The organism is Actinopolyspora biskrensis (genome assembly GCF_013408175.1).
Lineage (GTDB): Bacteria > Actinomycetota > Actinomycetes > Mycobacteriales > Pseudonocardiaceae > Actinopolyspora > Actinopolyspora biskrensis.
On record NZ_JACBYW010000005.1, the window covers coordinates 228,225 to 285,895 of the forward strand.

A 57,671-nucleotide genomic window follows, 5' to 3' on the forward strand; every position below is an offset into this window, starting at 1 on the left:
CTTCCGAACTCGCCAACCGCACACCCGCGTTGGGCACGAAGTGCGGCAACGCCACCGAGTCGAGCCGAAAAGGACCGCAGCGGTACGGTCTCGCCGGCAGTGGCCACGGCTCGAACACGCGGATCAGCGCCTCGTTCGTTCCGTCCTCGAAGGCCTGCAGCCTGTCGAACACCTCGCGCGGTGCGTACAGCGGCAACGACGGAGCTCCGCGCCTTCCGAACCACCGTGCGCGGAACAGGCCGTGCAGATCGACCACGTGGTCCGGGTGCTCATGGGTGATCACCACGGCGTCCAACCCGTCGGCGGCAGGACTTTCCAGCAGTGAGAGCAGGCGAGGCAGGGTTCCGTATCCCAGGTCGACGACCACGCGGAACCCGGCCGACTCCAGCAGGAAACCGCTGCACGCGCGCCCGGGTTCCGGCCATCCGCCGCAGCTGCCCAGCACCGTCAGCGCGGAGCTCTCGTCCGGAATCGCTCTTCTCCGTGATCGGCGTCGTCGCCAGTGCAGGACGAACGCGGGTGGTGCCGCCCGCGTCGGGCCGGATCACTGCTCGAACGGCTGACCCCGCTTCTCGGCCGCCGCCGATGCCGGAGCCGACGGTGGTCGGGAAGCGGGACGTCGGGCTCAGGCCGCTCGGCGTCGGTTGCGCGCTCGCAGCACGAGCGAGACCACCACGGCGAGCACCAGGACCGAGTAGAGCGCCACCGCGAAGGGACTGTCCACGAGCACTCCGACGTCGCCCTGGCTCATCGCCATCGCACGGCGCAGCGACGTCTCGGCCAGCGGTCCGAGGATGACCCCGATGAGGACCGGGGCGATCGGGAACCCGTAGCGACGCAGCAGGAAACCCAGCGCCCCGATCACGTACAACAGCAGCACGTCGAACACCGCCGACCTGGTGGTGTAAACCCCGAGGGTCGCGAACACCACGATCCCCGCGTAGAGGTAGTTGCGCGGAATGCGCAGCAGTTTCGCCCAGATCGGGGCGAACGGCAGGTTCAGCACCAGCAGCATCGCGCTGCCGATGAACAGGCTGGCCAGCAACGCCCAGACCAGGTCGGACTCCTGCGTGAACAACAGCGGCCCCGGACGCATCCCGTACTGCTGGAACGCGCCGAGCATGATCGCCGCGGTCGCCGAGGTGGGCAGCCCCAGCCCGAGCAGCGGAACCAGCGAGGTCGCCGTCGTCGCGTTGTTCGCCGCCTCCGGGCCCGCGACCCCTTCGATGGCACCACGATCGAACTCGTCGCCGCCGCCGCGTCGCCTGGAGAGGCTCTTCTCGGTGCCGTAGGACAGGAAGGTGGGAATCTCGGCCCCGCCCGCAGGGATCACCCCGAAGGGAATCCCGAGCGCGGTGCCGCGCAACCAGGGACGCCAGGAGCGGCTCAGGTCCCGCCTGCTCAGCCACGGGCGTCCCGAGGCGACGGTCTCGGTGGCCGGTGCGCGCCGGGAACGCGACGCGACGTGCAGCACCTCCCCGATGGCCAGCAGCCCCACCGTGACGACCACGACGCTGATCCCGTCCAGCAGCTGGGTGCTGCCCAACGTGAACCGCACGGCCCCGCTCTGCTCGTCGATCCCGACCATCGCCACGGCCAGCCCGATGCCGAGCGAGCTCAGCCCGCGCAGCATGTCGCCGGTCACCACGGCCGAGGTTGCCAGGAAGGCCAGCACGGTCAGCGCGAAGTACTCGGGAGGACCGAAACCGACGGCCAGGTTCACCATCAGCGGGGAGAAGAACACCACCAGGGTCACCGCGACGATGCTCGCGAGGAAGGAACCGAGCACCGCGGTGGCCAGCGCCTGGGGAGCGCGCCGGTTCTTCGCCATCAGGAAGCCCTCGAAGGCCGTGGCCATCGAGGAGCTCTGCCCGGGGGTGTTGAGCAGGATCGCGGTCGTGGCGCCGCCGAACTGCCCTCCGAAGTAGACCCCGGCGAACATGATGAACGCGCCGGTGGGGTCGAGTTGGAAGGTGACCGGGACGAGCAGCGCGATCGCCATGGCCGTGCCCAGCCCCGGCAGCACGCCGACCACGGTGCCGAGTATCACCCCGGTCAGGCACAGCAGCAGGTTCAGCGGGGTCACCGCTTCGGCGAAACCCCCGCCCAGCAAGGACAACGTTTCCACTCAGAACACCCCAACCAGGACACCGGAGGGAAGCGGCAGGCCGAGCCCCGCGGAGAAGGCCAGCTGCACCGCGGCCGAGACGACGAAGGAGATCCCGAGGTCGCGCAACTTGTGCCCGCTCCCGAGCGCGCAGGAGACGCCCCAGAACAGCAGGGCGCCCGCGATGACCCACCCCGCCGTCTGCAACAGCGCCAGGTGCGCGGCCAAGGTCGCGCCGGTCAGCAGCAGCGGTTTCCAGTCGCTGCGCGCTCCGGCCTCCGCGGAGTCGGACTCGGCCGAGGACACGGCGGAACCGTCCCCGCCGCCCGCCTCGTCGGCGGTGGCAGCGCTGCGGGGCAGCAGCGTCCGCACGGACAGCGCCACTCCCAGCACGGCCAGCAGCGTGCCGACCACGACGGGGAAGAACCGCGGCCCGAGGAAGCTCACCGAGGAGGGAACGTCCATCATCGCCGAGCGGATCAGCAGGAATCCGCCCAGCGCGATCACGAGGACACCGACGAACAGCTCACTGCGTCCGGTCCAGAAGGACCGCGCGCCGTCGCCCAGGGCGGGGCTTTCCCCCGCCGGGGTGGTTCGGTGCACCGATGCGCTCATGACAGCCCGAGCTCCTCACTGATCCCCTTGATGCGTGCGGTCTCGGATTCGAGGAATCCCTCGAACTCGGCTCCCGTCTGGAAGGTGTCCTGCCAGCCGTTGCGGCGCACCGCCTGCTGCCACTGATCGGTGCCGTGCACCTGTTCGACGATCCTCTCCAGCTCGGCGCGCTGTTCGGGGCTGATCCCAGGAGGAGCGATCACGCCGCGCCAGTTGGCCAGCGTCGCGTCCACGCCCTGCTCCACGAAGGTGGGAATGTCGATGCCGTCCAGGCGGTGCTCCGAGGAGATGCCGAGCGGCCGCAGGTTCCCGGCCTCGATCTGTCCGGCGAACTCCTGGTAGCTGGACACCCCGACGTCGAGCCCGCCGTCGAGCAGACCGGTGACCACTTCGCCGCCGCCGGAGTAGGCGATGTAGTTCAGCTTCGATATGTCGACCCCGGCCTCCCGCAGCAGCATCCCGGCGAACAGGTGGTCGGTCCCGCCGGCGGAGCCACCGCCGACCGCCACCGAGCCCGGAGACCTCCGCCAGGCGTTCATGAGGTCCTGCACCGTGTGGAACGGCGAGTCGGCCGGCACGACCACGGCCTCGTAGTCGTCGGCCAGCCGGGCGACGGGGGTGGCGTCGTCGAGGGTCACCCGCGAATCGGTCGTCTGGATGGAACCGGTCATGACGGCCCCGGTCATCATCAGCTCGTTGTCCTGGCCCGATTGGTTGGCCAGCCGTGAGAGACCGATGGTGCCGCCCGCCCCGGGGACGTTGAGCACCTCGGTGGTGCGGGAGAGTCCGTGTGCGTCCACCGCGCTCTGGATCTCGCGCGCCACGCTGTCCCAGCCACCGCCGGGGTCGGCTGGAGCGATCAGGTGCAGTTTGTCCCGTGGGCCGGTTCCGCTGGAGGCTTTCGTGTGGGCGTCGGCCAGCCCGGCGCCCACGACGACCACGCCCAGGACCGCGGCGGCCACGCGGAGGATCAGTCGTCCTGTCATGGTCCTTCCCTGCGAATTTAGTGTGAACAGCGTGTTAAGAGCTGTGGATCACAGGGTGTGGGTCACACCCGTTCGTGGGAAATGTGGTGTTCATAAATTCAGTAGTGGTCGTTGTGGTCACGGGAGCGGGGCGGTGCGGTGGAACCCTCCGCGGCGTGATGCCCTTCATACCGTGCTGCCGTTCCACGAGGACGATCGCCGACCGTGAGGAGGATGGACGTCATCGCCGAGGGCAACACCGCGCGTGGCCGCGGGCCGGTGCGGCGCTGGCCGCTGGCAGGCCAGTTCTTCGCGCTGCAGCTGGTGCTGATCGTGATAGCTCTCGTGGCAAGCGGGCTTTTCTGGTGGCGCAACACCCGAGCCGAACTCGACGAGCAGTACGCCCAGCGCGTGTTGGTGATCGCCGAGTCGGTGGCCTCGCTGCACACGGTCCGGGAGGCCTTCGACGATCCGAGTCCCGAGGACACGATCGCGCCGTTGGCCGAACGGATACGCCGAGCGACCGGGGCCTCGTTCATCGTCGTCGCCAACAGGCAGCAGATCCGCTACTCCCACCCGGACCCCGGGCGTATCGGCGAGCACCTGTCCACCGACGCCTCGCCCGCGCTGGCGGGTGAGGCGTGGACCGGTGTGCAGACCGGGACCACCGGGCGGTCCATGCGGGCGAAGGTGCCGGTGCTCGACGACTCCGGCCGGGTCATCGGGGTCGTCTCGGTGGGAGTCCCGGTCTCGACCGTCAGCGAGGAAGTGGCCCAGAGCCTGCCCGAGCTGCTCGGAACCGTGCTGACGCTGATGCTGCTCGGCGGCTTCGGGACCTATCTGGTCTTCCGGAGGATGCGCCGGAAGACCTTCGGCATGGCCTCCGACGAGATCGGGAGACTGGTCGACCACCGGGTGGCCATGCTGCACGCGCTCAAGGAGGGAGTGGTGGCGTTCGACTCGGACGGCAGGATCACGCTGATCAACGACGAGGCGCACCGGCTGCTGGGGCTGCCCGCCGACGCGGAGGGACGCCGTCTCGACGAGCTGGGGCTGCCGGAGCGACTGCACGAGGTGTTGGCGGGCGAGGCCGACGGGACGGACCAGATCGTCCTGCGCGCGGGCAGGGTGCTCGCCCTCAACCGGATGCCGATACGTTCGGACCGCAGCGACGGTGGTTCCGTGGTCACGCTGCGGGACCGCACCCAGCTCGACCAGCTCGCGCAGGAGCTGGACGGCGCGCGTACCACCACGGACGCGCTGCGCGCCCAGGCCCACGAGTTCTCCAACCGCATCCACACGATCTCGGGGCTGTTGGAGCTCGGCGAGCACGAGGAGGCGCGGACCTTCGTCGCGGAACTCAGCGCCGCCCACGGCCGCTTCACCGAGGAGCTCACCACTCGCGTCCGGGACGCGGCGGTCTCGGCCCTGCTGCTGGCGAAGTCCGCCGCGGCCGGTGAGCGCGGTGCCGAGTTCGTGCTGGACCCGGAGACCGACCTCGGGGCGCTGCCCAGCTCCACCGCGCGCGACGACCTGATCCTCGTCGTCGGCAACCTGATCGACAACGCCCTGGACTCGCTGGACGGGGAAGGTGGCAGGGTGCGTGTGTCACTGCGCTCCACGGAGGAGGGCGGGACGGCGGCCACCGGCATCGAGGTCGGGGACTCGGGAGCGGGAATCGCCCCTGACCTGGTGAACGAGGTGTTCCGGGCCGGATTCACCACGAAAGTGGCCGAACAGGGCGGAACCGGCGGTCTGGGCCTGGCTCTGGTGCGTCAGACCTGCCGCAACCGGGGCGGCTGGGTCCGGGCCGACAACGACGGAGGTGCCGTGTTCACCGCACTGCTGCCCACGGTGGAGGAACCCGTCACGGCGGTGGGTCGTGGGACTACGGACACAGCGGACTCGGGAGGCGAGCGATGATCCGGGTTCTCGTGGTCGACGACGACGTCCTCGTGGCCAGGAACCATCGCAAGCTCGTCGACAGCCTGGACGGGTTCGAAGCGGTCGGCGTCGCCCACACGGCCGCGGAGGCGTCGCGGTTGACGGAGGAGCTGCGACCCGAGCTGGTGCTGCTGGACCTGTACCTTCCGGACGACTCCGGGGTGCGGGTGCTGCAAAGGCTGCGCGGCAACGCTCGTTCCGTGGATGTCCTCGTGATCACCGCGGTCAGGGACGTGGAGACGGTGAAGGCCTCCATGCAGGGAGGCGCGGTGCACTACCTGCTGAAGCCCTTCCCGTTCAGCGAGCTGCGCAACCGGCTGAACAACTACGCCGAGGCGCAGCGGAAGCTGGACTCGGTGGTCGAGGCGGAGCAGGACGATGTGGACCGGGCCTACGGGCTGCTGCGGGCCGGGGAGCGGAAGAGCGTGCCCACCGAGCTGCCCAAGGGGCTCTCACCGGTTACGGCGCGGCTGGTGACCGAAACGCTGCGCGCGGCCGACGCGGACCTCTCCGCCGTGGAGGTGGCGAGGAGATCAGGGCTGTCCCGGGTGAGCGCGCGGCGCTACCTCGACCATTTCACCGCGATCGGCAGGGTGGAGCTGAACCTGCGGTACGGATCCGCGGGAAGGCCCGAACACCGGTACCGGTGGGTCGCGGACGACCGGGCCCGGTAGGACCTCGCCGTTCGGTTCCCGGGGGCTCCCGGTCCGGTGAGCTGAACGGCTCACCAGGGGTGTTGAGGGAGTCTTGTCTTTCGGGGCGGGAAGGGATCAGCGTCAACGTTTTTGTCAGCCCTGTCGGTTACCGCGCACCTGTGCAAGGAGGGACGTCCGGTGAGCGGCCACGAATCCATGCGCTACACCTACCGGCTGCGCGTGTCGAACACCGCTTGCCGGGCGTTGTCGGCCGGGTGGGGCCGGTGCCGGTGGGTGTGGAACGAATGCGTCGCCGCCGCGCAGCGTGCCTACCGCGATGGCGAGAAGGTCGGTCCGGCCGCGCTGGATAAGATGCTGACCCGAGCCCGGAGGGTGACGCCGTGGCTGCGCGAGGGCGGTTCGGTGCCGCAGCAGCGCAGCAGCAGAGCATCCGCGATTTCGGGTGGTCTAAAGCTGAGGCACGGAAAGACATCCGGGACCGGCCGCCGCGACATCGCCGTGCCGGAATGCCCAAGTTCGAGAAGAACGACGCGGCGCCGACGTTGAACTGCACACGGCGCGGGCTCAGCCTCCACGACGGGCGGCTGTTGCTGGCAGGCGGTATCGAGGCCCGACCGGTGTGGTCGCGCGATCTGTCCGCCGACCCGTCGAGTGTGCGGGTGTACCGCGACACCCTCGGACACTGGTATCGCTCGTTCGTCGTGCCCGCCCAGACCGAGCCGTTGCCGGAAATCGGCCCGGTGCTCGGGGTGGACTGGGGCGTGACCGACACCGCCACCACCAGCGACGACGCCCGTAAGTGGGCCAAACGCGTGGTCACCGACCACGACGGGATCGCCGTGGAGGACCCCGCCCGGAGTTTCCGGGCAAAACCACGATGGCGCGCAAAGCCGCCGACGCGGCCATCGGAACGATCAAGAGCGAACTGCTGAGCACGGGGCGCAAGCACGGGCGTGGCGTGCGGCTGGTCGGCCCGAAACACACGACGAGGGACTGCGGACGGTGCCATGCGAGAACCAAGCACGCGCTGCCGCTGTCGGAACGCACCTACACCTGCACCGCGTGCGGAACCTCAATGCCGAGAGACAGGAACTCCGCACACGTGATGCTGGTCCGGGCAGGTTTCGTCCCGGTTGGTGTTGAAGGCGTGGGCCCCGGGCGTCCGCCGGACGCTCAGGCAGTCTGAACCAGGAATCTCCCACCCCCGAACGGGAGAGGAGTCAATATGGTGCCGGTAATGCGACCCGGAAAGTCGGAGTACGGTGGTCCTGCCGGGCCGCGGTCGATTGCGCACTCGCCCACACCGATCGGATGCCGAGGTTGACGAGGTTGGCTGCTCGTCCGCGTCCTTCCGCTCTTCCTCCCTGGTTTCGTGCGGTGGGACCACGAGGGGTTCGAATGGTGGCGGCCAGCTGAGCATCCGGAAAGGACCCACTGGTGACCACTGAGAACGCCGCACACGCCACCCGCTCACGTTCGGGACGAGCGGGGGACAGCGCCGAGGCCGAGCGTTTGGCCGCTGTCGAGCACTACAGCATCCTGGACACTCCTCCGGAGGGGGCCTTCGACCGCATAGCCGCGCTGGCCGCGCGGTGGCTGGACGCACCCTTCGCGACGGTCTCGTTCGTGGATGCCGACCGGGTCTGGTTCAAGGCCGTGTACGGCTCGGAGGGGATCTCCCAGATCAGCCGCGATCACGGGCTCTCGTCCTCCGCGATCCTGGACGACGAGCCGTGCGTGATCCGGGACGCCCTGCCCGGCCCGCAGGGGGTGGGGACCTCACCGGTGCCCGGCGAGCAGGACGTCCGGTCCTACGCCGCCGCGCCGATCATCTCCCCCGAGGGGCATCGCCTGGGAACGGTCGACGTGTTCGACACCCGGCACCGTCAGTTCCAGGACTCCGCGCTGTCCACCCTGGCCGATCTGGCGGCGGTGGCCATGGACACGCTGGAGTTACGGCTGTCGACGCTGAGGACGTTGCGACACGAACGCCAGTTGCGCAAACAGCTCGAGGGCTTCGCCTCGACGCTGCAGCGGACGCTGTTGCCCCCGTCCCTGCCCACCGTGCCGGGGCTGCAGCTGTCCTGCCACTACCACACGGCCGACCCCGGTGAGGTGACCGGGGACTTCTACGACGTGTTCGCGCTCGCCGACGGCCGATGGGCCTTCTTCCTCGGCGACGTATCGGGGCACGGTGCCCCGGCTGCCACGGTGGCCTCGTTGACCCGCTACACCCTGCGGGCCGCCGCGATGCACAGCTCCGATCCCACCGACGTGCTCGAAGAGCTGAACACCGTGCTGCTGCACGACCCCAACGTCTCCCACTCGGCCACGGTGCTCTTCGGTGTTCTCGCGCCCGATTCGGAAGGGGGCTTCGACATCGTCCTCGCCGGTGGGGGACACCCCCCTGCGTTGTGGTTGCGTCCCGGATCCGGCAACGGTCCCGGTGTCGAGGAGGTGTGGCCGGAGGGCGGGATGCTCGTCGGGGCGCTGCCCGACGCGTCGTTCGCCACTCGCCGGCTGCGGTTGCGGCCCGGTCAGACCCTGCTGCTCTACACCGACGGCCTCACCGAGGCCCGTCCCGGCGGGGACATCTACGGTGCGGAACGGTTGACGGAGTTCCTCACCAGGCACACCGAAGCCGGTGCCACCGCGCTGGTCGGTGAGCTCGACGCGCTGATCGCGGAACTCGGGTCCGCGGTCACCGACGACGTGGCGTTGCTGGCGATGAGCGTGCCCCGCGAGTGAGCCAGCGCGTGAGATACGCGGCCACGGCGGGTACTCGTCTCGGTGCCGGACGGCGTGGAATCCTCATGCCTCCGGGACCGGGTCCTGGGCCGGAGTCCAGCTCATCCGCACCGTGGTGCCTTCACCGCCGGTGAGGACCTCGGCGTGCTCGGCCAGGCTGCGCAGCAGTATCAGCCCGCGCCCGCCGAGGTCCCGGCGTTGCTCCGACTCCGGACACCAGCGCCCGTAGTCGGTCACGGTCACTTCGACCCGCGTGGGCTCGGGCAGCAGGCGTGCCTCCAGATCCAACACACCGCTGCCGTCCGGGTAGGCGTGCGCGACCACGTTGGCCAATGCCTCGTAGCTCGCCAGCATCAGCACTTCAACCTGCTCCGCGTCCAAACCGACCGTTCCGGCCCATTCGGCGAGCGCGTTGCGCAACGGGGGAAGCCGCTCGGGAGCGGCGGGGACGTCCCGGTAGCACAACTCGGAGTCGGGGTCACCGCGAGCAGAGGGTGGGCGGGCGGTCATCATTCGTACTCACTCGGTCCTCGTGCGATTCGGAGGTCGGACTCCCGTCCGGGTTACCACACGGGGACGTTCTTCTATGCCCGGCGGCGTCCCTCGTGCGGGTGTGCCGCCGTGGCGGTCGTACTCACCGGTCCGCGGACAGAGCCTCCTCCCGGGAGGAGTACACGGCGATCTTGCGGTCCAGAGCGGTGACCCGTAGCGGTCGTGCGGTCGCGCTGTTGCCGGCCACGACGCGCAGGGAGGTGCTTTCCCCGGCCTGCTGGTACGCCGCGACCAGTGCCGACAGTCCCGCCGAGGCGAAGAAGTCGACGTGCTCCAGGTCGACCACCAGCACAGGGGGGCGGTGCTCCTCCAACGTGGAGGTCAGCTTCCCCTGGACCCGCGGAGCGGTCACCATGTCGACCTCTCCGGTGATCACCAGCACAGCGGTCCGCCCGTGCCACTGAAGGGACGTGCTTACCTTCTCGGCCCCTTCCACCGACGCGGGGTCGTCCGTACGGGTAGGTGTATCGAACATAGCCACAACACGACCCTCGCATACTGGCAAGAAGTAGCAAAACAGTAACGATTCCATCTTCTATCGGGTAACGCCGATCCGCTGCCCGGGTACGTAGTGCGATCAGCCCGCACGGAACTCGCGCACGCGGGGGTTCGCATGGGTGTCCGGCGCCCCTGGGGTGCTACTTCCCCCGGAGAGGTGCTTGGCGCCGGAGGAAAGCACGCACCCCGGGCGAGGCCGAGTCGCGGACGAACGCGCAGTCCGCCACGCGCTCGGCGGTGCAGAGCAGCAGCAGGGTCTCCGCGTAGCCGGTTCCCCAGCGAGCTGCGCCACGCCTTCCCCGGCCGCCGACCTCGACAGCGGGTGTGCTCACAGGCCCGCTGTCCGAAGCTCGGATCTCGCGAGAAGCCGCGGCGGTCGGAGGAGTGCACCACCCGGCGCTCAGGTGGCGCGGCGGCCGGTTGACGTTGGCGAAGTCGGGCGAGCAGCTGCACCTGCGCACGTGGACCTGCTCCGGCTGCGGCACCACGCGCGACCGCGACCTCAACGCCGCGAGCAACATCGAGGCCGCCGGGCTGGCGGTGCACGCGACCGGGTGCGGTTCGATGAACAGGCTGGGCCGCCGAGCTGATCGGCCAGGAGCTCGCGGGCAGGGTCGGCGAGTGCCGGGGACTCGGCTCCGGCGCGGCCAAGGCCCCCGGTGCCTGGAGGGCTCTGGTTCCACGGTGGAAACCTGCGCCAGGCGCGGCGCTGCTCGCCGTCCCCGCTCTGCAGTTCGAGGCCCGTTACGAGAACATCCCGCCCCCGTCCGCGGGATGCAGGAGGTGCGCCACCTGAGCTGACCGCTTCGGGCGTCGGTGCCGGTCGCCGGTCGCCGACCCGGCCACCGTGAACGGCCGTGCGTTCCAGCGGCGGGTTCCGGTCAGAACAGTCTGCCCGCCTCCTCGGCGGGCGGTTCCTCCAGGCGCAGCAGGTAGCGTTTGCGATCGAGTCCGCCGCCGAAGCCGGTCAGGCTGCCGTCCGCGCCGAGCACCCGGTGGCAGGGCACGATCACGACTATCGGATTGCGGCCGGTGGCCGTGCCCACCGCTCTCGCCAGTCCGGGATCGCCGAGTTGCTCGGCCAAGCGGCCGTAGCTGCGGGTCTCGCCGTAGCCGATCCCGGTGAGCAGGTTCCACACGCGCTTCGCGAACTCGTCGCCGTGGAAAGCCAGCGGGAGGTCGAAGCGGGTGCGCTCGCCCGCGAAGTACTCGTCCAGCTGGCGTCTGGTCTCCCGGAACTCCGTGTCGACACGGGGTCCGAACACCGCCTCGGGGTCCTTGTTCTCGCGGCCTTCGAAGTGCAACCCGATCAGCCGGTCCTCTTCGGACACGGCGGTCAGCTGCCCCAGGGGCGAATCGATCACCGTGTGCTTGGTGTCCATGGACCGTCCTCGTCGTTGGCAGCCGGATGCGCCGTCGCGCGCATCGTATCCACTGCCACGTTCCCGCTGGAGAGGTGTTGTTTCCGGTCCTCCTCGCGCCACGGCTTCGCGGAACGTCAAATTCCGGGCCGGTTCCGTCGCTGTGGTGGGGCGGGGCGGTCGTTACGGATTCCGCCGTCGTCGGACGGCCCGCGACGGGGCCACGAATCACCCGGTCGGCGACGTGGCCGCCCACGCCCTGGTGGATGACCTGCACGATCAGGACTGAGCAAAAGTGGGGACAAAACGGGGGTGGATCTTGCTCGTGATCAGCCCCCACGTCTGTGCCCTGCTGGAAGGCGCCCCCGGCAGGATTCGAACCTGCGACCTAGAGATTAGAAGGCGTCCGAGCTGCGTAAACCTTGCCAACGACCAGCGACAACAGCCACACGATCGACCACACGAGCCACATCAACCACTCTCGTCGACTCCGTTCCGCACCACGATTGATGCCACGCCTGGCACCTGTACTCTCGAACCCTTCCTGGGCTGCAAAGTAACCGGCGGACCCTCGGAGCTCGTGATCCAAGCTCGTTAGTGTGCCTATGTACAGCGTGAGTGGGCTTCGGACGAGCGAGTGGGGCGTGGAAACTGGTTGGCGACGACTGGCGCTTGGTAGGCAACCAGAGCCGGGTGATTCGGCTGGGGTTTGTCCTGCTGCTGAAGTTATTCGAGATCGAAACCCGGTGAGCGGTGAGGTCTTGTTCGTCGGTGGAGCAGCGTGCGTGGCCGACCGGGGTTCCGGACGTGATCGGCAGTGTAGCGGTTAGCCACTCTTCATTGAGATTTTATTTTCTCCGTGCCAGGTGTCCGAGACGCTCCTGGTCAGCGTTGCGCCTGCTCGATGACCGCCACCGGTTCAAGAGCGAAATAACCAGAAGGGATTCCTCAGCGGACGGTATCGGTGTAGTTCTCCGGTTCCTGCACAGGGCCGTAGGGGTAGTGATCGCTCGATCGTGGTGTGTGCCGGTATATTCGGAGCCGATGGGGATTAGCCTGCCGAGATATGCGCCGGATCGCAGTCGTCGGGAGTGGTGGGGCGGGGAAAACGACGTTCGCCCATGAGCTCGGGCGTCGTACGGGGATTCCTGTGGTTAGCCTCGACGAGTTCTACTGGCGCCCCGGATGGTGCCGTCCCGATCGCCGGTTTTGGCGCAAGCGGCAGGAGCAGCTACTGAGCCGTGATGCCTGGATTGTCGACGGCAACTACTGGTCCACCCTCGACATCCGGTTGAGCCGGGCTGACACGGTCATCATCCTCGACCAGCCCCGCTGGGTGTGTCTGATGCGGGTGCTGCGACGGAACTGCTGGTATTACGGGAAAGCACTGCAAGCCGCGCCGGCTGCCCCGAACGACTCTCTTGGGACTTCCTGCGCTACCTGTGGTCCTTTTCTCGCCAGCACCGGCCACGCCTGTTCGCCTAGACCGGTACGCACTCGATCAAGTGATACTTCTGTGGTCGAACCGGAACACCCACCGTTTTCTCGCCGCGATGTAAGCGGCGTGCGAGCCCGACCACGGATCTCCTCGTACCCGTTACGCCGTCTTCTCACGAAGGAAGGGCTCCAGAACAGCACAGGGCAGTATGTCGTTTGTCCCGTTCTCGGCGACGACTCGGCCACACTGGATCAACACCCATCGCCCAGTCGGTCTGGGAGCTGCGGCGACACGTCGCAGCTAAAGGGTGGGGCGGGAATGTTTTGCGTTAGTCAGGGCTTTTCGAGTGAGCAAAGACGGAGCCAACGATCACAATGCTGTCCCACGACTGACCCGCACTGTCACCTTCGAGTCGCCCGCTGGCGACCTCGAGGGGACTGTCGACACTGCTCCCGGGACGGGACAACATCACTCCGTGTAGACGAAGGTCGTGACAGAAGCTCGGTGGGATTTCTGGCCTCTGTCACGACCTTCGTGGGGTCACCCCGGGGCTATCTGCCGTTCGATCTCGACGTCGATGGACGCCAGTACAGCACCCCCGCTGCGAAAGCCACGGTAAGGCACGCGAGTATCCCGAGACCCCAGAAGCTGCTCTGCTCGCCCGCGTGGAACAGCGATGGGAGCTGCAAGATCACTGCGGCAGCCGACACGGCCATCCCGACCAGGCTGACCACGAACAGCCACGTTTCTTTCATTGTTCTCACCTTAACCGAAGCAGCTGGCGACAGCGGTGACCGACGCGCTACCGACGGTGGCGTAGGCGCCGATGCACGCGACACACACCCCCGTGCCTACCCCGGGAGTCGCGCACGCACCCGTGCAGGCACTCACGATGAGATATCCGGTGGCGCCACTCACGCCAAGTACTGCCGCGACGCAGGCGGCCGTGCTCCCGGCCCCCATCGCAGTCATGGAGTCAGAACTACCAGTGCCGCTGCCCGCTCCCTGCCGCAGCTGGTCGTCTGTCATGTACGGCTGATCCGTGTCGTTGCTGTTCACGAGAACGCCGTCGGTGAAACTCGTGATGTTGAAGTTCCCGGATTCGTTCTCACTGATGAGCGTCTCGCTGTACTGGACGATGTCTCCGCTCTCGTCGAAGAGAACCGTGAGATTGCTGACCAGACTGTAGTCCCCGCCGACGGGAATCGTCACCGACGTGGACGTGGTTTCCTCGGAGTCCACTGTATAGACCTTGGCCTGACCCCGGGACAGCGCACTTTGTGGGGCCTGAACAGAGATCTCGCCGTTTTTCACGGCCTCGAAGGCCGTGCCCGTCAGGTCCCGTGCGTCCTGGCCCTCGACCAGTGTCATCTCGGTCGTCGACTCTGCCGAGGAACCCTGGGCCGAGCAGGAGCTACCCGCATCGCGAGCAGCCGTGGAGGCAGACCTCGGGGCCTCCTGAGTCGCCGCCATGGTAGGTGTCGATGTCATACCTCCCACTACGAGTGCCAGCGCCAAGGGAGCAACTGCCATCACCGGCTTCCGGAACTTCGTCGTCGTTAAAATGTGGTTCTCCCTATTTCCAACTGCGTTGGTGAATTGCGGAAACTCTGAGCACCGTTGAGCATCGGTTAGCGAGAGCTAGCCGAAAAAGTCGGTGTCAAGGGGGGCTACGTCACGGCGTACGTGCATGACACGCAGACACGATCCTTAACGTGACCTTGAGTCTTGTGGCGTGAGCGCAACCTTCGTGAGAGATTTTCGCATATTGAACAGCATGGCGCTGTACTGCAAACAGGTGAAAAACTTTAATACCAAAAAATAGCATTCCTATAACGAATGTAGGATACTTGTAACGGGCACGCTCGCCACTCCCATGGGACTTACCCGGAATACGGTTCGAATCCGCCACGGGACGACGCCGGGTGATCAGCCGTCCCGCCGTCCGATGTCTCGCCGTCGCCACCGACGGGTGGTACCCGCACGTCTGCGCCACTTCCGGTTGACCCGCGCAGGCGAAGACGGGGCCATCGAGGCCAATTTGATGAATCTGTCGGACCGCGAATACCGTCGTAGTCTGCAGCGATACTTCAATCCCTCCAAAAACGGCACTCACAGGCGCTTGGACGAGCTCGGTTTGGCACAGGAGCCCGGAACCAGGTCCTGGCGAGATCGCCTCCAGGATCGCTGAGGCGGACCGTCACGAGCTAACCGGTCAGACCACGGTGTCTGTGCTCGGTTACGACATCGAAGATACCGAGAGAACCTCCCAGACCGAGAGAGCTAAGTCAGCCTCCCCAGAGCACTCCGGCTTTCCCACCTCAACACTCCACGCCGAAGATGTCCCGCCGCTGTAGTCGCTACACCGATGCCGAGGTCGACAGCTACCAGCTCGAGCAGCTACGTAGCTGTACCCCTACCTCTGTTCGGACAACTCACGCACGACATACGCGAATAACGACACCCAGGATCCCGTCACTGCCTTGGCCTCTTCCGTAGGTCGTCCTTCCCGGCTGTGATGCTCGGATGGCCGTCTCAGCGTCGCGTGTGGACCGTTCCGGTGTTGTGTCTCCGCTGCGTCTTCGGGGTTTTCGGTGGTTGTTCGTGGGGCGGGTGTTGTCGTCGTTCGGGGACAGCTTGGTGCCGTTGACGGTGGCGTTCGCGGCGTTGGACCTGACCGGTTCGGCGGTGGGGTTGGGTGGGGTGCTGCTGGCGAATCGGTTGCCGGTGGTGGTGGCGACGCTGGCCGGTGGAGTACTGGGGGATGTGTTCGACCGGCGATGGGTGATGGTGGTCGCCGATGTGTGGCGCATGGCCTCCCAGGCGGTGTGCGGGACCCTGCTGCTGGCCGGTCAACTTCCGCTGTGGGCGCTGATCGTGCTGCAGGGCTGCGCGGGTGTGGGCACGGCGCTGTTCACCCCGGCTTCCGCGGGGCTGGTTCCCGCGCTGGTGCCGGAGAACCTTCTGCGGCAGGCCAACGCGTTGTTGGGGCTGGCGGCCAATGTGAACAAGGTGGCCGCGATCAGCGTGGCCGGCCTGCTGGTGGCCGGGCTGGGATCCGGTTGGGCGTTGCTGGTCGATGCGGCCACGTTCGCGGCCAGCGCGCTCTCGTTGCTGCTGATCGGCTCGGTGACCGCGCTCGCCGGGAAGTGGGAACGCCGGGGCGTGCTGGCCGAGGTGTGGGGCGGTTGGCGGCACGTGGTGGTCACGCCGTGGCTGCGGACCCTGCTGGGCTACACCGCGCTGCTGCAGGCGCTGGTGCTCGGCCCGCACATGCTGCTGGGGCCGTTGCTGGCGCGGCAGCTTTACCACGGTGCCGCCTCGTGGGCGGTGATCGGAGCCATCCAGGCGCTCGGTTCGATCGCAGGCAGCGCGCTGGCGCTGCGGCTGCGCCCATCACGCCCGCTCGTGGCGGCCGTGGCCGCCTCGCTGCTGATGCTGCCGTACCTGGCGTTGTCGGTGCAGAACCAGGTGTACATCGCGGCGGCGAAGCTGGTCACCAAGATCGGTGATGGTCAGTTGGCCTGGGTCGCCGCCGATCGGGCGGTGACGGCCGCGATGCGGGCCGAAGCGCCCACGTTGGGGGCGGGTGCGGCGTATCAGGTGGCGTGCGCGTTCCTGAAGCTCGACCAGCTCGATCGGGCCGAGCACGTGGCCATGACCACTGCCGAGCAGTTGGACGACGACGGTCCGCTGGGGGTGTCGTATCAGGGCGCGCTGTTCTTGATCGGCTCGGTCATCGCCGGACGTCGCAGCGATCACGCTGAGGCCACCGACCGGTTGCGGCGGGCGCAGTACCTGGCCGATGCGCTGGGCGAGGACGGCAACTACGGCTGGACCGCCTTCGGGCCGACCAATGTGGCCATCCACCGGGTGTCGGCCGCGGCCGAGCTGGGGGATGCCAAGCACGCGATCACGCTGGCCGAGGGCATCGACACCCAGGGGCTGCCGGAGGGGTTGAGCAGCCGGAGGGCGCAGGTGCACATCGACACGGCGTGGGCGTATTCGCAGCACCGCGAGGACGCTGCGGTGGTGGTGAACCTGATGGAGGCCGAGCGGGTGGCGCCGCAGGCGTTGCACTACAACGTGATCGTGCGGGAGCTGCTGCGCGAGATGCTCAAGCGGGAGCGTCGGTCGGCCACGCCGGGGCTGCGGCCGTTGGCGCAGCGGGCGGGGGTGCTGTCATGACCGCTGGGGACGGGCCGGTGGTGTATCTGGTCGGTACCGCTGCGCCGCCGGTGCGGGAGCTGGCCGAACCGGTCGGGCTGCTGCGCCGGGCGGGTTGGGACGTGTGCGTGGTGCTGACTCCCACCGCCGCGGACTGGGTCGACGGGGAGGAGCTCGCCGAGCGGTCCGGTCGTCCGGTGCGTGTGCACCCCAGGCTGCCCAGCGAGCAGGATCCGTTGCCGAAGGCCGATGCCGTGCTGGTCGCGCCGGTGACGTTCAACAGCCTCACCAAGATCGCCACCGGTGTCAGCGACACCTTGGCGGTCAGCCTGGTCAACGAGCTGCTGGCCGGCGAGGTGCCCATCACCCTGGCGCCCTGCGTGAAGCCCGTGCTGCGCCGGCACCCCGCTTACCCGGCCAATATCCGGCTGCTGACCGATGCCGGCGTGCGCCTGCTCGATCCGGACAGCCTCACCAGCCGCGGCACCGACGGCCTGGCCACCTTCGACTGGAACACGGCAATCACCGAGTTCCTGCGCGCCGAATGAGTTCGAGGTGACCTACGAGTGGCGCCAGCCCCGGAGGGCTGGCGCCACCGGAGGGGACCACTCGACCTCGACTTCGTTGAGCCGGTTGTGATCCTCGCCAGCCCCGAAGGGCTGGCGCCACGGCTACGCCCCGGCCACGATCGTCGGCGCGGACTGGTTGCGATCCTCGCCAGCCCCGAAGGGCTGGCGCCACGTGTACGGGTCGATCCCGTGGGCGGCGCACCACCCGTCGTTGCGATCCTCGCCAGCCCCGAAGGGCTGGCGCCACGCGACATCTCGTCAATCCGGGAGGATGTCACGGAGTTGTTGCGATCCTCGCCAGCCCCGGAGGGCTGGCGCCACGCTGCTCGAGCTGGACCAGCCGGTGGGTAAACGCGGCGTTGCGATCCTCGCCAGCCCCGGAGGGCTGGCGCCACCAGCCGCAGCGAGGCGTCCTTTTCCCACTGGGCGTGGTTGCGATCCTCGCCAGCCCCGGAGGGCTGGCGCCACCCCGGCATCCCAGTGGAAACCCAGCTCACCGACAAGGTTGCGATCCTCGCCAGCCCCGGAGGGCTGGCGCCACCAGCAGCAATCCACCCAGGTCGACATGGCCGGGCCCGGTTGCGATCCTCGCCAGCCCCGGAGGGCTGGCGCCACCCGGAGCCAGGACGTTGGCCACGTTCGGATTCGCGAGGTTGCGATCCTCGCCAGCCCCGGAGGGCTGGCGCCACGACCGCGCGGTGCCAGGAGGCCGGGAGTTCCGCGTCGGGTTGCGATCCTCGCCAGCCCCGGAGGGCTGGCGCCACCTTTCTCTCCTCGCCCCACGACCGCACCGACACACGCGGTTGCGATCCTCGCCAGCCCCGGAGGGCTGGCGCCACTGCACACCACGATCGACCTGGTCGCCGAGCATCACAACGTTGCGATCCTCGCCAGCCCCGGAGGGCTGGCGCCACTCGTCGGGGTCGACGGGTACCTTTTCGCCGGTTTCGGGTTGCGATCCTCGCCAGCCCCGGAGGGCTGGCGCCACCTCCGTCGACCTCGACGGAGTTCCCGACGAGCTCGCGGGTTGCGATCCTCGCCAGCCCCGGAGGGCTGGCGCCACCAGCACGACCAACGCCATTTTTGCGGTAGAACTCCAGTTGCGATCCTCGCCAGCCCCGGAGGGCTGGCGCCACTCAGCATCCGGCCCGGCGGCGGCCTTCATGCACGACTCGTTGCGATCCTCGCCAGCCCCGGAGGGCTGGCGCCACCATTTCGCCTTTGGCGAGGATGACGCTGGCTTCGGAGTTGCGATCCTCGCCAGCCCCGGAGGGCTGGCGCCACACCACACCCCGCTGCGCACACCCCCGTCAACATGTGCGTTGCGATCCTCGCCAGCCCCGGAGGGCTGGCGCCACCCTACCCGAGGATGCGCCCGCCCCGACAGCGCAAACAGTTGCGATCCTCGCCAGCCCCGGAGGGCTGGCGCCACGGCGATTGAGCAGGGGTTTTCAGGGTAGTCACCTCGCCGTTGTGACTATCCCGTGACCGACACGCCGAGCAGGTGCTTGGGAACCTCGCGGCGTGTCGAGACACGCTTGCACCTCCGAAGCCGTACATCGTCACTCGCTGATGCTCTTGCCGGAAACTCAGAACACCAGCGGCGTATCGTGCGGTGCCGGTGGTGACTGCCCCAAGTGCTCGGCCGATGCGAAGCTTCCTCTGTCCATGGAGTAGATGCGGATGCTGTCCTCGTGCGGATCGATGATCTCGCTGAGTCGCTGCTTCATGTGCATCCAGTCGGAAGGGCGGCACACGACCTCGAACACGGACTTCTGCACGCGGCTCCCGTATGCCTCACACGCCTTGGCCACGTGCCTGAGCCGACGACGTCCCTCCGTTGTGGTTGTGTCCACGTCGTAGGTGATCAGCAGTTCCACGGTCAGCTCGCAATCCACGGGGTGTAGCTCGGTTGATCCCCGCGCAGATGGCGCGCGAGGAAACGTGCCTGGATCAGCGGGAGCGTGGCCGCGGGCACGTCGCGCTTCAACTCGCTGTGCCGCCAGGAGCGCTCCCGAGCTTTCGACCACTGCTCGAGGAACATGGTGCGTCCCTCATCGGTCAACCGAACCTCCCCGCTGGGCAGGCTCTCGGTGTGCGCTGACTTCACCTGCCCACGGTTGTAGAGGGTCGCCACCAGGCGGTCGACGAGCATGGCGCGGAACTCCTCCATCAGGTCCAACGCGAGTGAGGGCTGACCGGAACGCACTCCGTGCAGGTAGCCGATGTAGGGATCGAGCCCCACTTGTTCCAAAGCCCCCTCGACAGCCACCTGCAGCATGCCGTACCCGAACGAGAGCAGGCAGTTGAACGTGTCTTTCGGGGGCCTCCTGGTACGTCCCGGAAAGACACCGGGTGCGAGCTTCGGCATGCCTTCCTGGAAGTAGTCCTGCCCCGCTTTGCCCTCGACACCGAGGACCTCACTGACGGAGGAACTGACCGAGAGGGTCTCCAGCGAGTCCGCGTGCCGCTGCGCGATTTCGCGGAGCTTCTCCTTCCGCTCGTCCGCGGCGTCGCGAGCAGTGCGCAGCAGTAGTTGGCGATAGTTCTGGATCTTGCTCGCCAGGAAGGCCTTTGCCAGTTCCAGCCGACGGGACTCGTCATCGTGGGCCCTGACCTGTTCGAGCCGCACCACCGGATTCCCGTTCTGCGGTCCTGTCGTGCGGTGCAGGAAGCGTCCGTTGCGGCTCAGCCACGTGATTCCCCTGGAGTCCTTGGCGCAACGATGCATCAGCTCGTTGCTGACCTCCACGCCTCGCCAGACCACGAACTGATCGATCCGTACCAGTGGCAGCACGTTCCGCCCCGGTTTTTCCGGGTGGTGTATCCGGACGGTGTCCCCCTCCAGGTGAAGACTCGTTCCCGGCGTGGTCAGGAACAACGTTTTCAGCACTTCAGTCATCCCAGTCCCCCAGGGGTAGTGGTGTGAACAACGAGGCGGAAGGCCGGACGTTCGCTTCCGGCATGCACCCCGCACGCAACGAGCACCGATCGCATCGCGAGTCGTTGACCGCCTCGGGAACCACTTCGGACCGAAGCATTTCGCGCAGTTCGCTGACGGTGTCGCGCAGCCGATTCTCGAGCGAGTCGTCGACAGTCACCTCGTAACGTCGTCGGTGCTTGCCCGCGAAGACGATCCCTTTCGGCACGGCGGTGTCGAACATGCCGCGCAGGCACACGGCCTGCGCGGCGACCTGCAGATCCGCCGCGCTTCCGGAGCGGTAGCTGCCGGACTTGTGCTCGACCGGAATCGGCCCCTCGGCTCCGAATTCCACCACGTCGCAGATGCCGTGAATCCCGAGGAGGTCGTCCCACACCGGAAGCGCGGTCCAACGTCGCTGCCCGGACCTGCTGGTTCTCGAATCACCGCGGTCGACGGCCTCGTGGGCGATCTGCCCTCGAGCCGTCTCCGCGCTGTCCTCGAAGTAGCGTTCGAGGTGAATCAGAGCGGCCTGCCTGGGGCAGTAGGCGTAGTGCTCGATCGCGGCGATCGGAATGCTCGACCACGCGGGTTCGTCCGCTCTTTCCGCCGGGTACATCAGGCGACGACCTTGGTCATCGTCACTCCGCGCGGCAGGTCGTCATCGGCCACGCTGACGGAGTAGTCCCCGAAACCACGAGGTGTCTTCCCGGCTTCCGCGGCCGAGGAGACATCCACCCTGTTGAGCAGGGTGTGCGCGGGGGCGCTGCCGAACGCGTTGTCGTGGCTGAACACGTGCAGCCCACGGGCCGTCATGGTTCCTCGTGCCGAGGAGCGATCGTGATCGAACATCATGGCCAGCGTGCGGTAGAACAGCTCCAGGTCCGTGCTGTCCACACCGGTCTGCTGACCGCGGCTGGCTGAGTAGTAGATCTCGGCACGGTAGAGGGCGTAGGGAACGGTCCACTTGCCACCCATCTCCGTGGTCTCGCCCTTGTCGATGTCCTCCTGCCTGGTCTGGGTGATGCGGGTTATGGCGTGGTGCTGCGGCATCACCGGATCGACGCTCCGGGCGTTGGTTACCTGCACCGGGCCGTAGATCTGGCCGAGGTCCTTGGTGGTCCCGGTGTTGAGCACGGCCCCGAACAGGCGCATGTCCGCATAGCGCTCGGTCAACCAGGAACGCGCCGTTCTGCGGTCCTCGTCGGTGAGGGACTTCTTCTTGTCCAAGCCGGTCTCGGTCTTGGAAGCGCCCAGCTTGGTGTTCAGCGCATGACCGGCTTCGACGAAGATGCCGTAACGTTCTTCGTTGTCGGTGCCCTGGGCGGCCATGGGCAGGCTGTCGCGCACCTTGCGCTTGATCGCCACGTCGCTGACCAGGCCGTGCCCGGTTTCCTCGTCCATGCGAGGCCGGTTGTCGAAGTCGGGGTCACCGTTGGGGTTGCCGTCGGCGACGTCGAACAGGAACACCATGTCGTGGCGCACGGTCGGGTCGAGGTGCGGTTCGATGGCCATTGCTGGTTCCTTTCCGGGGAAGTAGTGGGTGGTCAGTTCGCGGTCTCGGACTCCGAGCCCGCTCCCTTCTCGGCCTTGTGTTTGCGGGCCTGGTCCATGTCGTGGGCCTTCTGGTGGTGGTAGCCCAGCAGGAACATCGCCTGCTGATCGGGCGAGAGGTATCCGGTCGTGCTGTGCCCCGAATCGATCAGCCCGTGAAGCTCGGACAGCTTCTGCCCGAGCGCGTAGGCCTTGGCCCTGGTGTCCCCGCGACGCCGCAGCTTGGCCAGCCACGAATTGGCGAGCTTCTCACCGGCGAGGATGGCCGGCGTCGGATTTCCGATCGCCGAGGACAGGAATCGGTCGCCGAAAGTGGCGTTCAGCTGCCCGTCACTTGCGTGGTACTGGATCTGTTCGAGATGGGCGAAGATCCTGCCGGACACGTACGGCGTGTCCGTGCGGTTCTCGTCCAGACCTGGTGACATGTGAACCTCCTTGGAAGGATGACGACGCAGCGCCAGGCGCAGCAGCGCTGCTCGCGGAACATCGAGGTGACCGTCCGCGGCGACGCGCCCCAGCACGTGGTGCAGCACCGAGGTGGGCAGCGGGCTGCCCCGTAGGCAGCTGCTCAACAGGTCGCGCTGCACGTGCTCGGGACGGCGGGCTGAGTTCGAGGTCAGGTCGGCATACGTCCTGCGTTCCGAGTCCCACTTGCCGGTGGCCAGCACCAAGCTCCAGTAGCCGCTGGGCACCACCCCCGCTTCCCAGCGGGAAGTCACGAGAATGTCCGCGTACCACCGGGCGAGGTTGATCATGACCTCCTCGAGTGGTCTGTCGATCCAGTCGCGGATCACCACCCGCGAGGAGTTGCCGCCCAGCGTGACCGAGCAGAACCGGTCACCCGAGAACTCCTCGGCACGCTTGCCGGCAGCACCGAGCTGCCCGTTGTGCATCCGGCTGATCAACCTGTTGACCGAGTCGGCGTTCGGCCGAGTCGACATCGCCGACAGGAAGTCGTCGTCGGGCTCTCCCAACGCCCACCACGCCATGGCGCTGTCCTGCCGCGGAAAGCGCACGACGTGCTCGGAGTCGAGCAGGTGGGTGAGGCCGGTGTTGACCGCGTCGCCGCAGTCGAAGCAGATCGGCGTGTTGCGCAGCCCCTTCGTCAGTCCGTATCCGAACACCATCTCGTTCACGCTGACCAGCGCAGGATCGTTACCCGCTCCGGGGACGAGCCGTTTGGCCAGTTTGCCGGGGATGGTCTCGGCCAGCGGGGCGTGATGGCCGCACACCAGACAAAGCCCCTCGTTGCCGCCGCTCTTGCGCCGAGCCACCTCCTGCACCCAGAACCGGCGCAGCGACTCGTGCTCGATGATCGGAACCTCGTCCACCGTTATGAGCACGCCCTGCTTCGCGGTGTACGGCTCCTGCGGAACCGCCAGTTCGTCCACGCCGCCGTTGGCGTAGAACTCCCGCACGACACGGGCGGCGTCGTCCGTGTCGGCCGCGCTGTTCGCCCACTCCTCGATGAGTCGCACGAAGGCCTCGTGGCACTGGCTCACCCGTTCGGGGTCGGTATTGTCGTCGCCCCATCCGAGGACGTACTGCACGTCGTCGGCGCCCAGTTGCGGTGCGACGCCGACGGTGCGGGTCACGGCCGGAGTCAGATGCGCGGGGCCGCGCGACTTCTTGTCGTCGGGGTCCACGAGAGAAGCGAGCCGGGGCTCGCGGTGGTTCTCGCTGTACAACGCGAGTTGCCAGCGGAACTCGCGCCTCCGGTGGAAGGGCTGCGTGGTGGTGTGTTGCTTCGCGTACTCGACCAGGCGTTGCAGCAGCATTACGCCTCCACCGGGACGCCCGCGTTGATGCCGGTGCGGGGGATGTGCATCCGGCCGGATTCCAGCCTGGCGGTGAACCAGGAGAACGACGAGGACTTCTCGCCGTAGTGCACGCTGTGCAGCATGATCCCGAGATCGTCTGTGATCGGCTGCGGTTCGCTGTCGTCGGCGGGGCCGAAGTGCGCGCTGAACTCGCGCGTCCCGAGGTAGGGCTGGTGGAAGCACTGACCGCGTTCCACCCGCCGCCGGAACTGGTCCCGGTAAGCCGCTTCGGGTTTCGTGGCGTGCTCCCGAAGCTCCACGTGGGCGTGGATGCGGTATGCCACGTCGCGCAGGCATATCGAGTTCCGCTGGGTCCGGTTGCCCGGCGAGTCCACCGTGGTCTCGTGCTTGACCGCGTCCTCCAGCATGATCAGGTCGGTGGTCTCGTTGCGTTTCTGGGTGAACTGGTGGATCGGCTCGAGCACGTCGATGGCCACCGGCCGCCAACCGAATTCCGGTTTCCAGAAGATCGCCTCGAGCACACCGATGGCGGCGGTCGGGGTCATCACGGGGTAGGTGACCCGCTCCACCTTGAGTTCCGGGCGGGTGAACAGCGCCCCCCGGCCCCAGACCTGAACGGTCAGGGGTGGGGCTCCTTCGGGAGATTTCGGCAGTTCCCGATTCAAAGGACGGTCCTTTCGATCAGGTTCGAGGTGTCGATGCCGCAGGCCGGGTGGTACTCGTGGTCCCACACGTGCAGGTCACCGAGTACTGGCTTGCACAGCGCTTGAATTCCCGGGTCCTGCAGGAGTCGACGCGGCAGCGACACGACGTAGGGTTGAAGCTCGCGCAGCAGCGGTCCGCTCCGCTCCGGTTCGCTGAGCAGACGGTTGAGGCGCCGCTCGGCCTCGGGGGTGTATTTGATCGCCACGACCGGAACGGTGTCGTCGTCGAGCATCCGGAACGCCAGGGAAGGCTCGCGTGCCTGTCCACCCGCCGGGGATGGTCGCTTCGGTCCTTCCGCCACGGCCTGGAAATCCAGCTTCGAGCGATTGTCCTGAATCGCGGTGGCCCGGTCGGCGTTTTCCGTGTTGGAACGCCGGTACAGCACCTGGTAGTAGCGGTCCAGGACCTCCGGGTTGTCCGGGTCGATCACCGAGCCGTCGGATTGCGGACCGAAGTACTGGCGCGTGATATCGCTTCCGATCCGGTAGCCAGCGGGCTGCGACATGTCCGAAGCATCGAAGACGATCACCCGTCCGAGCTCCGCTCCCTTGCCCTCCCGGTTGGCTCGTCCCGCTGCCTGCTGCAACGAGTCGGCCGGTGCCATGGCGCGGTAGACCACCGGGCTGTCGATGTCCACACCGGCCTCGATGAGCTGCGTGGACACCACGCGGACAGGGTCACCGGCGGCCAGCCGGGTACGTACCTCGTCGAGCTCGGTTTTCAGGTGTGCTCCGCACATCCTGTTCGAGAGGTGGACGATGTTCTCGATCCCGGACTCCTCCCAGTGCTGGTAGATCCTTCTCGCGTCATCGGTCGTGTTCACGACCAGCAAGACTTGTTCGTGCTCGGCGGCGTGGTCGGTGACCTCCGACAACGTGGGCCGCGAATCGAGCCACCACTCGTAATTCACCCGGCGCATCCGCTCGAACAGCTCGGCCGGGGCATCGACGATCTCGGGAACTTCCAGGTCCCGCCAGACGTCGAGGCTCTGGAACGAGGGCAAGGTCGCCGAGGTGAGCAGCACGGTCGTTCCGAACTGTTCCGAGAGGGTGCGCAGCGCATCGAGAATCGGAGTGAGCACGGGCAGCGGAAGGGCCTGCACCTCGTCGAGGATGATCACCGAATCGGCGAGGCGGTGCAGCTTGCGCATCCGGGCGGGCTTGCGGGAGAACAACGAGTCGAACAGCTGCACCGTGGTGGTCACGATGAACGGGCTGTCCCAGTTCTCCGCTGCGTGCCGGTACTTCAGCGCCTGCAGGCCCTCCTCCGGCATCCGAACGGCCGAGTGGTGCTCCAGCACGTTCTCCGCCCCGAGCATTTCCCGGTACTCGGCCGCGTTCTGAGCGGTGACGGTGGTGAACGGAACCGCCACGATCACCCGTTTCTTGCCGTGCGCGGCCGCGTGGTGCAGTCCGAAACCGGCGCTGGTGAGGGTCTTGCCGATCCCGGTCGGAGCGGGCATGCCGTAGATGTCTGTCGGCCCCATCGCGTGTGAGACCGCCGTGCGGTAGACCTCCTCGCGGACCCGGTTGATCGGGGAGTCCTCGCTGTCCGCGATTCGCTGCTGACGAGCTCGTTCGAAGGTGTCGCGAAGGGCGGACATGTCGGTGTCTGGTGAGACCCGTGGTGCCTCGAGCCCGTCGAAGTGTGCCGAGGTGTCGAGGTGATCGGCGTCCACCAGGGCGGAGAACACCATCCGCATCCCCAGTTCGGCCAGCAGCCGGGAGCCGGCCCATTCCGGTGGAACCAGTGAGTTCACCGGCAGGTCCAGGATTTCCTTCGCCTCGGGGACGGCTTCGAGGAAGCGCTTCACCGGATCGTCGGTGAGGTCACCGTCCTCCGGATCCAACTCCTTCAGCACTTCCCGGTCGGAGAGTCCGCCGTGGTGGCCGTCGATTGCCATCGCGGCGATACCCGCCGCTGGTTTCAGCAGGTGCGCGCCCAGATCCTTGTGAGAAACGCCGACCCGCTCGTCGGTGCCTTCGACTCGCAGCAGCTTTTCCTGCCACGCGCAACGAGCTTTCCCGCAGTCGTGGAACAGTCCGAGAGCGTATGCCAGCTCGGAGTGCCCGAACGGTTCCGCGAATCGGGCGGCCAGCTCCGCTGTGACACGTGCGTGTTCCGAGAAGCCGTGTCTGTCGCCATTGATGTTGACGCTGTGTGCGTACACCTCTCACCCCAGTCGGTTACGTCACTCACCGAAATCGATCAGGAACGTATCGCGAACAACCGACAGCGATCACCCGGCCCTGCTTCGGGGGTGGGGAAGGACCGCAAGGCCGCTTGGGAACCCCAAGCGTGTCCCGGTGCCCCGGGAGGTTCTCAAGTGGATGCCCGGATCTGGTGGAAGAGCGAGAGATTGGAGGCTGAGACGGCCGAGAGCGTCGTGGGGATGTGCCAGCATTGACCGCGGCGCGGTGAGCAGAGAAGGGATGAGTTCGGGACGATCTCGGGTGAACGGAAGCGACGACTGCGCTGGCTTCGGAAGGGGAAGCGTGTGTCGACATGCCGTGAGGTTCCGAAGCGTTTGTTCGGCGTGTCGGTCACAGGGCTGTCACAACCGGGGGACGGCTATCCTGAGAACCCCTGCTCAATCGCCGTGGCGCCAGCCCTCCGGGGCTGGCGAGGATCGCAACTCGGTGGCGAATGCCTCGATGCCGTAGTTGCCGAGCGTGGCGCCAGCCCTCCGGGGCTGGCGAGGATCGCAACTCGTCGGCTCCGATCGGGATCGGCCCGGACCGGGTGGTGGCGCCAGCCCTCCGGGGCTGGCGAGGATCGCAACGCGGGGGCGATCCTCGTGCTATCCGTGGTCGCGTCCGGTGGCGCCAGCCCTCCGGGGCTGGCGAGGATCGCAACACCGGCGGGACCGGTGGGCAGAGCAGCAACAAGCCCAGTGGCGCCAGCCCTCCGGGGCTGGCGAGGATCGCAACGGTCTTGCCCACCGGGTCTTGGGGTGATCAACTCCCAGTGGCGCCAGCCCTCCGGGGCTGGCGAGGATCGCAACCGACCCCGTCGATCCGACGGTGGACGGCAGCCAGGACGTGGCGCCAGCCCTCCGGGGCTGGCGAGGATCGCAACCTCCGGGCTGGCGTAGCGGGCGAGCGCCTCGGAACCGTGGCGCCAGCCCTCCGGGGCTGGCGAGGATCGCAACGTCGTCGCGCATGTCGTCCTCCTGGGCTGTGATCTGGTGGCGCCAGCCCTCCGGGGCTGGCGAGGATCGCAACGGAGTGTGACACGGAGCCGGAGCGGCCCCAGTTGGGGTGGCGCCAGCCCTCCGGGGCTGGCGAGGATCGCAACCCCATTTGATGGGCGCGAACAACCGCCCGCAGGGACAGTGGCGCCAGCCCTCCGGGGCTGGCGAGGATCGCAACAATAGCGCGACGTGGCCGCTGTTGCGGGAGCTGGTGGTGGCGCCAGCCCTCCGGGGCTGGCGAGGATCGCAACGGCGTCCTCCGAGGTGTCGTCCTTCAGCGCGCGGAGCGTGGCGCCAGCCCTCCGGGGCTGGCGAGGATCGCAACTGGAGTTCGCTGCCCTTGGTGTAGGGAGTGCGCCCGGGGTGGCGCCAGCCCTCCGGGGCTGGCGAGGATCGCAACTCCTGCGTGCAGCGGTTCAGCGATGGAGACGTCATTGTGGCGCCAGCCCTCCGGGGCTGGCGAGGATCGCAACGATGAGTACTGACATTGCCGCGAGCGTTGAGGCTGCGGTGGCGCCAGCCCTTCGGGGCTGGCGAGGATCGCAACTGCGCCTCCGGCTTGCCCCCGATGTCGATGCCCCGCGTGGCGCCAGCCTTCCGAGGCTGGCGCCGGTTCTCCTCGGGGGTTCACGGCGCCATGGTGACGAAGGTGTTCAGGTGTTGTCCGTCGGCGCCGTACACGTTGAGTTCGTAGTCGAGGATCTCGGATTCGTCGCGGCCGTCGTGGCGGACGGAGGCCGCCAGCAGGCGCTTGAGATGTTCTGGGCTGTCGGGGTCGGCTTCGGCGGTGAAGGTGCGGACGGTCGTACCGAGGCGACGGACTTCGAAGTGCAGCAGCCGCGGTCCTTCGGAAGCGGGCGCCGACTCCGCTCCGGGGGATTCCTCGTCCGGTGCTTCCTGCCGCTGCGGTTGTTCCCGGTCGTCCGCGGCTACGAGCTCACGGGCTCCGACCGCGACGGTCGTTGGCTTGCCGCGGGACGTTTCGGCCAACCCCCAGGTCTTGAGCAGTGTGACGGCTCTGCCGGCGGTGCCCACGGACACGTGGTGCTGGTCCGCGAGCTGCTTCGCGGTCGGCACCCGATCGCCGTCGACGAGCTCCCCGAGTCCGATCCGGTCACGGATCTCGTGGGCGATGTGCTCGTAGGGATTCTCGGGCCGCTGCTTGGCGCGTTCGCTGGCCGCCACCGGTCCCTCGGGACGTTCCGGCACGCGGGAGAACAGCGCTCGGGAGGCTCGCTGGTCGGCCTCGGAGACCCACGCGGAATACGCCCGCAGCGTGGTGGTGCCGCCTCCGCCGTGCCCGAGCCGTCCGGCCACGGTGCGCGGGTCGACCCCGGACGAGATCAGCTCGGTGGCCGAGTAGTGCCGCAGCTTGTGCAGGGTGGTGGTGATGCCGAGCTTGCGGACCATGCGCTCGTAGCGCTGGGTCAGCGTGTCCGGATGCGCGAACTCGGCACCGCCGGGGACGGGGGAGAACACGTAAGCGTCCGGGAGAAGCTCCACACCGAACTGTGCGGCCAGCTGGTGCTGCCGCTGCTTCAGGTCGGTCAGCACCGCCACGCTCTCTGAGTCGAGCGCGATCCTGCGGTGCTGGTGCGTCTTGGTGTGCTTGACGTACCAGCTGCTGCTCGCCTCGTCGTAGGCCACCGACTGCTCGAGCCGCAGCACGGCCGCCTCCGGATCGACGTGGTCCCAGCGCAGTCCGCAGAGCTCGCCGCGGCGTGCGCCGGTGGTCATGGCCGTCCAGACGAGCGCGCCCCAGTCCTCGTCGGTGCGCCAGGCCTCCTGCAGGATCCGCGCGGCCTGCTCGGCGCTCGGCGGGCTCGGCTCCGGTCGGGGAGCGGCCGGCGGCTCGGCCTGGCCGACCGGATTGCTCGCCACCCATTTCCAGCGCACCGCCCGCTTGAACGCGCCGGAAAGCAGGTAGTGGACCTGTCTGATCTGGGTGGCCCCCAGTGGTCTGCAGCGGTGCTTGCGGCAGCGGTGGTCGCACTCGTGCGGCTTCCTGGTGCGGTGGTCGACGCGCTGCTTACCGGTGCAGTGGTCCCGGCAGCGGCGCAGCTCCGCGTACAGCGAGTCGAGCGCGTCCGCGTCGAGCTGGCCCACCTTGACCTGACCTATGAACGGCAGCACGTGTCTGCGCGCTGCCCGGCGGTAGCCGTTGAGCGTGGTCGCCTCGCCGTCGAAGTGCGTTTCGAGGTAGCGCTCGAGAAGCTGCTCGACGGTGGCGTTGGTCCGCGGGTTGCGGCGCTCGTCGACCTGGTTGAGCAGTCGGGTGCGCACCCGCTCGGCCTCGGCATTGCGCCCCGGAGGGGCCACCTCGGTGAGGAGTGCCGTCGCTGGGTCACCGGGTCGAAACCCGCGTAGACCTTCACCCGCAGCGCCCCGCTGGGAAGCCTCTCGAGGCTGCCGCGGGAACGTCTCCGGCCTCGCCCCGCCGCTGTCATGCCCCCAGTGTACGAGCACTCGCACCACGTTTGATGCCACGAGATCGGCCAGGTGTGAACGTGACTACGTAAAACTCCTGGTCAGATGCGGCGCCCCCGGCAGGATTCGAACCTGCGACCTAGAGATTAGAAGTCTCTTGCTCTATCCGTCTGAGCTACGAGGGCTCAACGACTCGTGCGGGCGCCGAGCGGGCGCCTGTCGTGTCGCATCAAGAGAGTATCGGTCGTAAGTGGTTTACAGGGAACCCACACGGCCGGTGTTGCCGAGACGGTATCGAACGGCAAGCTGATCATAATCCCACGTGGTTGGTCCCAGTTGTCTGGATCGCTTTTCTGAAGCCTTTTTCGAGCTTGTTTGCGGTTTTGACCAGCGATTATATTGCATCGCCATCGTATCGAGTTCGTTTCGTGTCCGTTCGTGTCCCGTGCGCTTCCTGTATCGATTCGTAATCTAACGATGTTCGTCGCGTAGGGCTCGCGCGGTGAGGGGGTCCGGAGGGGGTGCCGATCGGCGCGCCCTGGTTGTCCACAAGCCTTCCGGCTGTGCACAGATAGCGACGGAGTTATGGCGGTCCGTGTTGAACCCGGGGCAGTGTGAACTCAGCGCCGATCGGCGTCGGAACCGAAACGACCACGTGCCAGTGGTGGAAAGGCAGGATCATGTACGAGACGGCTGTCACTCTCGTCGGCGAGGTTCTCAGTGCCCCGAAGTCCAGGGAGACGCGAAACGGCAACCGGGTCGCGAGCTTTCGGATGGTCAGCACCGCCCGCCGTTTCGACCGCACCCGGCAGTGCTGGGTGGACGGCGATCGGGTCTACGCCACGGTCAACTGCTGGAAGCAGCTCGCGGAGAGCGTGCTGTACTCCCTGGACAAGAACGACTCGGTCGTGGTCACCGGCAGGCTGCGGACCAGGGAGTACGAGTTCGAGGGGCAGCGTCGTGTCACGGCCGAGGTGGAGGCCGGAGCCGTCGGTCTCGACGTGCTGTGCAGCGTCGGCACGGACAGTGATGGAAATACTGCCGAAAGCGGTACGGAAGAGGCCCTGCCGAGTCAACTGCGGCCCCTCGGAATCGTCGAATCGAACACGGCTGCCGGGACGCGTCATGCGATCGGTGCCTGACGAAGGTTTTTCCGATCGGCACTGACGTCCCGAAGTGCCTCCGCGCTCCCCACGGTGCGCCGCTCGCCTGGTCAGGGCCCTTCGGGCGGGCGGGCACCGTGCGGACGCAGTGCAGACTTCGCGTGTCGACACATCTACGATCGGAGATATGGCCGAGTTCATCTACACCATGAAGAACGTGCGCAAAACGCACGGGGATAAGGTAATACTGGAGAACGCCACGCTCCAGTTCTACCCCGGTGCCAAGATCGGTGTGGTAGGGCCGAACGGGGCCGGTAAGTCGAGCGTGCTGCGCATCATGGCCGGACTCGACCACCCGAACAACGGTGAGGCCTTCCTGTCACCCGGTTACACCGTGGGCATCCTGCAGCAGGAGCCACCTCTGAACGAGGAGAAAACCGTCCTCGGCAACGTCGAGGAGGGTGTCGGCGAGATCAAGGAGAAGCTGGACCGCTTCAACAGCATCGCCGAAGAGCTCACCACCAATTACACCGACGAGCTCATGGAAGAAATGGGCAGGCTCCAGGAGGAGCTCGACCACGCCGACGCCTGGGAGCTGGACTCCCAGCTCGAACAGGCGATGGACGCGCTCCGCTGCCCGCCCCCGGAAGCGGAGGTTCGCTACCTGTCCGGTGGTGAGCGGCGCAGGGTCGCCCTGTGCAAGCTGCTGCTGAGCAGGCCCGACCTGCTGCTGCTCGACGAGCCCACCAACCACCTTGACGCGGAGAGCGTGCAGTGGTTGGAGCACTTCCTGGCCAACTATCACGGTGCCGTGCTCGCCGTCACCCACGATCGCTATTTCCTCGACAACGTGGCGGGCTGGATCCTCGAACTCGATCGCGGCAGCACCTACCCCTACGAGGGGAACTACTCGACGTATCTGGAGAAGAAGCAGGAGCGGCTGGCCGTCCAGGGCAAGCGGGACGCCAAACTGCAGAAGCGGCTCAAGGACGAGCTCGAGTGGGTGCGGTCGAACACCAAGGCGCGGCAGAACAAGTCCCGCGCCCGGTTGCAGCGTTACGAGGAGATGGCCTCCGAGGCCGAGAAGACCCGAAAGATGGATTTCGAGGAGATCCAGATCCCGCCGGGGCCGCGGTTGGGTAACTTGGTCGTCGAGGCGAACGAGATGAGCAAGGGCTTCGAGGGCAATCTGTTGATCGATCGGTTGTCTTTCACGTTGCCGCCCAACGGCATCATCGGCGTGGTCGGTCCCAACGGTGTCGGCAAGACGACCCTGTTCAAGACCATCGTGGGGCTCGAAGAGCCGGACAGCGGTGAGGTGCGGGTCGGGGACACGGTCAAGCTCAGCTATGTTGACCAGAACCGTTCCGGCATCGACCCGGACAAGAACGTGTGGGAAGTCGTCTCCGACGGGCTCGATCACATCCAGGTCGGGCAGGTCGAGATGCCCTCGCGCGCTTACGTGAGCGCCTTCGGCTTCAAGGGTGCCGACCAGCAGAAACCAGCCGGTGTGCTTTCCGGCGGTGAGCGCAACAGGTTGAATCTCGCGTTGACTCTCAAGCAGGGTGGCAACACGCTGCTGCTGGACGAGCCGACCAACGACCTGGACGTGGAAACGTTGTCCTCCCTGGAGAACGCGCTGCAGGAGTTCCCCGGCTGTGCCGTGGTCATCTCCCACGATCGTTGGTTCCTCGACCGTGTGGCCACGCACATCCTCGCCTGGGAAGGTGACGAAGAGAATCCGGCGAAGTGGTTCTGGTTCGAAGGTAACTTCGAGGGCTACGAGAAGAACAAGATCGACCGGTTGGGCGCCGAGGCCGCACGTCCGCACCGGGTGACCCATCGCAAACTGACACGCGGCTGAGATCGGAGAGTCGTCTTGGCGAGGGAGCGCGGTTCGCGGGTGAGCAAGCCTGGTCGGGAATTGCTGGAATCCGCCTGGCAATGGCGTTGGCGGGTTCCGGAGCTGGCTCTGTTGCTCGGAAACCGCGCGACCTCTCTGGCGAGAGAAACGGGCGATGTCGAGCAGCGACTCCGAGCCGAGTTCATCGCGCTGTTCGCTGCCAACAGGTTGGGACGTTCGGTCGCGGGGGTGGAACGTGCCCTCGGGGCGGTGCGGGACGCCGAGCAGGCGGGGCTGACCGAGTTGCTCGACCAGCTTAGGGTCGAACTCGCCTGCTGTGCCCGCAGCAGCGGGAGTCACGACGTGGCATCGCGGGTGTTGCATCCGCTGTTGGAGCGGGAGGGGACTCCGCCGCAGCTGCGTGCGCACGCCCTGTTGGAGCTGTGTGGCGCGTTGCCGATGTACCGGCGCTCGTCCGAGCGCGTGGAGGCTCTGGACGAGGCCGACCGGCTCTACGCCGCCGAGGCGACCCACGATCAGGATACGGTTCGGCTGCTCCGTGCCAGGGTCGACGCCGTCCGGGCCGGTCATCATCGTGGGCACGGTGAGTTCACGACGGCGATCGATTCGGCGGCCCGCGGGATCGATTTCCTGGAACGGCTCGGGGACCCCGCCGCGGACAGTGGCGGGATCAGGGCGAGTCTCGTCCTGGAACAGGCACAGGCGCTTCTCGACCTGGGCAGACACGGGGAAGCCGTTCGCTGTTCGGCAGACCTGCTGCAGCAACCCTTGCGCGCGGCCGCCGCCGCGCCGGTGGGGTGGCTGCGGCTGGCGCTGACCACCAGGGTTTATCTGCCCGCGGGGCAGCGGCAAGCGGCTCTGGAATCGCTCAACGAGGCTCTCGGTGGCGCGCGTCGACACGAGCTGCTCGACCTGCAGGCGGCTGTGCTCAACGTACTGTCGAACGTTCACGAGTCAGCCGCGGAGCTGCGGGAAGCCCTGCACTGTGTCCGGGAGGCCTACTCGGCCGACTACCGGCGACGCACGATGATCGAGCACGCCAGGGTTCGACTGCTGGAGTGGTTCCCCGGCTCCGAGAGCGGGGACCACTCGATACCCAAGCAGCAGTCCGTGGGCGGGGTCAGCCGTGCGAGTTCCGAGCGCACCGTGCCGACACGGCGGGTTTCCGAGCCCTCACCGCCCACCTCCGGACAAGGGAACGACACCAGGCAGGCAGCCCGCCAACTCATGGACACCCTCGTGAAGCACGGGGGGGTCTCGAACAACGAGGAGCTCGCCGAGGCAGTGGGGGAGGGGTTCGGGCGTAGCCCGGTTTCCCGCACCAGCTCCTCGGGAGGTTCTCGCTCCACCAGGGCGGTCCTGAAGGAACAGAGCGGCGAGAGTTCGACAGGCCCCGCCGAGCGCGCCCGGGAGGAGTTCGGCACACCGGCGCGGGAACAGGCAGGCGGTGGCAGGCGTCGTAGACGGGACCGCTCGGAACGGGATTCCGGCTGGCCGTCCGGAACCGGAGGGGGCTTTCCCGACGCCGGACAAGAAGCCGGGGACGTCCCCGGAACCCGCGGGCGGGAGGGCAACACTTCGGTGGGCTTTCCGATGGAGGACCCCCCCGCGCAGGGCGTGCCTGTGGAAGAGACGACGGCCCCGCGGGACGAATCCGCGGCTTTCTCGCAGGGATCCGCGGAGGCCGGACGGTACTCCGCTTCCACTTCGAGTGCCGACGACGTCGGCGCGGCTCGAACGGCTCGGGAGGACGGCGCGGTGCCGGGCGGTCTCCAGCCCGCGGACGACGGGTGGCCCTCGGCCGGCGAGATGACGACCGTCCTGCCCGTTGTTCCCCCCGCACCGGCGGCGGACACGGCGCCCGAGCGAAGTGACAGCGTTCCGGACCGGCAGGACTGGCCGTACGACGATCCCGTTCCCGGAAGTACGAGCCCTTCGAGCGAGTACGGCGACGGCTCACGTGGTCCCGTCCCGGAAGAAGAACGGTGGCAGGGGCAGACGGACCACGTTCCGGACGGAGCGGAAGGACAGCGCAGGCAAGGTTCGGCTACGTCCTCGCACGATCGGGACGATTCCGCCGGGCGCCGTTCGTCCGGACGTTCGTTCGCCGAGATAAAGGCGGCGCTGGACGCGGAACAGCGGGGCGCGGCACGCGACCGGGCTAGCCACGGTGCTCCCGTCCCGGAGAGCGGGCGGAGTACGGGCGGGCGACGTCGGCGTGCGGATCCCCCCGCCGAGGGTGCGGACGCTGCCTCCGACGCGGCCCACGGTGGGTCCACCGAGAGTGACTCGGGGGAGAAGCAGCCGGTACATCCCGCTGTCACCGAGGAACTGCTCGAACAGAGCAGGGACCTGATCAAGGACCTTCCGGAACTGGAGAACGCGGACAGCGGGGGCGACGACACCGACCAGGCCGGACTCGCCGACCTGCTCGCGGAGGCGTTGGTCGCCTATCAGCACGGCAGGCAGGGCACTGCGGAGGACGACGGGAACGATTCGGCGGGGCCCCTTCCCGAACAGGAGCGCTCCGCACCTGCGGGGACGCACCGGGGGGAGCGGCCCGTGGAGGGCGGGAGCCCCGGCAGGGCGGCCGAGGAGCCGGACGACACCGAGGAACCGCGCTCGCGTCGTCGGCACGCGGCGGGTGAGGACGGCGACGGAAACGCCTACACCTGGACTCCACAGGTCCGCTGAACGATCCCTGGCGTGATCTGTTCAGGCCGCCCCCAAAAGGAGTCGTACAGCCTCTAGGGTGGTTCGTGTTGGCACAACGAGGTGCCGCTAGTTGTGGAGCTGCGTGACGATGACCTCTGAATCCGGACAGTTGAGTACCGAACACACCGCGCCGAACGCCGAGACGGCGGTTGCTTCCGAGCGCGGCGCGGATGGGGCCGAACATTTGACGAGCCTGGTGGAGCGAGCCGTACGAACGGTTCCGGAGCTGGCCCACCTGCTGCGCACTTACTACCGACACGTCCCGGCGGAGGAAATGGCGGGTGACGAGCCCGCCGACCTCGCGGGAGCGCTGCGTGCCCATTACGAACTCGCCGCGCACAGGGCGCCCGGGCGCCCCTTGGTGCGGATCTTCAACCCGGACCGCTCCACCGACGGCTGGCAGAGTCCCGGTTCGGTGGTGCAGCTGGTGACCGACGACATGCCCTACCTGGTCGATTCGGTGGTAGCCGAACTGACCGGGGCGGGAGCACAGGTGCAGCGCATCGTGCACCCGATCGTAGTGGTCCGTCGTGATGTGGCCGGGGAGCTGCGTGAGGTCCTGCCGGATGCGGACCCCTCGGCCCCGCCCGAGGACGCGCTGGTCGAGTCGTGGATGTTCCTCGAGATAGACCGGTTGGCTGCCGAGTCGGACCGCACCCGTGATCTCGAGCAGCGGTTGCTGACGGTCCTCACGGACGTGCGAGAGGTGGTCGAGGACACCGACCGCATGCACGCCACGGCCCGCGGAATCGCCGATTCCCTGGAGAAGGACGCTCCGCCACTTCCGGCCGAACGGATCCGGGACGGCGCCGCGCTGCTGCGCTGGCTGGCCGACGGTCACTTCATGTTCCTGGGGTACCGCCACGACGAAGTGGTTTCCGACCAGGAGAGCGAGAACGCTTCGCTGCGGGGAATCCTGGCTACGGGACTCGGGGTGCTGCGTTCCGACAGCGGCGCGGCCCGCAGCCTGTCCACGGACTCGGAGGGGCTGGTGGACTTCGCCCCCGGAGAGCTGCTCGTGCTCACCCAGGCGAACGCGGCTTCCCCGGTGCACAGGGCCGGGCACCCCTTCTACGTGGGCGTGCGGACCTTCGACCCGGACGGGCGGGTCACCGGAGAACACCGGTTCATCGGCCTGTTCACCACCACCGCCCTGCACGAGAACGTCCTCGACATCCCGGTCATCGAGCGACGTGCTCGTGAAGTGATACACCGCGCCGGTTTCCCGATGGAGTCCCACTCGGGACAGCGCATGCTCGAAGAGATCCAGAGCTATCCGAGGACCGAGCTCTTCGCGACCGAGCCGGACACCCTGCTCGAGATCATCACCGGGGTGCTGGCCCTGGCCGAACGCCGTAAGCTCAAACTCTTCCTCCGACGGGACCCCTACGGCCGCTTCTTCTCCTGCCTGGTTTACCTGCCCAGGGAGCGCTACACGACCCGGTCGAGGCTGGCGATGCAGGAGGTGCTGCTGGCCGAGCTGGAGGGCACCGGCCTGGAGTACAGCACCAGGGTGGGTGAGTCCGCGCTGGCACGCGTCCACTTCGTCGTGCACACCGAACCGGGAACCCGGCTCGAACCGGAAGTCAACCTGGTGCAGCGGCGGCTCAGCGAGGCCATCCGCACCTGGGACGACGACATGGTCGAGGAGATCGACTCCGAACGGCGTGGTCATCGCATCGAGGCCCGTCGGGACGGGCGCGCGATCTCCTCCGGTTCCGAAACGATCAGCGAGGAGGGGCAGCGTTACGCCTCCGCTTTCCCGGAGGCCTACAAGGAGGACTTCAGCGCTGCCGACGGGCTGGTGGACCTGCGTCGCCTGGAAGGGGTCTCCCGTCCGGGCGAACTCGCGATGTCCTTCTACGCGCCGAGGGACGCCGGGCCCGGAGACCGGCGGTTCAAGATGTTCCTCACCGAGCGCGTCACCCTGTCCATGGTGCTGCCGGTTCTGCAGAGCATGGGCGTGGAGGTCGTCGACGAGCGCCCCTACGAGGTCTCGCCCGACGAGGAGACCCGCAGGTGGATCTTCGACTTCGGGCTGCGTCCGGAGCAGGGACTGCTGGAACAGGCGGGCGGCGAACGGATCGACACGCTGCGGGAACGCTTCGAGGAGGCCTTCCAGGCCGTCTGGCAGGGCGATTCCGAGGTCGACCGCTTCAACTCCCTGGTGCTGCGCGCCGGGTTGACCTGGCGTCAGACCGCTGTGCTGCGTGCCTACGCGAAATACCTGCGCCAGGTCGGTGTGGCCTACAGCCAGGACTACATCGAGGACGCGCTGCTCGCGCACGAGTCGGTCACCGTGCAGCTGGTCCGGCTGTTCGAGACCCGGTTCGACCCGGAGCTGGACGAGACGCTCCGTGACTCGCGCGAACAGGAGCTCGTCGGAGCGATCGAGCAGGCTGTCGACGAGGTGAGCAGCCTGGACGCCGACCGGATCCTGCGCAACTACCTCAGCTTGATCAGGGCCACGCTGCGCACCAACCACTTCGTCCGCGGCGCTGATGCGCTGCCGCGTTCGTTCTGGTCGTTCAAGCTGGAACCGCAGGAGATACCGGGGCTTCCCGAACCGAGGCCGCAGTACGAGATATTCGTCTACTCCCCTCGTTTCGAGGGGGTGCACCTGCGGTTCGGTTCGGTGGCTCGTGGTGGACTGCGCTGGTCCGACCGCAGAGAGGACTTCCGCACCGAGATTCTCGGCCTGGCCAAGGCGCAGGCGGTCAAGAACGCCGTGATCGCTCCGGTGGGCGCGAAGGGCGGGTTCGTGCTGAAACGGTCGCCCGCCTCCACCGGGGACCCCGCCGTCGACCGCGAGGCCGTACGCGACGAGGGCATCGCCTGCTATCGCATGTTCATCTCCGCCATGCTCGACGTGACGGACAACCTGGTCGGCGGCAGGGTCGCCCACCCGGAGAACGTCGTGCGGCACGACGGTGACGACACCTACCTGGTGGTGGCGGCGGACAAGGGCACAGCCACCTTCTCGGACATCGCCAACGAGGTGGCCGAGTCCTACGGCTTCTGGCTGGGGGACGCCTTCGCCTCGGGTGGCTCGGTGGGATACGACCACAAGGCGATGGGCATCACGGCCAAGGGCGCGTGGGAAAGCGTCAAGCGGCACTTCCGCGAGCTAGGCACCGACACGCAGCGCGACGAGTTCACCGTGGTCGGCGTCGGGGACATGGCCGGGGACGTCTTCGGCAACGGGATGCTGCTGTCCGAGCACATTCGCCTCGTGGCGGCGTTCAACCACATGCACGTCTTCATCGATCCGGACCCCGATCCGGCGAGTTCCTTCGCCGAACGTCGTCGGCTGTTCGGACTGTCCCGGTCGACCTGGGACGACTACGATCGCGACGTGATCAGCGAGGGAGGGGGTGTCTGGCCTCGTTCTGCGAAGTCGATTCCGCTGAACCCGCGGATCCGTTCCGCGCTCGGGATCGACGAGAGCGTGGCCCGGCTCGCCCCGGCCGAGCTGATCAGGGCGATCCTGCGCGCCCCCGTGGACCTGGTGTGGAACGGCGGTATCGGCACCTACGTCAAGGCCAGTACCCAGACGCACACCGAAGTGGGGGACAAGGCCAACGACCCGGTCCGCGTCGACGGCGCCGATCTCGGTGCGAAGGTCGTCGGCGAGGGCGGGAACCTCGGCATGACCCAGCTCGGCCGTATCGAGTTCGCCCGTAACGGGGGCAAGGTCAACACCGACGCCCTGGACAATTCGGGAGGGGTCGACTGCTCCGACCACGAGGTCAACATCAAGATTCTGCTGGACCAGCTCGTGGCGGAGGGGCGTCTGGACCGCTCGCGGCGTGACGAGCTGCTCCGGGAGATGACCGACGAGGTCGCGGCCCTGGTGCTTGCCGACAACTACCGGCAGAACGCCGTGCTGGGGACCTCGCGTTCCCACTCCGATCAGATGACATCGGTGCACGCCAGGTTGGTGGCGGAGCTGGAGAAGCGCTCCGGTCTGGATCGTGAGCTGGAGGCCCTGCCGAGCGCTGAGCAGTTCCGTGAGCTCGAGAAGTCCGGCCAGGGGCTGAGCTCGCCCGAGCTGGCCACGCTGATGGGGCACGTCAAGCTGGCGTTGAAGCAGGACGTGCTCAACAGCGACCTGCCGGACACGGAAGCCTTCGCCTCCAGGCTTCCCGAGTACTTCCCGGAGCCGCTGCGACGGAACTACGTCGACGCGGTCCGGCAGCACCCGCTGCACCGCGAGCTCACGACCACCCTGCTGGTCAACGAGGTCGTCGACGGTGCGGGCGTTTCGTACGCCTACAGGCTGCTGGAGGAGATGAGCGCCGAGACGACCGACGCCGTCCGGGCCTTCGAGGTCGTGACCGGGGTCTACGACCTGCCCGGGCTGTGGGCGGAGATCGAGGAGCTGCACGGAGCTGTTCCCAGTGAAGTGATCGACTTCATGGTGCTGGAAGGTCGCAGGCTGCTCGACCGTGCTTCTCGCTGGTTGCTGTCCAACAGGCCGCAGCCGCTGGCCATAGGAGCCGAGATACACCGCTTCCGTCCTGTCGTGGCCGAACTCTCCGAGTCCGTGTGGGACCTCGTGCAGGGCAGGGCCGCCCGGAACGCGGCGGAGAAGGCCAACAGGCTGGTCGAGCAGGGCGTGCCCGAGAAGCTGGCACGGCGGATCGGGACCCTGCTGGACACGTTCGCCCTGTTGGACATCACCGAGATCGCGGAGCTGGCCGAGCGCGACGCGGGGGTTTCGACGGAGCGCAGCCCGCGGGAGAGCGCCGAGCTCTACTTCGCGCTGTCGGAGTACCTCGACATGGAGCGGATGCTGGTCTCGGTCGGCGAGCTGGAACGTGGCAATCGCTGGCACGCCCTGGCTCGGCTGGCGCTGCGTGACGATTTGTACGCCTCGCTGCGTGCCATCGCGGTGGACGTCCTGCGCAGCGGAGAACCGGACCAGGGGCCGGAGGACAAGATCGCGCAGTGGGAGTCGGCGAACGCGTCCCGGATCGGACGTGCGCGGGCTTCGCTCGAGGAGATCAAGCACTCGGGCAGGCAGGACCTGGCCACCCTCTCGGTGGCGGCCAGGCAGCTGCGCAGCATGGTGCGTTGATCCTCGCCCCGGCCGCGGTCGACGCGTCGTGTGTGGTTCGTCGGGTTCGGTGTCCGCACCGTGGCGGAGTACGGTGGTCCCGGACGGTCCCGTGTATCGCACGTCGCGTCGGCCGTGCCGGCGGATCGACGCTTAAGGAGAGGAAAAGGTGGGAGCCTTCGTCACCGAGGTGCCGATTCGCTGGTCCGACATGGACGCGTTCGGCCACGTCAACCACGCCAGGACCGTCACGTTGCTGGAGGAGGCACGTGCGGGGCTGCTGTTCACCGAGGCCGAGCGGCGGGGCAACGGTGGTATGGCCGACGGGATGGTGGTGGCCAGGCTGACGGTCGACTACCGCAGCCCCGTCGACTACGGAATGGGCCACGTCCAGGTCCGCATGTCGGTCCGGGAACTGCGCCGGGCCTCGTTCGTGGTGGACTACGCGGTCGCCGCGGGCGGTGCGGATTCGGTGGCCACAGCCGAGACCCTCATGGTGCCGTACGACCTCCGGGCCGGACGCCCACGCCGTCTCACGGAAGGGGAGTTCGCCTTCCTGGAGGAGTGGGTGCTGGATCCGGTTGCCGCGGACGAGGAGCGACGAATTGCCTGAACTGCGGATGCCCCGATCGGTCGAGCGTGACGACCTGAGCGCGTTCGTCGCCCGTGCCGTGCGCATGGACGAGCAGGCCGTGATTCGGCTGCGGACGCGTGCGGACGGTGAGCGGATCGACGTGTGGTCGGCGACCCCCTTCGACGCGTTGTGCACCCGCTCCGTGCAGGGGGAGGTCGAACCGCGTGATGTGAGCGTCTCCGGTAAGGAGTTGCTCGCCGCGCTGACGGTCTCGAACGGTCCCGTCATGGACCCCGGTCCCGAGCGCGACCTGATGTGGCGTTCCGAACTCCCCCCTCCCGAGGGGTGGCGTCATGTGGACGACCTGCCCGCCAAGGTGGTGGGCGAGGTGGCCGAGCAGGGAGTCGGTGTCGCTCGGGAGAACGTCGGCCCGAAGGGAACTCCCCCCGCTTCTCTCATGGACCAGGAAGTGTTCACCGTGAGCGGCTCGGGGCTCAAGGTGACGGTTCCGCTGCGGTGCCTGTTCGTGCTGACCGGGATGGGATTCCTGGTCGGGGATCCCTCCGACGACGAGATCGTCCGGGTGAACGCCACCGACTCGTGGCTGCGTATCGACTCCCGGTTCGGCGCGGTGGTACGGCGCAGGCACGCGCTGCTGCCGCTGCTGACCTGAGCGAAGCTCGGCGGGGACGGGGTTCGATTCCGGCCCGGGTCGGACCCCGGTCCGCTCGCCCCCGGAAAGCGGTGCCGTCGGACCGCGCTGCTCGATTCGGGTGACTCGTCGGTACCTGGGTTAATTCTTCGGCGTCGTGGTGTCGAGAATCGACAGTGTGTACGACTATCCATCGATGCCGGAGAGCCGGGACGCGTTGAGCATGACCCGTTCGTTCCGGGAGGCGTTCCGGTTGCGCGGTCCGCTGTCCGGCGGGCTGGGCCTGCTGCTGCGCACGTGGTGGCTTTTCCCGGTGGCTCTGCTCATCGTGGCTCCGTTCACGGCGTTGAGCTGGTTCGTGAGTTGCCGTTTCGGGATGTGCAGCAGGATCGGCGTCGCCGACGGGCTGCTTCAGGTGGACCGGAACAGTTGGGTGGACGCTTGGACGCGAGTGCTGCGGGCAGTGCTCGTGACGCCCGCGGACATCACGGTTACGGCTGTCACCGTGGCGGCGCTGGCCTGGGTCTGCGCCGGATACCGCCCTGCTTCTCACCACGTGTGGCGGTTGTTCACCAAACGCGGCGCCGGGCTGTGCGTTCTCGGGCTGGTGCTGACGACGGTACCGGCGGTGCTCACGGCGGTCCCACTGTACTTCGCGCAACGGCAGGCCGTTCCCGTGCTCACGGGGGAGGAGTCCCCTCCGCTGTGGCGACTGCTCCTGATCGTGGTGCTGTTGCTGTGCGTGCTGCTCGGCGGGTTCACCGGAATAGTCTCGGGAGTGGTGGCCAATGTCGCCGTGGTCCCGTTCACGGTGCAGCGCACCGGGGTGCGGGAGGCGGTCGGCCGGGTCGGCCGCATGGTGCTGCGGCGGTTGCTTCCGACTGTGGGGACGGTGGCGCTGGCGCTGGTGCTGCCCGCGCTGCTCGAACCGTTGACGAGTGCGGTGGCCACGGCGAGCACGGAGGCGAGCTGGTCCGGCAACGTTGTGCGTGACTCGCTGAGTTCCGCTGTATCGCTGCCTTTCGCGGCGGCCCTGTACCTCACGCGCTATCTGGACCTGTCGCTGCACACGGACGGATACGACGCGGGAAGGCTCGCGGTGGATCTGCGCACCATCGGGGAAGTCCGGGACGGGGAGGCGCAGGATCCGGCCGTGGGCGAAGACGTGGAGACGCGGGATCGCTCAGACCAGCCAAACCGCGGTGTCCGGGGGTAGCCGGTCACCGTCGAGCGGGGCACTGTTGAGCACGATCCTCCCCGGAGGGGCCGGTACCGTTTCGCTCGAGGTGTTCAGCGCGCAGGTCAGCTCACCCCTGTCGCAGCGAAACGCCAGGCATCCGCGGGGCGCTCCGTACCACTGGACCGTCGAACGTTGTGCTATTTCGTAGAAGCGGCGTAGCTCCATGGCGTTGCGGTGCAGGGACAGTGTCGAGGACGGTTCCTCCAGCTGGACTTCCACGGTGCTGGACGCCCAGCTGGGCGGGGTGGGCCACCAGCTTCCCGACGCCGCGGAGAAACCGAACGGCGGCTCCGAGCCTTCCCACGGGATCGGCCCGCGAACCGGATGACTGCTCGTGCGGTCGGGGCGTTCGGATTCGGGCAGTCCGAGTTCGGTTCCGTTGTCCACCCCGGCCACTCCGGGCAACGCGAACTGGACCAGTGTCATGGCTCTCGCCTTGGCGAGTCCCGAGGCGCCACCGCCGAAACGTGTCGTCGGCCTCGGGTAGTCCCAATTGGACAGTGTCCACACCGGTGTGCTCCCCGAGTTCAGGGAATCGTCCAGGACGTTCTGAACGACTTGCCGGATCTGTGCGGCGTCGAACGGCACGGAGCTGAAACGCAGGTCGACCCCCAGGTCCAGCTCGGACAGCGTGCCGTGCTCCGTCCGCCAGCTCCGCACCAGCCCGCCGAGCGGAACGGTGCGATGCTCACCGGGAAGTGACCGGATGACCCGCAGAATCGAGTGCGTGGTCTCGTCGAGGGGACCTGTGATGCCGGGGACGGTCGCGACCCGGAACCCGTCGACGCCGCACGCTTTCCAGAAGCGAAGGGATTCGGCCAGCTCGTTCCCGCTCTCGTCGTTGTCCACGACCGTGCCGTCCACGGGCAGATCCAGCACGATCCGGATGTCCGCGGCGTGCGCCTCGGTCAGCAGGGCTTCCAACGACTCGATGGTGCCGACGAGAGGATCGACATCCCTGCCGTGCCCGATGCGCCCGACGGGTGAAGCCAGCACTCCGGTCAACCAGATCGCGCCGATACCGATCAGTTCCAGGTAACCGAGTCGCTCGCGAACCCCTTCGAGATCGCCGACCCCGTCCGCGTCGGAATCGCTGAACGCTCGTATGTCGACGCGGTAAAAGACCCGGTTCTCCCACCAGTCGGGCGACGTCGTGGGATGTTCGTGGCTCTGGTCGGTCAAGCACACGGTGGCCATCCTGTCGGGGGGCGATGCGAGTCGGATCGGTTTCGACGTGCTCACAGCGGAGTGGGCCCGCCAGCGCCCACAGCGGTCGTGCGTTTCCACATCGCCCGGTACTTTCGTGGTTCGGGTTCTCCGGCTCGTCCGTTTCGTGGCACTCGGTGAACGATTCGGGAGTTCGTCGGGTTTCACTTCCTCGTCGTTCTTCGCGCCCCGACGCGTGTTTCGCCGGTCCCGGCAGCCGAGTCCGATCGCCGTGGGCCGCTTTCGCCGGAACGACCGCCGGTTGCGCTTTCCTGTGCCGATTCGGTGCGCGGAGGATCGCCCCGCGGTGTCCGGGAATCCCTCGGCCTGTGTTTACCGGGCCGGGGAACGAGTCGTGGGTCAGCTCGTGGCGAGCCAGGCCGCCGAATCGGGGGGAAGCTGTCCGCCCTCCAGCGGAGCACTGGACAGGAGCAGTTCCCCCGGTGGCAGCGGGACCCGTTGGGTGGAGGTGTTCAGGGCGCAGATCAGTCCTGCCGCACCCCTCCGGAAGGCGAGGCATCCCGTGGGTGCTCCGTACCACTCGACTTCGTCATCGTCGAACAGCTCACGCGGTACGGACGGGTTCTCCGTCTCGTCCCCGGCGCTCGCCGTTCGTTTGATCTCCAGAGCTTGTCGGTACAGCGACAGCGTGGAATCGGCGCTTTCCAACTGCGCCTCGGCCGTCATGCCGACCCAGTCCTCCGGTGCGGGCAGGCACAGGTCCGTGGCCTCGCTGAAGCCGAACGGCGGAGTCCTGCCCTCCCACGGCATGGGGACCCGAGCTCCGAGCAGCTCCTGCGTGGGCATTTCCGCCTCGTCGCCGATGACCTCGGGCAGGCCGAGCTCCTCTCCGCTGTCCACGCACACGACTCCCGGCAGTGCCAGCAGCACGAGAGTTATGGCGTGGGCTCGCGCCCGCCCGACCGCTCCACCGCCGAAGCGGGTCACCTGCCGGGGGAAGTGACGTCCGGAGACGAGCCAGCCCGGCCTGGTTCCGAACTCCTTGCACGCGGCCAGCTCCTTGCCGATGGCCTCCCGGATGCCGTTCGCCTCGAAATCCGTCTCGGCGAGCGCCCGGTTGAAATCGACGTCCCACACGCCCCGGCTCGAGCGTTGTTCCTCGATGAACGAGCCGATCAGCCGATCCGAGTCGTCGGCCAGCGCGGCCCTGATTGCTCTGGCCGTTTCCAAGTCGACTCCGTCCGTGTCGGATTCCGCTGATGAACCCCGCCTCGAAAGGGCCAGCCGGAATCCGTCGACCCCGCGGTCGGTCCAGAACCGAAGCGTCCGTACCAGCTCCTGTTGGGCGCGTGGCTGTCGTAGATCGGCCACGTCCACACCGATATCGAGAGTGACGCGCAAATCGCAATCGTGAGCCGCGGACGTCAGCCGTTCGAATGATTCGAGAACGGTGGCAGCTTGCTGCGGATCGCCGACATTGGGGCCCACGCCGGTCATCGGGACACCGGTCAGCCACACCGTGTCGACCCCGAGTAGTTCCAGGTATCCGAGGCGGTTGCGCAGGCCGTCCAGATCGCCGACCCCGTCTCCATCGGAGTCGGCGAACAGCCGGATGTCGATGGCGTAATGGATCGCGTTCCACCACCACGGCGTTTGGCCTCCGGGGAGGCTGTCCTGCTCTGTCCAGCGGCGCACAGTGGTCATCCCCTTACTGCGTTCGAGCACCGTGTTCGAGGGTCGCCGAGCACGGTGCCGATGCGCTCAGACGTTCGCTGATCGATCATTGGATCACGCACGTGACCCCGAACGCGCGACGAGATCCGGTCCGACGCGGACACCGGGTCGACGTTCGTCGATGATGTCCTACCGCAGACGAGCACTCGATGGCGCGGTGGGCGTGCGAACTACGATCATCACGTTTCGGAAGCGCGTTGTCACCCCGTGTTCGGAACACGGGGCACGAAATCGTCGATGGAGGAGTGATCCCGAATCGTGTGAGACGTCAGGGGAGCGGGAGCCGCTGGAGAGCGGGAGTTGAGGCGTGTCGTTGTGCGTGGAGGACGAACGCACGGTCACTCGCGGCCCGGAGTCCGCTGCCGGGGCCGGGGCCGGTTGGTCACACCGGGACCGGTGGACCAGGTCGCGGTCAGCGGACCGCCGGACGGGGACCTCGGTGCCGCGGTGTCCGGCCCCCGCGGGGACGGAAGCGCCGGAACGGGTCTCGCCGTCCCGTCCCGGGCACCGGGTCTTTCACGCGGACGGTCGTCGAGGTTTTCCGCTCGCCCCTGAGGAGGTGGTCGCCCGGCGGAACCTCCCGCGGCTCTCGCTCCGCCGGGGCCCGACGTCCGGGAACGGCCTGCACGACGTCGGGCCCTCCGCGCGAGAGCCCCCACGGGAGACCCCGCGGTGGTGCGAGTCGCTCGGGCGGACCTTCCGGCGCCGGAAGTACCACGCCGGTCGTCGACACGGCAGGGGCATCAGTCAGAACCAGGAGTTGACCATGCCGTGTGCGGCCATCTCGAAGTACTGCCAGAGGCGGTCGCGTTGTTCGGTGGTCAGCTCGGCCTCGTCCAGCGCGATGCGCATGCACCGCAACCAGGCGTCCCGCTCGGCCAATCCGATCTTGAACGGCGCGTGGCGCATGCGCAGCCGGGGATGACCACGTTGTTCGGAATAGGTCTGCGGTCCTCCCCAGTACTGCACGAGGAACAGGCGGAGCCGCTCCTCGGCGCCGCTGAGGTCCTCCTCGGGGTACAGCGGCCGCAGCAGCTCGTCCTTGGCCACTTCCTGGTAGAAGCGAGCCACGATGGTGCGGAAGGTGGCCTCGCCGCCCACCTGTTCGTAGAAGGTTTCCGGAGTGCTCACACGCCCTCCTCGCGAGGCTGTCGACGTTACTGCTGCTCACCCGAGTCTGGCATCAGACGTCCGGCCGGGTAAGGCGGTTTGATGTCCGCTTCGTCATAGGCCCGCTTGATCTCGGCGCGGAGCAAGCGCTGCACGGCCCACTGCTGCCCCGGACGCACCTTCGCGGTCAACCGCAGCGTGATCGTATCCGAAGTGATCTGGTTGATCCCGAGCATCTCCGGTTTCGCCAACACGTCCTTGGAGAGCGGTTCGCACTGTGCGGCTGTTCCGGAGACCGCTTCCGCGACTTCCTGGGCGCGGCGCACGTCGCTGCTGTGCGCGATCGGCAGGTCGACCACGGCCACCGCGTACCCCTGGCTGGAGTTGCCGACCCGCAGGATCTCGCCGTTGCGGACGTACCACACCGTGCCGTTGACGTCGCGCAGTGTGGTGACCCGCAGGCCCACCGTCTCCACGGTGCCGGTCGCTTCCCCGAGGTCAACCCAGTCGCCGACCCCGTACTGGTCCTCGACCATCATGAACATGCCGGACAGGAAGTCCCGCACCAGATTCTGGGCACCGAAACCGAGAGCGACGCCGACCACTCCGGCGGATGCGATCAGCGGCCCCAGGTTCACCCCGAACTCCTGGAGTATGTAGATCGCGGCGAAACCGAAGATCACGAAGCTGACGATCGACTTCAGCACCGAACCGAGGGTCCTGGCTCGCTGGCTGCGCTGCTCGGCCAGCGTCTCGCCGGAGACGGAGTCGCCGTTCCGCTCGCGCAACGGCTGCAGCAACCTGGGAGGTTGGCCGTTGGTGCGGCTGAGCTTGGTTATGATCTTGTGCAGCGCGTAGCGCACCAGGAACGCCAGCACGATGATCGACAGGACCTTCAGCGGTGTGGCGATCAACAACTTCGAGTAGTTGGCCAGCCACGGATTGTTGGTCCAGTCGAGTATCGTCCTGCACCACTGGCTGGAGTCGTCGGAACACTGGGATTGCGCTAACTGCAACGCGGTCATGGTCTCGGGGCTCCCGGACGCCGAAAACTGTCTTACTGACTCGGAACTCCTCGCGGAGTGGCTCGCTCGGTTGAGCGGTCACCGGCCTGGGACGGCGTCTCGGCAGCGTTGCGGGGCACCTCGGGCAGCGATTCACTGCGCCAGGTGTCCTGCTTTCCCGCCCTGCATCCGTCTCACGCGCCGGAAGCGTCTCGGTTCGCACGGGCCGAGTGCTCCAGCCGAGGGGCGCTCCGAAAGAAGCCCTTGGTCCGAGCCCGTCGGAACGGGGAGAACCGTGGCGCGATCCGATCCTCGCCACGTCCGGTGCGCGGTCAGTGACCACCGTTCGCTTCGTGCACGCCCCGCCGTCCACGACGCGAAGGCGGGTGCCCTCGAGCGGCACCCGCGGCTGACCGGATCACTCTCGCACCAGTCCTGTCGCCTCGGCGAGAAACGCGAGGTGATCGGTCGCCATGCCCACAGTACGCGAGACCGAACGAGCCGAATGCCCCACCTCCGTCTCCCGGCGCAGCAGAATCGGTCTCTTGTCCAGCGGCGAGGTCGTCGCGTGCTGCACGGCCGCGCACATCTTGCGGGCGTGCAGCGGGTCCACCCGCGTGTCCGACTCGAACACCGAGAACAGCATCGAGGGATACTCGGTCTGCGGGCTGACGTTGTGGTACGGCGAGTAGGACAGCAGCCAACCGAGCTCCTCGGGAACCTCGGCGCTGCCGTACTCCTCACTCCAGAGCCTTCCGAGCAGGAAGTGCTCGTAGCGCACCATGTCCAGCAGTGGAGCCGAGCACACCGCGGCCCGGTACAGCTCAGGGCGTTGGGTCACGGCCGCTCCGACCAGGAGTCCGCCGTTGGATCCTCCGCTGATCGCGAGGCGGTCGGTGCTGGTCCAACCCCGGTCGACGAGATGCCGTGCGGCGGAGTGGAAGTCGTCGAACACCCGCTGCTTGTTCTCCCGCATTCCCGCGCGGTGCCACTGCTCGCCTTCCTCGGCGCCCCCGCGCAGTGAGGCCAGCGCCCAGACACCGCCGGTCTCCACCCAGGCCAGTGCGGTCGGGGCGTAAGCGGGTTCCCTGGAGAGGGCGAAACCTCCGTAGCCGGTGAGCAGCGTGGGCAGGGGCGTCTCGAACTCGGACGGGTACAGGACGAACATCCGCACGGTGGTCCCGTCCGTCGAGGCGTAGCTCAACTGAGTGCTGCTGACGTTCGGGGGTGTTTCCTGCCCGGGTGCGCTCTCGAACGGTTCGGTGGTCTCGTCGCCGAGCGAGTAGGTGTGCACGCACGGTGCGGTGACGAAATCCGTCCAGCCGATCCACAGCCGTCCCGCACCGGTTTCGGTGAGGGGGTCGGTGGTGTTCAGCGCGGTGATCTGCCCGGTTCCCGGGAGCGCGACCCCGCGAATCCGTTCCCCCGTTGCCGGGTGGTGCAGCGTCAGCTCGGAAACCGCGTGCCTGGTGCGCAGCACGGCCAGTTCCGGAGACGATTCGGGGCCGTCGACCAGGCGCACCGCCTCGAGCACCGAGCCGGAGTCCTCGGCGAGCAGTTCGGTCCAGTCGCCGGGCTCGGGGCTGCGTGGGTCGGCCACGCACAGCCGGCCACGCGGGGCGTTCAGGGTGGTCCTGATGTAGAGCCTGCCGTCGAGCTCGACCTTGGCCTTGGCCTGCACACCGAGCGAGTCGTCCAGTACGAGCCGCTGTTGACCGGGTCGGCCGGTGCGGTCCAGCTCGGCGATCCACAGCGAATCGCGGCGTGCGGTGCCGGGACTGCCGTGTATCAACAGCCACCCGCCGTCGGCGGAGACGTCGACGTCGAAGAAGTAGGTGTGTTCCTGCTGCTCGCCGTGGATCAGGACGTCCGAGCACGGATCCCGCCCGATTTCGTGGCGCCACACCCTGCGGTGGAACTGCCGCTCGTCCTCCGGGACGTCTTCCGGGGGGAGCCTGCGCACGTAGTAGAACTCGCCCCCGCCGGGCAACCAGGCGATCGAGGAGTAGCGGCAGCGGTCGATCGGTCCGTCCAGCAGCTCTCCCGTCTCCACGCTCATCACGTAGAGCAGGGATTCCTCGTCTCCTCCCGTGGAGACCTGGTAGGCGAGCCTGTCGCCTTCCCGGCTGGGCGTCCAGCGGTCCAGGGTCGTCAGCCCGGACGGGTCGATCCGGGCCACGTCGACCAACGGCGTCTCGGTCCCGGACTCGTCACGCACGAACAGCACCGGGAACTCCCGGTCGGTTTCCCGCCTGGTGAAAAAGGAACGCCCGTTGCGCCATGTCGGGGCCGAGACCGAACCGGTGCTCGTCAGCGCGCGTATCCGCTCGGCGAGCCGGTCCTTGCCGGGCAGGTCCGCCAACCGGCCGGAGGTCAGGTTGTCCTGCTGTTCGAGCCATTCCGAGCAGCGTGGGTCGTCGGGATCTTCCAACCAGCGGTACGGATCGTGCACTTCGTGCCCGTGCAGGTTCTCGACGAGGTCTTCGCGGGGTGCGTGCGGATAGCCCCCGGGTGCGGGTTGAACTTCGCTCACCCCGCGCACGATACTGACACCGACCGCGTGACCGGGTCGATGCGCTCGCAGGCGAGCGGGAGCGCTTTCGGCACGCCCGTGTTCGGCGGGAGCGACCACAACGGCTCGTGTCCCGGCGCGGACTTCGCGCGGCCGAGCCTTCGGCGGCCGCCGGCCGGTTGTCCCGGCCGCTGCGGCCGCGGATGAGCCGAGTACGAGGGTGTGACCGGCCACCTTCGAAAAGTGATCGAAAATGATTCTCTCGGCGGCCACACGTTCCCACCCGCCTCGCGTTAACCCGTTGTTGTTCTCGAATTCGCCGTGATTTCGCGTGTCAACTCGGTGATGCGGTGCGGATCACACGTGCGTTCCGGGCGGGTTTTGTGTTCGACTGTTCCCGGCAGACGGTGGAGGTGGTCGAGTGCCCGACCGAAAACCGATCCCGTGCGGCGCTCCGACGGTGACGCCGCCTCGTGGTACTACCACGCGACCCGCGGGCCGTAAGCGTGGCCACAGGCAGCCGCCTTCCGAACGTTCCGAAGGCGCGGGGACCTGGTCGAAGCGGCGGGTGTTGCTGCTCAACACGACGTTCGAGCCGCTGACCGCGTTGCCCCTGCGCAGAGCGATCGTGCTTGTCGTCTGTGGCAAGGCCGAGGTCGTACACGGCGATTCGGCCGGTTCGACCTGGAACTCCGCGACACACAGCATCGAGATCCCCTCGGTCATCAGGCTCAGCAAGTTCGTCCATGTTCCGTACCGCGGTCGGGTTCCGTTGTCCCGTCCGGCGCTGATGATGCGGGACAATCACCGTTGCGCGTACTGCGGCGTTCGTGCGGAAACCGTCGACCACGTCGTTCCCAGAAGCAGGGGCGGCTCGCACACCTGGGAGAACTGCGTGGCCTGTTGTACCAGGTGCAACCGGCGCAAGGCGGACTACACCCTTCGCGAGCTGGGGTGGCGTTTGGCGGAGACTCCGAAGGCGCCACGTGGCAGGCACTGGCGACTGCTGGCCGGTGCCGCCGAGCCCGATCCGCTGTGGCTCCCGTACCTGGGGGAGACGGCCGCGCGCTAGCGGGTAGGACCTCCCGGGGCCGCGTGTTCGGCGTTCCGGTGCGGAAACGTCGTCGTGTCGTGGTGCGCGAGTGGGCGCGCCCGCGAAGAGCGTCGGTGGTGTGCGCCGCGTAGTTTTATGAGCTCGTGCCGTGGTTCGGTCGAGTGACCGCTGATGCGTACTCCCCGGTGGCCGCTGATGCGGACGCCGCTTTGCCCGCTGATCCGGACACCACGCCACGCGCTGATGCGCACCCCCCGGTGACCGCTGATGCGTACTCCCCGGTGGCCGCTGATGCGGACGCCGTTTCGCCCGCTGATCCGGACACCACGCCACGCGCTGATGCGCACCCCCCGGTGCGCGTGTTCGTGGCTCCGGGCGAGCGAAACGGTCCTTCCCCCGAGTGGAGAGCACTCCTTGTGCTTTCCGTGTCCGTTTGGTTCGTTATTGTCACTCGAAAGAGTCAGGCTTTTGGTTGCGGGGCTGTTTTTCACGTTCATCGTTGTTGCCTTTCGTGATCAGAACTGCTCCTGCTATGGATCCGGTCGTATACGCAAGATCCATACAGGTGAAATCTAGAATCGAGTACTGTCCGATACAAGCCGCCAACTTGACCGTCCATGGAGACCGTCTGGTCCGACTCCGTTCAGCGGAAGCGACTACTCCGAACGGCTCAGCACAGTGAAATGGGGCATAGTTACATTTTCGTGATGTGACGGTCGTTCCACGCGGGAGGCGAAGGTGACGTCGTGTTCCGCGGGGCGGGCGCGGGAATCAGCCCCCCAGGTAGTCGACCAGGGCGGAACGGAATCGGATACCGTGCTGGTGTGACTGTCCTGCAGACCGTACTCTTCCTGGCCGTGATCCCGGCGGCCGTTTACGGCCTCGTCATGTTGATCGTGTTGTGGCCGAGGTTGATTCGCTCCGATCGGCGGGCGAGTCAGCAGTGGGATTTCCCGCCGGTGTTGTGGGTCGCCAACCCCGCTGGTGTGAGTCCGAGCAGTCCGCCGCCGGCCGAGCAAGCGGAAGCCGCACCGGGGTCCGAACCCGGTACCGCGAGGGGAGGCGCTCGTGGCAACTGGTGAAATGGCCGAAACCTCGACGAACACGGATCCGGACGGGCTGGAACCGGGACACGCGCTCACGGCGGGTGGCCGACTGTCCATCGCGCGGCGCATCGAACCCGAACGTCCGAAACTGCCCTTCTCGCCCGGGCAGCTCGCCCGGTTGGACGAAGCGCTTACTCTTTCGACCCGCACCACCGGGCTGGAGTTCGCGATCTACCTCGGCGAGTTGGGAGATGACACTCGTGAGCGCGCCGAGCAGATACACGCCGATCTCGGTGAACGAGCCCCGCGCGGGGTGCTGATCGCGGTCTCTCCCGCCCAGCGACAGGTGGAGATCGTCACCGGTGAGCACTCCTACCGCCGGGTTCCGGACCGCTCGTGCAACCTCGCCGTGATGAACATGGTCGCCTCGTTCAAGGAAGGCGATCTGATAGAAGGACTGGTCAGCGCGCTGCGGATGTTGTCGGACGCGGCCGGAACGGATTTCGAGACCGGACACGAGTAGTGGATGGTTCGCGGCCCGCTCGGGTGGTCGGGGTGCTCGGCGTCCCCGGAGACCGCTCGGCGGGCTCCGCGGTACCGCCCCGGTAGCGGCGTTCCCCGGCGCGGGAACCGACTCCGGACCGTGCTTTCAGCTCAGAGCAGGCCGAAGTTCTGAAAGTGCCGGAACATCTCGTACGTCGAGTGGGTGGTGGCCACCGCACCGAGTTGGCGAGCCTGGTCGGCGTGCTGTATCTGTCCACGATGAGTCCCGAAGATGACCAGGGGAATCTCCACCCCCAGGTCACGAAGCTCTCGTAGCAGAGTGAGCCCGGCGTCGTTGCGCCACCGACCGTCTTCCTTGCGGACCATGTCCGAAACGACCAGGCGATAGGGCCGCTCGGAAATCTCCGCCACCGCTTCGGCCGTCGTCGCCGTGATCGTCACCCGGACTCCGTTGCTGCGCAGCTGTTCGACCAACAGTGCATGGCTCTGGGCCCGGTCGGTCACCCACAACACGGCGAAGGGCTCGGGACCGCTCGGTGCCTGCACGGGGGGAAACCGCTCGGACTCGACGGGTTCCCCGTCCAGCTCGACTCCCGAGGGCACCGCGACGTTGCCCGCCGGTTCGAGGGGTTGCCCCGATCCGCTGGCTACGGAGGCGGCGTTCTCCTTTTCGTCGAGCCGTTTGCTCAGGATGCTGAGCTGCTGCTGCAGGTCCTGGATCATTTCGTTCTGCTGGTCGTTGAGTTCGTGGAAGGTCAGCCGTTGACCTCCGACCTCGAATTCGAGTTCGCGTCTTTCCGCCGTGCGCAACACCCTGCCGATGGCACGCCGGAAGAGCAGCAGCAGTAGCAGCGTGATCAGCGGCCACAGCAGTGTGGCGATGGCGGTGATCAACTCTGGCATGGGGCGCTCCACGACACGGCGGACGTACTGTGGTCACAAGCCTACGTGTCGTGATCGAGCGATTGTATGGGCTCGCCGGGGGATCACTTCAAAAGTCCTCCGGTGTCCCGCGGAGCCCGCGGCGAGTTCAGCGAGATCCGCGCGCGCGGCCTTCCCCCGCGGCTGCACCGGTTGTCCGGAGCCGGTCGGTTCCGCTCCGATCACCGGGGCCCGTTGCGTTCCGATGCCCGGGCGTCCGGCGCGGCGCGCCGCACCGGACGCCCGTGACTCGGCAGCGGGTGCCCAGGGTCAGGAACGGTCGGCCTCCCTGGCCGCGAGAGCGCGAACCACACCGGCCCTGCCCTCGGAGACCAACCGGCGCAGCGCGGACGGGTGCTCCCCGGCGAGCCAGGCGTCAGCGGCCTCTACGGTCCGGGGGTCCACGGCCCAGGAGGGGAACAATCCGATCACCGTCGGCTGGGCGCGTTCGCTGGAGCGCCGTTGCCACACGTCGTCGATCTCGGCGAAGTAGCGCTGAACGTAGGGAGCCAGCAGCTGCTGCTGTGCGGGGTGCTGGAACCCGGAGATCACCGCTTCGTTGATGGCGTTGGGCGACTCGTCGTCGTGCACCGCACGTTGCCAGGCACGTTCCTTGGCTTCCTCAGTGGGGATCAGGGCCCTGGCTCGCTCGGCACGCCGCTTTCCGGTGGCGGTGGAATCGGAGGCGAGCTCGGAGTCGATCTCCGCTTCGTCCGCGGCGCCGTGCGCGACCAGAGCCTGCAGCAGTTGCCAGCGGAGGTCGGTGTCGACCACGAGTCCTTCTAGTTTGTCCGTGCCGTTCAACCAGCTCCGCAGCACCGTCAGCTTGTCCTCGTCGAGCTTCGCCCCGGTGAGCGCGTTGACCAGGGCGAGTTGGTGATCGGAGCCCGGCGCGGCGGCGCGGGCCAGCTCCAGCAGCCTGTCGGTGTAACGCTGCCAGCCCTCCGGCTGCCAGGCGGGATCGCCGTAGGATCCCAGTGCTGTCCTGGCCTGGAGCAGGACCCGCTGGACCACTCCGATCTCGGTTTCGGCTCCGATCCCTCCGGAGGCATCCTTGCCGAGCACGAGATCGACGAAGTCGCGTGCCCGCATCTCCGCGTCGCGTGTCATCTCCCAGGCGGTGGACCAGCACAGGGCGCGCGGAAGCGACTGGTCGATATCGGCGATCCGGTCGACCAGGGTAGCCAGGGACCCCCGGTCCAGCCGCATCGTGCAGTAGCTGAGGTCGTCGTCGTTGACCAGCACCAGTTTGCCGCTTCCCACCCCGACGAGCTCGGGGGCGTGGGTGCGTTCTCCCGAGACGTCCATCTCGGTCCGGTGAACCCGGACGAGTTTGCCGGTGTCCGGGTCGTCGTCGTAAACGCCGACGGCGACCCGGTGGGTGCGGTGCTCGCCCCGGCCCGGCCGGGCCGGGCCCTGCACCACGGTGAAATCACTGAAACGTCCCTGCTCGTCGGTCTCGAACTCGGGGCGCATCACGTTCAGGCCGGTGGTTTCCAGCCACTGCGCGCTCCACCAGGACAGATCCCTGCCCGAGGCTTCCTCCAGAGCAGTGAGCAGGTCGGAAAGCTCCGCGTTCCCCCAGGCGTGGCGATCGAAGTAGATCTTCAGGCCACCGAGGAAGTTGTCGAGCCCCACGTAGGAGACCAGCTGCTTGAGTACCGAAGCGCCCTTGGCGTAGGTGATGCCGTCGAAGTTGACCTCCACCGCCTGCAGGTCGACGATGTCGGCCGCCACGGGGTGCGTGGAGGGCAACTGGTCCTGGCGGTACGCCCAGGACTTCTCCACGTTGGCGAAGGTCGTCCACGCGTGCGTGTACTCGGTGGCCGAGGTCTGCGCCAGCACGCTGGCCCAGGTGGCGAAGGACTCGTTGAGCCACAGGTCGTCCCACCAGCGCATCGTGACGAGATCGCCGAACCACATGTGCGCCATCTCGTGCAGCACGGTTTCGGCGCGGCGTTCGTACAGGTAGCCGGTGACACGGGAGCGGAAGACGTAGTCCTCGAGGAAGGTCACGCACCCCGCGTTCTCCATGGCGCCCGCGTTGAACTCGGGCACGAAGCACTGGTCGTACTTGGCGAAGGGGTACGGGACGTCGAAAGCACGCTGGTAAAAGGCGAAGCCCTGCTTGGTTTCGGTGAACAGTCGTTCTGCGTCGAGGTGCTCCGCGAGGGAGGCGCGGCAGTAGAGCCCGAGCGGGATCTCGCCTTCCGGGCCGCTGTAGACGTCACGCCACTCGGCGTAGGGGCCGGCCACCAGCGCCACCAGGTAGGTCGAAAGCGGCGGGGTCGCCCGGAAGACGTGTGTGTTCCGCCCCCCGCCGGAGGCGGTGATCTCACCGGGCGAGTTCGAGATCACCTTCCACGTGTCCGGCGCGGTCGCGGTCAGCTGGAAAGTCGCTTTGAGGTCTGGCTGGTCGAAACAGGCGAACATGCGCTTGGCGTCGGCCGTCTCGAACTGGCTGTAGAGGTACACGCCCCCGTCGACGGGATCGACGAAGCGGTGCAGCCCCTCCCCGGTGTTGGTGTAGTTGCAGTCCGCCTGTATGACGAGTTCGTTCTGCTCGGCGAGATCGGGCAGCGCGATGCCCTTCTCCTCGTCGTAGTCGGACAGGTCCAACCGCACACCGTTGAGCACGGCGCTGTGCACCCGCGCGGCCATCAGGTCGATCCAGGTGGACGCGCCCGGTCGAGTGGTGCTGAACCTTACGGTCGTCTTCGAACCGAAGACTTCCACATCGTCTCCGCCCGCGCCGTCGGACAGGTCCAGTTCGACCGCGTAGGAGTGGACCTGGAGCATTTCGGCACGCTGTTCGGCCTGCTGGCGGGTCAGGTTCGGCGGAGCCACGGATCACCTCGTCGATCGTCGTCGGAAAGTTGCGGGGCACTGAACCCCCGTCGTCCAGAGTCAATCATGCCGGACCGAAATCACGCAGAAGGTCGGTAACGGTCCGCGCGCGGCCGGAGGACCCGCTCGGGAGGCGGTGACGAGCCGTCCCGGGACCCGTGGCGGAATGCTGCGTAGCTGGTCGGGTATCCGTCACGTGAGTAGGCAGCTCGGGAGCGTTGCAGGACATCTCGAACAGCCACCCACGCCACGTGTGCCCTGCCGCCTTGCGCTGCATCCACCTTCACGGGCCGGGGCGTCTCGCTCCGCGTGGGCTGAAGCACCCGAGCGGGACGATCCCCTTGGCGGAGGTCCGACGGAAACGT

General features: G+C 67.5%; 42 protein-coding genes, 1 tRNA gene, 1 pseudogene and 2 CRISPR repeat arrays (1 of these 46 only partly in view). Of the genes and pseudogenes, 18 read left to right on the top strand and 26 right to left on the bottom strand.

Annotated features, from left to right (window positions below; translation table 11 throughout):
• From FHR84_RS14485 to FHR84_RS14500, 4 genes are all read right to left on the bottom strand, one after another.
• Positions 1-445 carry the 5' portion of an MBL fold metallo-hydrolase gene (locus FHR84_RS14485; RefSeq protein ID WP_218862900.1) on the bottom strand. It extends 314 nt beyond the left edge of the window, so the window shows 445 of its 759 coding nt (coding positions 1-445); it begins with the start codon at positions 443-445; its stop codon lies beyond the left edge, outside the window.
• 180 nt (positions 446-625) lie between these two features.
• Entirely contained in the window at positions 626-2,128 is a 1,503-nt protein-coding gene (locus FHR84_RS14490) for a tripartite tricarboxylate transporter permease (protein ID WP_179536053.1), read from the bottom strand.
• The gene (locus FHR84_RS14495; RefSeq protein ID WP_179536054.1) at positions 2,129-2,722 is read right to left on the bottom strand and encodes a tripartite tricarboxylate transporter TctB family protein; all 594 of its coding nucleotides are present in this window, start codon (positions 2,720-2,722) and stop codon (positions 2,129-2,131) included. It lies immediately after the preceding gene.
• A complete protein-coding gene (locus FHR84_RS14500) occupies positions 2,719-3,708 on the bottom strand; it encodes a Bug family tripartite tricarboxylate transporter substrate binding protein (protein ID WP_179536055.1) in 990 nt (329 codons plus the stop codon). The genes FHR84_RS14495 and FHR84_RS14500 overlap by 4 nt, the downstream gene beginning before the upstream one ends.
• Before the next feature lie 213 nt (positions 3,709-3,921).
• Here FHR84_RS14500 and FHR84_RS14505 point away from each other — a divergent pair, with 213 nt between their 5' ends.
• From FHR84_RS14505 to FHR84_RS14520, 4 genes and pseudogenes are all read left to right on the top strand, one after another.
• Complete coding sequence (locus FHR84_RS14505) at positions 3,922-5,610, top strand: ATP-binding protein (protein WP_179536056.1); 1,689 nt, start codon at positions 3,922-3,924, stop codon at positions 5,608-5,610.
• The gene (locus FHR84_RS14510; protein ID WP_179536057.1) at positions 5,607-6,305 is read left to right on the top strand and encodes a response regulator; all 699 of its coding nucleotides are present in this window, start codon (positions 5,607-5,609) and stop codon (positions 6,303-6,305) included. Before FHR84_RS14505 ends, FHR84_RS14510 begins: the two co-directional genes overlap by 4 nt.
• A gap of 177 nt (positions 6,306-6,482) precedes the next feature.
• Positions 6,483-7,473: pseudogene (locus FHR84_RS23310) on the top strand (RNA-guided endonuclease InsQ/TnpB family protein).
• 251 nt (positions 7,474-7,724) lie between these two features.
• A complete protein-coding gene (locus tag FHR84_RS14520) occupies positions 7,725-9,035 on the top strand; it encodes a SpoIIE family protein phosphatase (protein ID WP_179536058.1) in 1,311 nt (436 codons plus the stop codon).
• A 63-nt stretch (positions 9,036-9,098) separates the two neighbouring features.
• On the opposite strand, the gene FHR84_RS14525 is transcribed toward FHR84_RS14520, so the two are convergent.
• From FHR84_RS14525 to FHR84_RS14535, 3 genes are all read right to left on the bottom strand, one after another.
• A complete protein-coding gene (locus FHR84_RS14525; RefSeq protein WP_218862904.1) occupies positions 9,099-9,545 on the bottom strand; it encodes an ATP-binding protein in 447 nt (148 codons plus the stop codon).
• Positions 9,546-9,669: 124 nt separating this feature from the next.
• On the bottom strand, positions 9,670-10,062 hold the full coding sequence (locus FHR84_RS14530; RefSeq protein WP_246300631.1) for an STAS domain-containing protein: 393 nt from the start codon (positions 10,060-10,062) through the stop codon (positions 9,670-9,672).
• Positions 10,063-10,225: 163 nt separating this feature from the next.
• A complete protein-coding gene (locus FHR84_RS14535; protein WP_179536060.1) occupies positions 10,226-10,417 on the bottom strand; it encodes a hypothetical protein in 192 nt (63 codons plus the stop codon).
• 52 nt (positions 10,418-10,469) lie between these two features.
• On the opposite strand from FHR84_RS14535, the gene FHR84_RS22060 reads away from it, so the two are divergent.
• Positions 10,470-10,886 carry a zinc ribbon domain-containing protein gene (locus tag FHR84_RS22060; RefSeq protein ID WP_425489913.1) on the top strand — a complete coding sequence of 139 codons (417 nt, stop codon included), beginning with the start codon at positions 10,470-10,472 and terminating at the stop codon, positions 10,884-10,886.
• 80 nt (positions 10,887-10,966) lie between these two features.
• Here FHR84_RS22060 and FHR84_RS14545 read toward each other — a convergent pair whose 3' ends face one another.
• Entirely contained in the window at positions 10,967-11,467 is a 501-nt protein-coding gene (locus FHR84_RS14545; protein ID WP_179536061.1) for a methylated-DNA--[protein]-cysteine S-methyltransferase, read from the bottom strand.
• A gap of 145 nt (positions 11,468-11,612) precedes the next feature.
• Between FHR84_RS14545 and FHR84_RS22945 the strand changes: the two genes are divergently transcribed.
• The gene (locus FHR84_RS22945; protein ID WP_281361345.1) at positions 11,613-11,735 is read left to right on the top strand and encodes a hypothetical protein; all 123 of its coding nucleotides are present in this window, start codon (positions 11,613-11,615) and stop codon (positions 11,733-11,735) included.
• Positions 11,736-13,435: 1,700 nt separating this feature from the next.
• Here FHR84_RS22945 and FHR84_RS14550 read toward each other — a convergent pair.
• Complete coding sequence (locus tag FHR84_RS14550) at positions 13,436-13,639, bottom strand: hypothetical protein (RefSeq protein WP_179536062.1); 204 nt, start codon at positions 13,637-13,639, stop codon at positions 13,436-13,438.
• 10 nt (positions 13,640-13,649) lie between these two features.
• Positions 13,650-14,375: a hypothetical protein gene (locus FHR84_RS14555; protein WP_179536063.1), complete on the bottom strand. Its 726-nt coding sequence runs from the start codon at positions 14,373-14,375 to the stop codon at positions 13,650-13,652.
• 1,035 nt (positions 14,376-15,410) lie between these two features.
• On the opposite strand from FHR84_RS14555, the gene FHR84_RS14560 reads away from it, so the two are divergent.
• Together FHR84_RS14560 and FHR84_RS14565 are read left to right on the top strand one after the other, a co-directional pair.
• Positions 15,411-17,072: an MFS transporter gene (locus tag FHR84_RS14560; protein ID WP_246300577.1), complete on the top strand. Its 1,662-nt coding sequence runs from the start codon at positions 15,411-15,413 to the stop codon at positions 17,070-17,072.
• A complete protein-coding gene (locus tag FHR84_RS14565) occupies positions 17,069-17,599 on the top strand; it encodes a flavoprotein (RefSeq protein WP_179536065.1) in 531 nt (176 codons plus the stop codon). The genes FHR84_RS14560 and FHR84_RS14565 overlap by 4 nt, the downstream gene beginning before the upstream one ends.
• Before the next feature lie 11 nt (positions 17,600-17,610).
• Positions 17,611-19,052: direct repeats of the CRISPR family, unit length 37 nt; unit sequence GTTGCGATCCTCGCCAGCCCCGGAGGGCTGGCGCCAC.
• 157 nt (positions 19,053-19,209) lie between these two features.
• Here FHR84_RS14565 and cas2 read toward each other — a convergent pair.
• The 9 genes from cas2 to FHR84_RS14610 all read right to left on the bottom strand — a co-directional run bounded on the left by cas2 (position 19,210) and on the right by FHR84_RS14610 (position 30,385).
• Positions 19,210-19,518, bottom strand: a complete 309-nt coding sequence (gene cas2, locus FHR84_RS14570) for a CRISPR-associated endonuclease Cas2 (RefSeq protein WP_017973750.1) — start codon at positions 19,516-19,518, stop codon at positions 19,210-19,212.
• Complete coding sequence (cas1, locus tag FHR84_RS14575; RefSeq protein WP_179536066.1) at positions 19,503-20,522, bottom strand: CRISPR-associated endonuclease Cas1; 1,020 nt, start codon at positions 20,520-20,522, stop codon at positions 19,503-19,505. The genes cas2 and cas1 overlap by 16 nt, the downstream gene beginning before the upstream one ends.
• Positions 20,515-21,159 (bottom strand): CRISPR-associated protein Cas4, encoded by a 645-nt coding sequence (cas4, locus tag FHR84_RS14580; protein ID WP_179536067.1) that lies wholly within the window; start codon positions 21,157-21,159, stop codon positions 20,515-20,517. Before cas4 ends, cas1 begins: the two co-directional genes overlap by 8 nt.
• Complete coding sequence (gene cas7c, locus FHR84_RS14585; RefSeq protein ID WP_179536068.1) at positions 21,159-22,055, bottom strand: type I-C CRISPR-associated protein Cas7/Csd2; 897 nt, start codon at positions 22,053-22,055, stop codon at positions 21,159-21,161. The genes cas4 and cas7c overlap by 1 nt, the downstream gene beginning before the upstream one ends.
• A gap of 32 nt (positions 22,056-22,087) precedes the next feature.
• Positions 22,088-23,872 (bottom strand): type I-C CRISPR-associated protein Cas8c/Csd1, encoded by a 1,785-nt coding sequence (gene cas8c / locus FHR84_RS14590; protein ID WP_179536069.1) that lies wholly within the window; start codon positions 23,870-23,872, stop codon positions 22,088-22,090.
• Entirely contained in the window at positions 23,872-24,540 is a 669-nt protein-coding gene (cas5c, locus tag FHR84_RS14595; protein ID WP_179536070.1) for a type I-C CRISPR-associated protein Cas5c, read from the bottom strand. Before cas5c ends, cas8c begins: the two co-directional genes overlap by 1 nt.
• On the bottom strand, positions 24,537-26,750 hold the full coding sequence (cas3, locus tag FHR84_RS14600; RefSeq protein ID WP_179536071.1) for a CRISPR-associated helicase Cas3': 2,214 nt from the start codon (positions 26,748-26,750) through the stop codon (positions 24,537-24,539). Before cas3 ends, cas5c begins: the two co-directional genes overlap by 4 nt.
• A gap of 429 nt (positions 26,751-27,179) precedes the next feature.
• Positions 27,180-28,320: direct repeats of the CRISPR family, unit length 37 nt; unit sequence GTGGCGCCAGCCCTCCGGGGCTGGCGAGGATCGCAAC.
• Between the two features lie 80 nt (positions 28,321-28,400).
• Positions 28,401-30,092, bottom strand: a complete 1,692-nt coding sequence (locus FHR84_RS14605; protein WP_218862906.1) for a tyrosine-type recombinase/integrase — start codon at positions 30,090-30,092, stop codon at positions 28,401-28,403.
• Between the two features lie 219 nt (positions 30,093-30,311).
• Positions 30,312-30,385, bottom strand: a tRNA-Arg gene (locus FHR84_RS14610).
• A 495-nt stretch (positions 30,386-30,880) separates the two neighbouring features.
• Between FHR84_RS14610 and FHR84_RS14615 the strand changes: the two genes are divergently transcribed.
• The 7 genes from FHR84_RS14615 (at position 30,881) to FHR84_RS14645 (ending at position 43,383) form a co-directional block, all read left to right on the top strand.
• The gene (locus FHR84_RS14615) at positions 30,881-31,342 is read left to right on the top strand and encodes a single-stranded DNA-binding protein (protein WP_179536072.1); all 462 of its coding nucleotides are present in this window, start codon (positions 30,881-30,883) and stop codon (positions 31,340-31,342) included.
• Positions 31,343-31,490: 148 nt separating this feature from the next.
• The gene (gene ettA / locus FHR84_RS14620; protein ID WP_017973759.1) at positions 31,491-33,167 is read left to right on the top strand and encodes an energy-dependent translational throttle protein EttA; all 1,677 of its coding nucleotides are present in this window, start codon (positions 31,491-31,493) and stop codon (positions 33,165-33,167) included.
• A gap of 39 nt (positions 33,168-33,206) precedes the next feature.
• Entirely contained in the window at positions 33,207-35,861 is a 2,655-nt protein-coding gene (locus FHR84_RS14625) for a hypothetical protein (RefSeq protein ID WP_179536073.1), read from the top strand.
• 109 nt (positions 35,862-35,970) lie between these two features.
• Entirely contained in the window at positions 35,971-40,962 is a 4,992-nt protein-coding gene (locus tag FHR84_RS14630) for an NAD-glutamate dehydrogenase (RefSeq protein WP_179536074.1), read from the top strand.
• Positions 40,963-41,110: 148 nt separating this feature from the next.
• Positions 41,111-41,554 (top strand): thioesterase family protein, encoded by a 444-nt coding sequence (locus tag FHR84_RS14635; RefSeq protein WP_179536075.1) that lies wholly within the window; start codon positions 41,111-41,113, stop codon positions 41,552-41,554.
• A complete protein-coding gene (locus FHR84_RS14640; RefSeq protein ID WP_246300578.1) occupies positions 41,547-42,188 on the top strand; it encodes a DUF8010 domain-containing protein in 642 nt (213 codons plus the stop codon). The genes FHR84_RS14635 and FHR84_RS14640 overlap by 8 nt, the downstream gene beginning before the upstream one ends.
• A gap of 157 nt (positions 42,189-42,345) precedes the next feature.
• Positions 42,346-43,383, top strand: coding sequence for a hypothetical protein (locus FHR84_RS14645; RefSeq protein ID WP_179536076.1), 1,038 nt, complete (start codon positions 42,346-42,348; stop codon positions 43,381-43,383).
• Here FHR84_RS14645 and FHR84_RS14650 read toward each other — a convergent pair.
• The 5 genes from FHR84_RS14650 to FHR84_RS14670 form a co-directional block, all read right to left on the bottom strand.
• Positions 43,351-44,595, bottom strand: a complete 1,245-nt coding sequence (locus tag FHR84_RS14650; RefSeq protein WP_179536077.1) for an alpha-amylase family glycosyl hydrolase — start codon at positions 44,593-44,595, stop codon at positions 43,351-43,353. The genes FHR84_RS14645 and FHR84_RS14650 overlap by 33 nt on opposite strands.
• A gap of 378 nt (positions 44,596-44,973) precedes the next feature.
• Positions 44,974-46,299 (bottom strand): alpha-amylase family glycosyl hydrolase, encoded by a 1,326-nt coding sequence (locus tag FHR84_RS14655; RefSeq protein WP_343075283.1) that lies wholly within the window; start codon positions 46,297-46,299, stop codon positions 44,974-44,976.
• A 756-nt stretch (positions 46,300-47,055) separates the two neighbouring features.
• Positions 47,056-47,439 carry a globin domain-containing protein gene (locus FHR84_RS14660; RefSeq protein WP_179536078.1) on the bottom strand — a complete coding sequence of 128 codons (384 nt, stop codon included), beginning with the start codon at positions 47,437-47,439 and terminating at the stop codon, positions 47,056-47,058.
• Positions 47,440-47,465: 26 nt separating this feature from the next.
• Entirely contained in the window at positions 47,466-48,443 is a 978-nt protein-coding gene (locus FHR84_RS14665) for a mechanosensitive ion channel family protein (protein WP_179536079.1), read from the bottom strand.
• A gap of 397 nt (positions 48,444-48,840) precedes the next feature.
• Entirely contained in the window at positions 48,841-50,964 is a 2,124-nt protein-coding gene (locus FHR84_RS14670; protein ID WP_179536080.1) for a prolyl oligopeptidase family serine peptidase, read from the bottom strand.
• Between the two features lie 538 nt (positions 50,965-51,502).
• On the opposite strand from FHR84_RS14670, the gene FHR84_RS14675 reads away from it, so the two are divergent.
• The 3 genes from FHR84_RS14675 to FHR84_RS14685 all read left to right on the top strand — a co-directional run bounded on the left by FHR84_RS14675 (position 51,503) and on the right by FHR84_RS14685 (position 53,557).
• The gene (locus FHR84_RS14675; RefSeq protein ID WP_343075284.1) at positions 51,503-52,006 is read left to right on the top strand and encodes an HNH endonuclease; all 504 of its coding nucleotides are present in this window, start codon (positions 51,503-51,505) and stop codon (positions 52,004-52,006) included.
• Between the two features lie 806 nt (positions 52,007-52,812).
• Positions 52,813-53,070 carry an aa3-type cytochrome oxidase subunit CtaJ gene (ctaJ, locus tag FHR84_RS14680; protein WP_179536081.1) on the top strand — a complete coding sequence of 86 codons (258 nt, stop codon included), beginning with the start codon at positions 52,813-52,815 and terminating at the stop codon, positions 53,068-53,070.
• A gap of 1 nt (position 53,071) precedes the next feature.
• On the top strand, positions 53,072-53,557 hold the full coding sequence (locus FHR84_RS14685; protein WP_179536255.1) for a DUF5130 family protein: 486 nt from the start codon (positions 53,072-53,074) through the stop codon (positions 53,555-53,557).
• 131 nt (positions 53,558-53,688) lie between these two features.
• Here FHR84_RS14685 and FHR84_RS14690 read toward each other — a convergent pair whose 3' ends face one another.
• Positions 53,689-54,441, bottom strand: a complete 753-nt coding sequence (locus FHR84_RS14690; RefSeq protein ID WP_179536082.1) for a response regulator — start codon at positions 54,439-54,441, stop codon at positions 53,689-53,691.
• Positions 54,442-54,729: 288 nt separating this feature from the next.
• Positions 54,730-57,306: an aminopeptidase N gene (pepN, locus tag FHR84_RS14695; RefSeq protein WP_179536083.1), complete on the bottom strand. Its 2,577-nt coding sequence runs from the start codon at positions 57,304-57,306 to the stop codon at positions 54,730-54,732.
• Positions 57,307-57,671: the final 365 nt, after the last annotated feature.

Bases quoted from the DNA above. Each gene is read 5' to 3' on its own strand.
- FHR84_RS14495 (WP_179536054.1), bottom strand. From the start codon at position 2,722: ATGAGCGCATCGGTGCACCGAACCACCCCGGCGGGGGAAAGCCCCGCC.
- FHR84_RS14500 (WP_179536055.1), bottom strand. From the start codon at position 3,708: ATGACAGGACGACTGATCCTCCGCGTGGCCGCCGCGGTCCTGGGCGTG.
- FHR84_RS14505 (WP_179536056.1), top strand. From the start codon at position 3,922: ATGGACGTCATCGCCGAGGGCAACACCGCGCGTGGCCGCGGGCCGGTG.
- FHR84_RS14510 (WP_179536057.1), top strand. From the start codon at position 5,607: ATGATCCGGGTTCTCGTGGTCGACGACGACGTCCTCGTGGCCAGGAAC.
- FHR84_RS14525 (WP_218862904.1), bottom strand. From the start codon at position 9,545: ATGACCGCCCGCCCACCCTCTGCTCGCGGTGACCCCGACTCCGAGTTG.
- FHR84_RS14530 (WP_246300631.1), bottom strand. From the start codon at position 10,062: ATGTTCGATACACCTACCCGTACGGACGACCCCGCGTCGGTGGAAGGG.
- FHR84_RS14545 (WP_179536061.1), bottom strand. From the start codon at position 11,467: ATGGACACCAAGCACACGGTGATCGATTCGCCCCTGGGGCAGCTGACC.
- FHR84_RS14550 (WP_179536062.1), bottom strand. From the start codon at position 13,639: ATGAAAGAAACGTGGCTGTTCGTGGTCAGCCTGGTCGGGATGGCCGTG.
- FHR84_RS14555 (WP_179536063.1), bottom strand. From the start codon at position 14,375: ATGACATCGACACCTACCATGGCGGCGACTCAGGAGGCCCCGAGGTCT.
- FHR84_RS14560 (WP_246300577.1), top strand. From the start codon at position 15,411: ATGGCCGTCTCAGCGTCGCGTGTGGACCGTTCCGGTGTTGTGTCTCCG.
- FHR84_RS14565 (WP_179536065.1), top strand. From the start codon at position 17,069: ATGACCGCTGGGGACGGGCCGGTGGTGTATCTGGTCGGTACCGCTGCG.
- cas1 (WP_179536066.1), bottom strand. From the start codon at position 20,522: ATGACTGAAGTGCTGAAAACGTTGTTCCTGACCACGCCGGGAACGAGT.
- cas4 (WP_179536067.1), bottom strand. From the start codon at position 21,159: ATGTACCCGGCGGAAAGAGCGGACGAACCCGCGTGGTCGAGCATTCCG.
- cas7c (WP_179536068.1), bottom strand. From the start codon at position 22,055: ATGGCCATCGAACCGCACCTCGACCCGACCGTGCGCCACGACATGGTG.
- cas8c (WP_179536069.1), bottom strand. From the start codon at position 23,872: ATGCTGCTGCAACGCCTGGTCGAGTACGCGAAGCAACACACCACCACG.
- FHR84_RS14615 (WP_179536072.1), top strand. From the start codon at position 30,881: ATGTACGAGACGGCTGTCACTCTCGTCGGCGAGGTTCTCAGTGCCCCG.
- ettA (WP_017973759.1), top strand. From the start codon at position 31,491: ATGGCCGAGTTCATCTACACCATGAAGAACGTGCGCAAAACGCACGGG.
- FHR84_RS14630 (WP_179536074.1), top strand. From the start codon at position 35,971: ATGACCTCTGAATCCGGACAGTTGAGTACCGAACACACCGCGCCGAAC.
- FHR84_RS14665 (WP_179536079.1), bottom strand. From the start codon at position 48,443: ATGACCGCGTTGCAGTTAGCGCAATCCCAGTGTTCCGACGACTCCAGC.
- FHR84_RS14685 (WP_179536255.1), top strand. From the start codon at position 53,072: ATGGCCGAAACCTCGACGAACACGGATCCGGACGGGCTGGAACCGGGA.
- FHR84_RS14690 (WP_179536082.1), bottom strand. From the start codon at position 54,441: ATGCCAGAGTTGATCACCGCCATCGCCACACTGCTGTGGCCGCTGATC.